The sequence below is a fragment of the Rugamonas sp. genome (assembly GCF_025354735.1).
Lineage (GTDB): Bacteria > Pseudomonadota > Gammaproteobacteria > Burkholderiales > Burkholderiaceae_D > Rugamonas.
Window position 1 is genome coordinate 1 of sequence record NZ_JANXMI010000225.1, and the last position, 56586, is coordinate 56586.

55 protein-coding genes and 1 pseudogene (1 of these 56 only partly in view) are annotated in these 56586 nt (G+C 58.7%); 25 read left to right on the forward strand and 31 right to left on the reverse strand.

The genetic code is table 11. From position 1 onward, the window contains the following. Window positions 1-172: 172 nt before the first annotated feature. The 13 genes from Q0S71_RS17985 to Q0S71_RS18045 all read right to left on the reverse strand — a co-directional run bounded on the left by Q0S71_RS17985 (window position 173) and on the right by Q0S71_RS18045 (window position 10143). A complete protein-coding gene (locus tag Q0S71_RS17985; protein WP_295998810.1) occupies window positions 173-1846 on the reverse strand; it encodes an ATP-binding protein in 1674 nt (557 codons plus the stop codon). A gap of 503 nt (window positions 1847-2349) precedes the next feature. Beyond that, the gene (locus Q0S71_RS17990) at window positions 2350-2979 is read right to left on the reverse strand and encodes an IncP plasmid survival protein KfrC family protein (protein ID WP_295998813.1); all 630 of its coding nucleotides are present in this window, start codon (window positions 2977-2979) and stop codon (window positions 2350-2352) included. 32 nt (window positions 2980-3011) lie between these two features. Continuing rightward, window positions 3012-3353 (reverse strand): KfrB domain-containing protein, encoded by a 342-nt coding sequence (locus Q0S71_RS17995; RefSeq protein ID WP_295998815.1) that lies wholly within the window; start codon window positions 3351-3353, stop codon window positions 3012-3014. Window positions 3354-3578: 225 nt separating this feature from the next. Next, complete coding sequence (locus Q0S71_RS18000) at window positions 3579-4646, reverse strand: DNA-binding protein (RefSeq protein ID WP_295998821.1); 1068 nt, start codon at window positions 4644-4646, stop codon at window positions 3579-3581. Between the two features lie 179 nt (window positions 4647-4825). Then, entirely contained in the window at window positions 4826-5719 is an 894-nt protein-coding gene (locus Q0S71_RS18005) for a ParB/RepB/Spo0J family partition protein (RefSeq protein WP_295999002.1), read from the reverse strand. 140 nt (window positions 5720-5859) lie between these two features. Then, window positions 5860-6630, reverse strand: a complete 771-nt coding sequence (locus tag Q0S71_RS18010; protein ID WP_295998824.1) for a ParA family protein — start codon at window positions 6628-6630, stop codon at window positions 5860-5862. After that, entirely contained in the window at window positions 6627-6932 is a 306-nt protein-coding gene (locus tag Q0S71_RS18015; RefSeq protein ID WP_295999005.1) for a transcriptional regulator KorA, read from the reverse strand. The genes Q0S71_RS18010 and Q0S71_RS18015 overlap by 4 nt, the downstream gene beginning before the upstream one ends. 150 nt (window positions 6933-7082) lie before the next feature. Then, window positions 7083-7388 (reverse strand): KleE stable inheritance protein, encoded by a 306-nt coding sequence (kleE, locus tag Q0S71_RS18020; RefSeq protein ID WP_295998828.1) that lies wholly within the window; start codon window positions 7386-7388, stop codon window positions 7083-7085. Window positions 7389-7504: 116 nt separating this feature from the next. Further along, window positions 7505-7732 carry a stable inheritance protein KleA gene (gene kleA, locus Q0S71_RS18025; RefSeq protein WP_295998831.1) on the reverse strand — a complete coding sequence of 76 codons (228 nt, stop codon included), beginning with the start codon at window positions 7730-7732 and terminating at the stop codon, window positions 7505-7507. 148 nt (window positions 7733-7880) lie between these two features. Next, window positions 7881-8141, reverse strand: coding sequence for a transcriptional regulator (locus Q0S71_RS18030; protein WP_295998835.1), 261 nt, complete (start codon window positions 8139-8141; stop codon window positions 7881-7883). A 33-nt stretch (window positions 8142-8174) separates the two neighbouring features. Then, the gene (locus Q0S71_RS18035) at window positions 8175-8324 is read right to left on the reverse strand and encodes a hypothetical protein (protein ID WP_295998838.1); all 150 of its coding nucleotides are present in this window, start codon (window positions 8322-8324) and stop codon (window positions 8175-8177) included. A 158-nt stretch (window positions 8325-8482) separates the two neighbouring features. Beyond that, entirely contained in the window at window positions 8483-9667 is a 1185-nt protein-coding gene (locus Q0S71_RS18040; RefSeq protein WP_295998841.1) for a klcB, read from the reverse strand. Between the two features lie 41 nt (window positions 9668-9708). Continuing rightward, the gene (locus tag Q0S71_RS18045; protein WP_295998844.1) at window positions 9709-10143 is read right to left on the reverse strand and encodes an antirestriction protein; all 435 of its coding nucleotides are present in this window, start codon (window positions 10141-10143) and stop codon (window positions 9709-9711) included. Window positions 10144-11125: 982 nt separating this feature from the next. Between Q0S71_RS18045 and Q0S71_RS18050 the strand changes: the two genes are divergently transcribed. From Q0S71_RS18050 to Q0S71_RS18145, 20 genes are all read left to right on the forward strand, one after another. Then, on the forward strand, window positions 11126-11767 hold the full coding sequence (locus Q0S71_RS18050; RefSeq protein ID WP_295998847.1) for a replication/maintenance protein RepL: 642 nt from the start codon (window positions 11126-11128) through the stop codon (window positions 11765-11767). A 396-nt stretch (window positions 11768-12163) separates the two neighbouring features. Continuing rightward, complete coding sequence (locus tag Q0S71_RS18055; RefSeq protein ID WP_295998850.1) at window positions 12164-12535, forward strand: transcriptional regulator; 372 nt, start codon at window positions 12164-12166, stop codon at window positions 12533-12535. A 254-nt stretch (window positions 12536-12789) separates the two neighbouring features. Then, entirely contained in the window at window positions 12790-13755 is a 966-nt protein-coding gene (gene trbB / locus Q0S71_RS18060) for a P-type conjugative transfer ATPase TrbB (RefSeq protein ID WP_295998853.1), read from the forward strand. A 10-nt stretch (window positions 13756-13765) separates the two neighbouring features. Beyond that, window positions 13766-14191, forward strand: a complete 426-nt coding sequence (trbC, locus tag Q0S71_RS18065; RefSeq protein WP_295998856.1) for an IncP-type conjugal transfer pilin TrbC — start codon at window positions 13766-13768, stop codon at window positions 14189-14191. Between the two features lie 2 nt (window positions 14192-14193). Next, window positions 14194-14505 (forward strand): conjugal transfer protein TrbD, encoded by a 312-nt coding sequence (locus Q0S71_RS18070; RefSeq protein ID WP_295998859.1) that lies wholly within the window; start codon window positions 14194-14196, stop codon window positions 14503-14505. Continuing rightward, complete coding sequence (locus Q0S71_RS18075; protein WP_295998861.1) at window positions 14502-17039, forward strand: VirB4 family type IV secretion/conjugal transfer ATPase; 2538 nt, start codon at window positions 14502-14504, stop codon at window positions 17037-17039. The genes Q0S71_RS18070 and Q0S71_RS18075 overlap by 4 nt, the downstream gene beginning before the upstream one ends. Further along, window positions 17036-17818, forward strand: a complete 783-nt coding sequence (locus tag Q0S71_RS18080; RefSeq protein WP_295998864.1) for a VirB8/TrbF family protein — start codon at window positions 17036-17038, stop codon at window positions 17816-17818. Before Q0S71_RS18075 ends, Q0S71_RS18080 begins: the two co-directional genes overlap by 4 nt. Before the next feature lie 13 nt (window positions 17819-17831). Beyond that, complete coding sequence (gene trbG / locus Q0S71_RS18085) at window positions 17832-18731, forward strand: P-type conjugative transfer protein TrbG (RefSeq protein WP_295998867.1); 900 nt, start codon at window positions 17832-17834, stop codon at window positions 18729-18731. A gap of 1 nt (window position 18732) precedes the next feature. Further along, complete coding sequence (locus Q0S71_RS18090) at window positions 18733-19182, forward strand: conjugal transfer protein TrbH (protein ID WP_295998871.1); 450 nt, start codon at window positions 18733-18735, stop codon at window positions 19180-19182. A gap of 3 nt (window positions 19183-19185) precedes the next feature. Next, on the forward strand, window positions 19186-20643 hold the full coding sequence (locus tag Q0S71_RS18095) for a TrbI/VirB10 family protein (protein WP_295998875.1): 1458 nt from the start codon (window positions 19186-19188) through the stop codon (window positions 20641-20643). Between the two features lie 15 nt (window positions 20644-20658). Further along, window positions 20659-21435, forward strand: a complete 777-nt coding sequence (gene trbJ, locus Q0S71_RS18100) for a P-type conjugative transfer protein TrbJ (RefSeq protein ID WP_295998878.1) — start codon at window positions 20659-20661, stop codon at window positions 21433-21435. Between the two features lie 10 nt (window positions 21436-21445). Next, window positions 21446-21646 (forward strand): entry exclusion lipoprotein TrbK, encoded by a 201-nt coding sequence (gene trbK, locus Q0S71_RS18105; protein ID WP_295998880.1) that lies wholly within the window; start codon window positions 21446-21448, stop codon window positions 21644-21646. A 9-nt stretch (window positions 21647-21655) separates the two neighbouring features. Next, window positions 21656-23332, forward strand: a complete 1677-nt coding sequence (gene trbL, locus Q0S71_RS18110) for a P-type conjugative transfer protein TrbL (RefSeq protein WP_295998883.1) — start codon at window positions 21656-21658, stop codon at window positions 23330-23332. Between the two features lie 20 nt (window positions 23333-23352). Next, window positions 23353-23721, forward strand: a complete 369-nt coding sequence (locus Q0S71_RS18115) for a TrbM/KikA/MpfK family conjugal transfer protein (RefSeq protein WP_295998886.1) — start codon at window positions 23353-23355, stop codon at window positions 23719-23721. A 28-nt stretch (window positions 23722-23749) separates the two neighbouring features. Further along, window positions 23750-24331 (forward strand): hypothetical protein, encoded by a 582-nt coding sequence (locus Q0S71_RS18120; RefSeq protein WP_295998889.1) that lies wholly within the window; start codon window positions 23750-23752, stop codon window positions 24329-24331. Continuing rightward, window positions 24328-24558 carry a stable inheritance protein KleA gene (gene kleA / locus Q0S71_RS18125; protein WP_295998892.1) on the forward strand — a complete coding sequence of 77 codons (231 nt, stop codon included), beginning with the start codon at window positions 24328-24330 and terminating at the stop codon, window positions 24556-24558. The genes Q0S71_RS18120 and kleA (Q0S71_RS18125) overlap by 4 nt, the downstream gene beginning before the upstream one ends. Further along, window positions 24546-25301 carry a TraX family protein gene (locus tag Q0S71_RS18130; protein WP_295998896.1) on the forward strand — a complete coding sequence of 252 codons (756 nt, stop codon included), beginning with the start codon at window positions 24546-24548 and terminating at the stop codon, window positions 25299-25301. The genes kleA (Q0S71_RS18125) and Q0S71_RS18130 overlap by 13 nt, the downstream gene beginning before the upstream one ends. An 11-nt stretch (window positions 25302-25312) precedes the next feature. Next, window positions 25313-25756 (forward strand): OmpA family protein, encoded by a 444-nt coding sequence (locus Q0S71_RS18135; RefSeq protein ID WP_295998899.1) that lies wholly within the window; start codon window positions 25313-25315, stop codon window positions 25754-25756. Between the two features lie 45 nt (window positions 25757-25801). Continuing rightward, the gene (locus Q0S71_RS18140; protein WP_295998903.1) at window positions 25802-26227 is read left to right on the forward strand and encodes a hypothetical protein; all 426 of its coding nucleotides are present in this window, start codon (window positions 25802-25804) and stop codon (window positions 26225-26227) included. Window positions 26228-26257: 30 nt separating this feature from the next. Next, entirely contained in the window at window positions 26258-26566 is a 309-nt protein-coding gene (locus Q0S71_RS18145; protein WP_295998905.1) for a hypothetical protein, read from the forward strand. Between the two features lie 211 nt (window positions 26567-26777). On the opposite strand, the gene Q0S71_RS18150 is transcribed toward Q0S71_RS18145, so the two are convergent. The 5 genes from Q0S71_RS18150 to Q0S71_RS18170 form a co-directional block, all read right to left on the reverse strand. Beyond that, complete coding sequence (locus Q0S71_RS18150) at window positions 26778-27443, reverse strand: SOS response-associated peptidase (RefSeq protein ID WP_295998908.1); 666 nt, start codon at window positions 27441-27443, stop codon at window positions 26778-26780. Window positions 27444-27506: 63 nt separating this feature from the next. Beyond that, the gene (locus Q0S71_RS18155) at window positions 27507-28808 is read right to left on the reverse strand and encodes a Y-family DNA polymerase (protein ID WP_295998910.1); all 1302 of its coding nucleotides are present in this window, start codon (window positions 28806-28808) and stop codon (window positions 27507-27509) included. A 2-nt stretch (window positions 28809-28810) separates the two neighbouring features. Next, on the reverse strand, window positions 28811-29281 hold the full coding sequence (locus Q0S71_RS18160; RefSeq protein WP_295998912.1) for a LexA family transcriptional regulator: 471 nt from the start codon (window positions 29279-29281) through the stop codon (window positions 28811-28813). Between the two features lie 357 nt (window positions 29282-29638). Continuing rightward, on the reverse strand, window positions 29639-30034 hold the full coding sequence (locus tag Q0S71_RS18165) for a type II toxin-antitoxin system VapC family toxin (RefSeq protein WP_295998914.1): 396 nt from the start codon (window positions 30032-30034) through the stop codon (window positions 29639-29641). Further along, window positions 30031-30282, reverse strand: coding sequence for an AbrB/MazE/SpoVT family DNA-binding domain-containing protein (locus tag Q0S71_RS18170; RefSeq protein ID WP_295998917.1), 252 nt, complete (start codon window positions 30280-30282; stop codon window positions 30031-30033). The genes Q0S71_RS18165 and Q0S71_RS18170 overlap by 4 nt, the downstream gene beginning before the upstream one ends. A 178-nt stretch (window positions 30283-30460) precedes the next feature. Here Q0S71_RS18170 and Q0S71_RS18175 point away from each other — a divergent pair, with 178 nt between their 5' ends. The 4 genes from Q0S71_RS18175 (at window position 30461) to Q0S71_RS18190 (ending at window position 36826) form a co-directional block, all read left to right on the forward strand. Further along, window positions 30461-31027 carry a recombinase family protein gene (locus tag Q0S71_RS18175; RefSeq protein WP_295998920.1) on the forward strand — a complete coding sequence of 189 codons (567 nt, stop codon included), beginning with the start codon at window positions 30461-30463 and terminating at the stop codon, window positions 31025-31027. Window positions 31028-31249: 222 nt separating this feature from the next. After that, window positions 31250-34204, forward strand: coding sequence for a PAS domain-containing protein (locus Q0S71_RS18180; RefSeq protein WP_295998923.1), 2955 nt, complete (start codon window positions 31250-31252; stop codon window positions 34202-34204). A gap of 946 nt (window positions 34205-35150) precedes the next feature. After that, window positions 35151-35366: a hypothetical protein gene (locus Q0S71_RS18185; protein ID WP_295998926.1), complete on the forward strand. Its 216-nt coding sequence runs from the start codon at window positions 35151-35153 to the stop codon at window positions 35364-35366. Window positions 35367-36076: 710 nt separating this feature from the next. Next, on the forward strand, window positions 36077-36826 hold the full coding sequence (locus Q0S71_RS18190) for a hypothetical protein (protein ID WP_295998929.1): 750 nt from the start codon (window positions 36077-36079) through the stop codon (window positions 36824-36826). Between the two features lie 610 nt (window positions 36827-37436). Here Q0S71_RS18190 and Q0S71_RS18195 read toward each other — a convergent pair. The 13 genes and pseudogenes from Q0S71_RS18195 to Q0S71_RS18255 all read right to left on the reverse strand — a co-directional run bounded on the left by Q0S71_RS18195 (window position 37437) and on the right by Q0S71_RS18255 (window position 56120). Then, window positions 37437-38384, reverse strand: a complete 948-nt coding sequence (locus Q0S71_RS18195) for a zeta toxin family protein (protein WP_295998932.1) — start codon at window positions 38382-38384, stop codon at window positions 37437-37439. 48 nt (window positions 38385-38432) lie between these two features. Further along, window positions 38433-38669 (reverse strand): hypothetical protein, encoded by a 237-nt coding sequence (locus tag Q0S71_RS18200; protein WP_295998935.1) that lies wholly within the window; start codon window positions 38667-38669, stop codon window positions 38433-38435. A 75-nt stretch (window positions 38670-38744) separates the two neighbouring features. Further along, window positions 38745-39872 carry a HAMP domain-containing sensor histidine kinase gene (locus tag Q0S71_RS18205; protein WP_295998937.1) on the reverse strand — a complete coding sequence of 376 codons (1128 nt, stop codon included), beginning with the start codon at window positions 39870-39872 and terminating at the stop codon, window positions 38745-38747. A 263-nt stretch (window positions 39873-40135) separates the two neighbouring features. After that, entirely contained in the window at window positions 40136-41815 is a 1680-nt protein-coding gene (locus tag Q0S71_RS18210; protein WP_295998939.1) for an ATP-binding protein, read from the reverse strand. Between the two features lie 5 nt (window positions 41816-41820). Then, window positions 41821-42993, reverse strand: coding sequence for an FIST N-terminal domain-containing protein (locus Q0S71_RS18215; protein ID WP_295998942.1), 1173 nt, complete (start codon window positions 42991-42993; stop codon window positions 41821-41823). A gap of 477 nt (window positions 42994-43470) precedes the next feature. After that, window positions 43471-47961 (reverse strand): zincin-like metallopeptidase domain-containing protein, encoded by a 4491-nt coding sequence (locus Q0S71_RS18220; protein ID WP_295998944.1) that lies wholly within the window; start codon window positions 47959-47961, stop codon window positions 43471-43473. Window positions 47962-48016: 55 nt separating this feature from the next. Beyond that, window positions 48017-48139: pseudogene (locus Q0S71_RS27445) on the reverse strand (conjugal transfer protein TraD); the annotation flags it as partial. A 123-nt stretch (window positions 48140-48262) separates the two neighbouring features. Then, window positions 48263-50467: a DNA topoisomerase 3 gene (locus Q0S71_RS18230; protein WP_295998950.1), complete on the reverse strand. Its 2205-nt coding sequence runs from the start codon at window positions 50465-50467 to the stop codon at window positions 48263-48265. A gap of 8 nt (window positions 50468-50475) precedes the next feature. Continuing rightward, window positions 50476-51018: a conjugative transfer signal peptidase TraF gene (gene traF, locus Q0S71_RS18235; protein ID WP_295998953.1), complete on the reverse strand. Its 543-nt coding sequence runs from the start codon at window positions 51016-51018 to the stop codon at window positions 50476-50478. Further along, entirely contained in the window at window positions 51015-52994 is a 1980-nt protein-coding gene (locus Q0S71_RS18240; protein WP_295998956.1) for a type IV secretory system conjugative DNA transfer family protein, read from the reverse strand. The genes traF and Q0S71_RS18240 overlap by 4 nt, the downstream gene beginning before the upstream one ends. Next, entirely contained in the window at window positions 52991-55489 is a 2499-nt protein-coding gene (traI, locus tag Q0S71_RS18245) for a TraI/MobA(P) family conjugative relaxase (protein WP_367185317.1), read from the reverse strand. Before traI ends, Q0S71_RS18240 begins: the two co-directional genes overlap by 4 nt. Window positions 55490-55523: 34 nt before the next feature. Then, window positions 55524-55895, reverse strand: coding sequence for a conjugal transfer transcriptional regulator TraJ (gene traJ, locus Q0S71_RS18250; RefSeq protein WP_295998961.1), 372 nt, complete (start codon window positions 55893-55895; stop codon window positions 55524-55526). Between the two features lie 12 nt (window positions 55896-55907). Continuing rightward, complete coding sequence (locus Q0S71_RS18255) at window positions 55908-56120, reverse strand: hypothetical protein (protein WP_295998963.1); 213 nt, start codon at window positions 56118-56120, stop codon at window positions 55908-55910. Between the two features lie 344 nt (window positions 56121-56464). On the opposite strand from Q0S71_RS18255, the gene Q0S71_RS18260 reads away from it, so the two are divergent. Beyond that, window positions 56465-56586, forward strand: partial view of a TraK family protein gene (locus Q0S71_RS18260; protein WP_295998965.1) — the 5' portion only. 280 nt of this gene lie beyond the right edge of the window; 122 of the gene's 402 nt are visible here — the first part of the coding sequence; the start codon lies at window positions 56465-56467; its stop codon lies beyond the right edge, outside the window.

A 56586-nucleotide genomic window follows, 5' to 3' on the forward strand; every position in this document is an offset into this window, starting at 1 on the left:
GCGACTGACCCACCCGCGATCGATGTGGACCCAGCAATGACATTGGTCCGCGAGCCTCCCGAGTGGGTCAGTGATTTCTCGGCAGATGGGTCAATTCGGCGTCGGCGCCAACACGCCTGACGACCATCTATTCGATTGAGCACGGTAGTGCGAATTGTAGGAGTGAATGTAGCTATCCGAGACTCATTGCAGGCGTGGTGTACTCAAGCGCAGTGTCGAGAGCCTCCATGAATTCGACCACATTGATGGGTTTTGTTAAGTAGCGCAAGAAGCCGGCTTCTAGCCCCTTGCGCACGTCACGCGGCAGCGCATTGGCCGACAAGGCGATTACCGGAATGTGTGCCGTTAGTGGGTCGTTGCGTAGCATGCCCAGGACCTCGTTGCCGTTGATTCCCGGTAGGTTGATATCCATTAGAATTAAATCGGGCATGTGCTTGCGCACCAGGGCAATGCCCGAGTGTCCATCGATCGCACTGAGCATGGACAAGTCGCCGCGCCGGGCGATTAATTGTTCGACCAGGATGAGATTGGCTGGATTGTCCTCGATATAGAGCACCATTCCCCGCAGCTTTTCGGCGGGCTGCCTTACCCCCACGCCAAGAGGTTGGTTGTCTAGCTGCAGCTTAGGCGCGAAGGAAGCCACAAGTTCGATCCAGAACAGCGTGCCAACGCCGACTTCACTTTCGACACCAATCGTCCCTCCCATCAGTTCTACCAACTGTTTGGTTACTACCAGTCCTATGCCGGAGCCTTCTTCGATGCCAGTTTCCTGACCCAAGCGATTAAACGGCTGAAACAATTGCGCCAACTGGCCGGTCGTCAGACCATAGCCCGTGTCGCGCACGCTCAAGCGTACCCGGTCGTTGTCTTGAATTTTGCATTCTACGACAACGCTACCACCCTCACGGTTATATTTAATAGAGTTCGATAGCAGGTTGATGACCACCTGTTTCACCCTCGTCAGGTCGGCATGTACGTAGAAAGGCGTATCGAGGGACGAAAAGGTGAGTTTGATGTCGCGCTTTTGCGCCTGTGGTGCAATCATTCCCTGACAGTCACGTAAAACGTCAGTAAGCGCCATAGCCTCGCGCGACATCGCAACCTGCCCGGATTCGATCATCGACAGATCGAGAATTTCGTTAATCAGCTGCAACAGATACCAGCCAGCCTTAAGGATCTGCTTGAGCGAGCCTTGTTGTCGCTCACTAGGCGGCGGTTTTTCCGACTCCATTAACTGTGCGAAGCCGAGTACCGCGTTTAATGGAGTGCGCAACTCGTGACTCATGCTCGACAGAAATTCCGACTTCGCACGATTGGCTTTTTCCGCCTGCGCACGCGCGTTCTCAAGCTCTACACTCAGACGTTCCCGCTCTTGTTCCGCGTGCTTACGCGCGGTGTTGTCGGTAACGATCAAAAGGTAGCCGATGAGGTCGCCGGTCGGCTCTCGCAATGCTGTCACCGAGACAATGGCGGGGAAACGGCTGCCATCCTTGCGCACATGCGTCAGTTCATAATTGTCCTCAATGCCGCGCGAAGCCTTGAAGACGAGTGCCTCGAAACCAGGCGCAATCGGCGTTCCAAGTTCCAGCGTAAGGGCGGCGGCGCGGGCCGTTATTTCGAACGAATCAGAAATGTTGGCAGGGGAAAAGTGATTGACCACATCCTCGGACCGGTAGCCAAGCATCCTCTCGGCGCCTACATTAAATAATTGAATCACACCATGTGCATCAGTGGCAATGCAGGAAAAATAGGGGCTGCTGAAGATGGCGTCTTGCAGGGCGCCCGCTTTTAGGAGCTCAGGCTGCATTAGGCGCACGGTGGCACCGACACTGTGATTGTCGTTCATACTACTGTCCTTGGTTGGTACCTGCCGCGCTTCTTCAGGTCGGATTTACGGCGCATTGGTTGATCATCCATATTGCCTGTGTTGCTAATCCACGTGGCATACACAATTTTAACAAAAATCAATTGCAAACTAAAGTTGTGCGTACCAATTGAGTACACCCATGCGAGGCGCTGACATCGAGACGTTTTTCGCGTCTCATATGGGTTGATGTAGCACATGCGAGACAGCGTAGCCCGGTTGTCTAGACCCCAACGAGACGATACCCTTGCCTTCCGGTAATTGCAGTTAGCGCGAGCACGTCGCCATGGAATGCAAGCCAGCGCCGACGATTGCAAGCTCATTTGCAGTTAGCGTGAGCCAGGGCCTGCGGTCATTTGCAGTTAATTCGAGCTGAAATCGGCGTCGAATGCGAGCACGGTCGATTTGAAATGCGAGCCGCTACAGGTAGAAGCCAAGGGAATATTCCAGATCAAGGCGCCTACGATGATCCAGGCGCCGCTGTTTTAAGACCTGGTGCCGACTGCGAGTATCAAAGTGTTCGCGGTGCCGAGTGTTTTCCCGAGGGCCGCCGACTGTTGCCGCTGCTCGATTTCCTTCTTGCGCTGCAAGGCCACTGTGCGGCGCTGCTCTTCCTGCTGCTCGTCCCAGTCGCTCGCCAGGCCGGGTTCCAGGTGACGTAGCCGGCGCGTTGCCATTTCCTCGATGCGCGGCCCATGGGCGCCCATGCCGTCCTTGATTTCACGGACGGTCTCCAGGCGCCCCTGCAGGCGCTGCATCGTGCTTTGCTGTTGCTGGACCTGCTGCTGCCACTTCGTCCGGGTGCTGGGCAGGGCGATCAGGCCGGGCTGTTGCGAGCGCGATTGCTGCAGCCTGGACGACTGCTGCTCGATCAGACTTTCAAGCCGATCCTCGATGCGCTCCACTTGGTCGTGCTTGCTCTCGACCTGGGCGGCGAGGGCTGTGGCGTACTGGCTCTCGATGGACGGGGTGTCGAGCAAGGTGGCTTGCTCGGCCTGTTCGGCGTTCGCCCGTTCGAGCAAGCCATCGGCCTGAGCCTCGGCGTCGAACGACGTGGTGATGGCTTGCTGCGATGTTCTGGTCTGCTGGTGTAGCTGCTCCCGCTGTTGGTTCATGACATGACTCCAATTTTAGCCGCTAAAGTTCGTTAGGAAATTCCGCGCCCCAGCTTCATCGAAGCGGCGGCCACGGTCGCCTTCCCATTATCGTACTTTATGGTTGAATTGCTACCTATTTCAGGGAGTTTATCGAAATCGGAGCGATCATGCTTAATGAAAGTCCTGCCCACTTGCTGGTACACATACTCCTTGTCCGCGTGGATAACCGGACCGTCGTGCGCCTTGGATTTGTCGGCCTGGAGTGACAAATGGATGTTGTAGACGCCAGGCTTCACCGCGCCGGCTTTCTCTACCTTGTCGGTATTCCAGTCGCCGCCTTTTTCGCTCTGAACTAACCGCTGCCCGTTCATGACAAGAAGGCGTTGCTTCATAAATACTCCTGTTGGTAGATAGTCAAAATCGCGTGGCTGATCGCCTTATTGTCATAGGGCGATATGACATAGAAACAACAATTATTTTAGCCCATCCACTTTCGATTTATCTGATTAATTGCATGGATGTATATGCATCGTGACATAAGTTGTGAGAATTGGTGAGATTTCCACAACACAATCACGCTGCGCCTCTAGTTCTTGTTATGGGATCATTCCTTTTTGCTATTTTGACGCGTCTGTTACTGGCGACGGTTTGAGCGTTTGCATGAGTTGTGAGTTTTGATCGGTGATGGCGTCCATCCTGCCACGCAAGGTGGCCGCTTCTTCGCGTGCCTGGTTCGCCGCTTGGTTCGCCTGGTCGCGTTCTGCCTTCGACTGGTCGAGTTGTTGCACCAGTCGCTGCAGCTCGGCCGCCGCCTGACTGCGCTCCTGCTGCAGCGCCTCCTGCGCAGCCTCGGCCTTGGCGCGGACGGTCGCCAGGTCGGTGCGCAACGCATCCATGGCGCCGGCCGCAGTGCGGGCCGCGTCCTCGGCTTTTGCGGTCGCGGCGGTCAGCTCGGCCCGGATCGCGGCCGTCGCCGCTTCGGCCTTGGCTGTCGCCTCGTCCGCGCGGGCTTGCTGAGCGGCCGTAGCGGCCTTCAGAGCTTCGATCTCGTCTTGGTGGGCCTGGCGCAAGGCGGCCAGCTCGTCGCGTACTTGGGAGGCCTCTTGGTGCGCATGATCGAGTTCGGCGCGCAGTTCGTCGGCCCGGAACTTGATTTCCACGGTGCGGGCCTCGGCTGTGACGGTCGCCGCCTCGGCGGCCGTGAGCGCGACGGTCGCCGTTTCGAGACTGGCCTGCAGGTCGTGCGCGTCGGCTTCGGACTGCTCCAGGCTTGACCTGGCGTTCGCCGCGTCGAGTTGGGCCGCGTCGAAGCTCACCACTAAGGCCTCGTAGGCGTCACCGATCTGCTTGGTCAACGTCTCGGCCTCGATCCGCTCGGCGTCCCAGCCGGCCTGCGCGGCCCGTAGGGATTCGTTCGCCAATTCCTGCGCCTCGTGCCACAGGGTCGCCACGGCGACGGCGCTGGCCTGCTGTACAGCTTCCGGCACCTGCACCACCACCGGGGCGGCCTGCGTCGTCTGCGTCCGGCGCCACTCCTTCATGCCCACGCTCGCGTCATTCATATTGACCTTGGCAAGCTTGCGCACTGCGTCCACGGTCGGGAAATTGCCGGCGCGGCCGGCCTGTTCGTAAAGCGAATTCGCTGCGGCGAAAATACGGTCGCGGGCTTCTTGTGCAATTTCCATGATGACCTCCTCGAAGTAATAATCCATTATACATAAATAATGAGAATAATAACGGTAAGAAGAATAATATTATTATTCCTACCAATCTTGACCGCCGTCAAATTTAGCTGCTAAATTTCAGTCGAAAAAAAAGCCCGCGATTGCGGGCGTTAAGGGTGATCCGGGGCGGCTGCTAAAGGTCAGCCTTCGAGCAGGGCAACCAGCTTCACGTCAGTCAAACTGGCCTCGAATTCGGCGCCGTCATCTTCATACTTCATCCATGCGTAACCCTCGGCCGGTGGTCGGCGGGTGAGGATCAGCCGGGCAGGGCGGCCGTCGTGCTCGACCTGGATGATGGCCTTTTTCAGCTTTTCGGGATCGACCTCCTTCTCCTGCTTCGACTCCTTGCCCTGGACGTCGTTGCCGGCCTCGTTATCGGTCTTCCCGCTCACCAGGTCAACCGTGTCCGGGTCGCGGTCGCCCTGCTCATTGGCGCGCTTATCATCCAGGAACTCGCGCAACAATTTGACCTCGCCCCGCGTCACTTCTTGATTCTCGTCTTCGAGCCAGGCGCCGACTTCCTTGGGGTTCTTCTTGTAAGCGGTCACAAGCTCGCTGACAACCGTCACGTCATTGGCGCGACCGGAGTTGAACACCTTGGCAATTGGCTCCGGCAGGTCCAGCAGCGCGGCGTGCTGGGTGATGAAGGAGGGCGACTTGCCGATCAGGTCCGCGATCTGCTTCTTCTTGAAGCCTTTTTTCATCTTGCGGTCGATGTAGGCGGCGATTTCGCGGGGCGTCATGTCCTCGCGCTGCACATTCTCGATAACCTGGTCGTCCTCGTTGTGGTCGTTGTCGATGATGGCCGGCGCCTGGGCCAAGCCTTTGACGCCACAGGCGCGATAGCGGCGCGCGCCATGGTTGACGATGTAACGGCCTGGAACGTCCGGGTGGTCGCGCAACGACAGGGGCGACTTGGGACCATTCGGACCGAACGATGCGGCTAGCTCGGCGATGCTCTCAGGGGCGAATCCAGGATTCTCCGCAGTCCGCGGTTGCTCAGGGTCTTCGTCAATCAGGTCCAAGTCGATCATGATGGGCTTGCCGGCCGGCGCCAGGGCTTGCTGGTCCGCTGCTGCTGGCGTCGATGGCGACAGGGCATCGCCGGCTGCGTCATCCAACAGACCGGACAGGCGGCCCTTCTTTTTTACGATGGTGGGTTGAGTTGCGTTCATTATTTGTTCTCCATTTTGTCGATTGCGTACGCGGCCAAGGCGCGGATTTCTTGGGCGGCCTTGCGGGCGGAAGTTTTCTTGATCTGCCATACCGGCATCTGGTCGGCGAGCGCGTCGGCGATGCTGCTACGCAGCCCTATCGTCAACGGGATCATCAGCTTCGGATAGGCCTCCTGCAGCTCGGCCAGGTTCTGGACGTGGCTGGGATTGCGCATATCGACCATGCTGGGAACCATGCCAAGAAATTGCAGCTTGGTATTGATTTTGCGGACGTTCGCGATCACGGTGAGCATCTTCTTGATGCCCATGATGCTGTAGTACTCGGGCTTGATCGGGGATATCACGCTGTCGGCCGCGTAGAGCGACGCCGCCAGGGTGGTGCCAAGGGACGGCGCGTTATCGATCAAGATGATGTTGAACCCTGCCTTGCCCAGCGCCTCGATGTTTGATTTGAAGCACTCGGCCGCTTCATCGAAGCTCAACTCTTCCATGTCGGCCAGGTCCTTGTCGGCCGCGATCAGGCGCAGCAACGGGCCTTCCGGCAGGTCGGCGAAATGCGCGCTCAGCTTGTCAGCGCCGGCACTGAACATGGAGCTGGCCACGTAGCCGCTTGCAAAGTGTTCGAGCGAGTGGGATGCGTTGCCTTGGGTGTCCAGATCGACGACGGCGACACGGTTGCCGCGCTCGAAGAAGTCAAACCCGAAATGAACGACGCTGGCCGTTTTACCGTCCCCGCCCTTTTGCTGCGCAACTGCCATGGTATGCGTCATGCCTTGGAACCCCTTTTTTTGGCTGCTTCCTCTGCCCACTTCTTGACCGTGTACGCCTGGTGTTCCGGCAGGATCGCCGTTACCCGTTCGTACCCCTGGGGCAGATTCGAGTGCTCGAATGCTGCCCAAACCCGCTGCACCGCCTGGGACACTGCGCCCCTGGTCAGCCCGAGCGCGCTGACGAAACCCGCCTGCGGCTTGCCGTCCACAAGTACGGCCCGCGCTATCTCGATGGTTTGCTTCCCGACTTCCAAGTCCTTGATGCACGCTTGAAACTGTGCCTCGGTTAGCCTCTTTTTCATCAATCTCACCCATAGTCATTTGCTCCGCGCCTTGTTTTCAAAATGCCGGTGTCAGCCAGCGACAAGTAAAGTTTAGCTAAACATAGCGGTGCGGTCAAGCGGTTTCGATAGCTAAATGAAAATAATTTAGCTAAACATTTATAGGCCTGGTCAAAGACCTCTCGGTTTGTAAAGCGACACGAAGTACGTCAGCGCGACGAACGCGCCGAAGTGCAGCATGAAGGTGAAGCCGGCAAACACCCCTGGCGTGTTCCAGTGGTACAACATTCGCACCAGCTGGTAGACGCAATCGAGCGCAACGACCCATTTCAGGAAGGGCCACAGCAGCACCGTCACGACCCATATCCCTTTGAGCAGGGCAGGGTCGTTCGCGGGCGTGCTGGCCTGTTTGGGAGCCTCTGCAGGCGGTTCCGGTGGGGCTTGCTTCGCACCGGGGAACTTCACAATGTTCGTCATAGCTCTTGACCCCTTCTAGCATTCCAGTTCAAATACTAGCTGCAGGTGTCCGCGCCTGGGCTTGAGTATGTCAGTGCTTAGGTCAAGCCCCCGGAGCGATCCGGGGTGCTTCCCACTCATCCAAAACACAGTTGCGCCTGCTCTATTTCCTTGATTGACCAATGCGCTTTCGCATCGCCTTCCAGTTTGCAGCCTTCCACGTAGGCCTCGGCCAACAGGTGCGCCGCGTTGCTCGATGGTTCTGCCGCCTGCCTCATAAGGGCCGCGATACGGTCACGGCGGGCTGGGAAATCGGTGGCGTTGACTTCTTTCAAGAGGTCGAGCCAAGGCATAATTTTCTTCATCGGAGTCTCCGGTAAGTGACCTGGGCAATATGCCCGGCCTCACTTACATATTAGGACAAAATGCCCTAGTTTGCAACCGGAATTTAGCTAAACATTTATACAAATTTAGCTGCTAAAATTTCCCCTTGGAGTAAAATCGCCCTTGCTGTTAGTTATCCCGCCGCTTCCAGATCATCCCCAATCCCGCGAAATCGCAGAGCAACGCCCATGCCGCATAGGGGATCGAGGAATCCCCGCCGACCCAGCGCCGCACAGTCCGATCCCCCTTGGCGCCGAGGCCCAGCGCCCTTGCTGCCTGGCCGCCCGTGAAGTTCGCCAGGCGTAGCACTTCGCGTACTTCTTCGCCCGTCGCTTGTTCCCACGACGCGGCCGGCTGCAAACAGTCGTTCCTAATCAATGCCTCAGTCATTCCCTATCCTTTTCGGTATTTTGTGATGGTTATTCAAAGCGCCAGGTCGGCCGGTTTGGCGGCCCAGCGCAGGCGGTCGTTCTCGCGCCAGTCGGGATCAATGATAGCTGTTTCCTCATCAATAACTCTACAAATGGGGTCGGCCACCCTGGACGAGTCGTAGAGCAGGGCGACGGCATCCACGATCCCTCGCCCGTACTTCTGCACAAGCAAAGCGGCGAGGCGGGGCCTCTCGCCCCCCCCCTCGCCACGTCCTGCTGCCTTGCCTGCGCATACTCGCGCACTTTCTCGGTCAACAACGCAACCGCTGTTTGTTCATCCATTCTTTTCTCCGATCATAATCAAATGGGCTCCAGGGAATCCATGCCGTACACGGTCTGGACGCACCTGGGATCATAGTCAACGACCATACGCCCGTTTCGATTCCGCCGATAGGTAACCGGCCTATCGTCATGCGCAAAAACACTGCGCCCGCCTGGAATAACTTTCGCTATAACGACAATCTTCCCAATCGACTTCTCAAAACAGGCATGGTGAACCTTGACGATTCTGTAGCGCTGGCCCAACTCGGGGCCATCGTCGTTGCCGTCCTGGTCGCCATCCTCGTCAGCCGCTGCAGGGGCCGGCGCGGCCGGCGCCGCTGCCGGCGACTTCTTCGCCTCGCGCATGGCCGCCGCAATCCTGGGACGGGCCGCCTCGGCCCACTTACGGACAATGAAGGCTTGACGAGCCGTCAGCACCACGTCCACCACGACGAAGCCGTCCGGCACCACCTGAACCGCGTCACCTGGCTCCCTGATGGCCGGCTGCCGCCGGGCTGGGGAAACCAGCGCCAATATCCAGTCCGGTAACTGGTCCTCGGCCCGCCGATCCTGATACTCGGCCTCCAGGTAGCGCCGATGCTTGCTAAGGAAGTCGGCGAAGATCAAGGCGGCCGCCGCGTCCACCGCCTGCCCGCGCACCACGCCGCAGGAATGGGATCGATAGCCCGTTTCGGAGATAAACGGGGCGTCCAAGTCCACGGCGTTGAACTCGAAATGCGAATTCAGGACAGACCCGAGGCCGCCGCCGTACTTCACCCAACAGCGGATATCCTTTACGTTGATAAGAAATTCGCCCTGCTGGCCCCACAGCGGCACCACGCCAGGGACGGCGGCGCAGTATCGTTTAACGATCATTCCGGCCGAGTCGTCGCCGGCACAGGAGCCGAAAAACGTCCCGCCGTTCAACTTCCAGATCGCGGCCTCATAGCGCTCACTGATGACCAGGGCCGCGAAGTCAGCGCGGTCAAGCACCGCGTTGTTGTACAGTTCCACGCACTCCCTGGCTACAGCCAGCAAGCCGTCGCGGTCGGCGGGCATCGAGGCAGCGACGGCCGCCGCTGCAGCGTCACGCTCAGCGCCTCGCTCCGCCACACGGTCTGCGTCGGTCTTCGTCTTGCTAGCCGGCTTCCTCGACGTTTTTGGCTTAGCGCCGGCATCGGTCGGCTTCTGATTGTCCAACTTGATTTTCTCGTTGTGTGTCATCGTCGTAATTGGCCCCGGCCTCCCGGCCAGGGCCAACCTCATCAGTCGATGGCCTGGAAGATGGCGCCGCCCTCAGCGTGCGAATCGGCAAACTCAAGCAATTGGTGGTAGTGGTCGATCAAGGGGCCACACTCGTCAGCGTCAGTGACTTCGGCGGCGATCTGGCCCAACGCGAACAGTGTAGCGATGACGCCAGCCGCGTCGGCCGACACCGTGCCACTGTAGTGGTTGCCGTGAACCTCGATGCGCAGCGGTCCAGGCATGACCGGGGCCATGTAGAAGCCGCCATTGCTTAATTCAAAGAAATCCCACTGCCCGCCGTTGTAGTCGGCCGACAGGCGGTCGAGCCACGCATACACCAGTGGTTCGCCGAGCATGAACAACCTCCCGCCGAAGTAGGTTGGTAGGAAATTTACACGCTGATTGTCCAGCACGCGGGACGCGGTTACGGGAAGGTTTTGTTGCGAGTTGACCATCGGAGTTCTCCGGTTATTGACCTGGGCGATTGCCCGGCCTTCAACAACAGTATAGGGCAAATTGCCCTAATTGACAAGAGAAATCATTAATGTTTAGCTAAATTCTCAACTTGGCCGGTATCCTCGACAGAGCCAACTAGATGCCTTGACAGCGCGGGCGTCCCCGCTTGTCTCCGGTCGAATTTTGCTTCGCAAAATCAAGCCCCTGCTTGCGCAGGGGTCGATCCGGCTGCGTTAAGGTTGGTGCCGGATAAATCCGACCCCTGAACCCCTCCCGAGGCCGCCAGCCCCTCCTACAATGCCTTGAACGCGATATTCACGGGCCGCCGACCAAACACTGGCCCTTCCTTGGCGTTCAACCAACTGGCTTTTACATACCAATGGCTTTCGTTCAGGCTTTGCCTGCCCGCGACGGTTATATTGAAAATGTATAATGCCTAATATTGTATTTTTTGAGCAGACTTACGCAAGGGCATAGCGGGCCGCTCCAGGCCCGCACTTTTACCGAGGGGTTTCCCTGAGCGCGTAGCGCGATCTGTTGTTAATGGGTTTCATGGGGTTTCCTTAGACTGCCCGTAAGGGCAGGCTTGCGAGTGCCTTACCCCCGCGCATTCGGACCTGCGGCGCCGGATCGGCCCACCAGGGCTGCCGAGGGCGTGAAATTGGCCATAGTTAATACTTAAGAAGCAAACAGTTGTAAGTCCTTGATTTGTAAACGACCGAACTATCACGAATGCAAGTAATTCTCTCCACTATTGATAGAATCTCTCTCAAAAATGATTGTGTAATTGATAGACTTGCGTTATAGTCTCTCAAGATGAGAGTAAAAATTGATACGATCTCTATCACTGCCTGATAGACTCTCTCTCAGAAATGCGTGCGTATTTGAGAGTGAAAAATTATCCTCTCTCAACTTTAGTTTCAAAATTGAGGTGATTTCTATCACCGCCTGATCGAATTACACTCAAAATTAAGTCTCATTATGATAGACAAAACTGAAGATGTTAGCAACGGCGCAGAGGTCGAAGGCGAGCCAGAGGGAAAGCCAAAGCGCGGCGGCCGTGGCGTCCGGTACGACCACAATCCGTTCATTGCGAACGCTGTCACTAACACGAAGCAGGGCTTCAAGCGCATCGCCAACAAGGACGGCAACAGGATGATGGTCGTCAACCAAGGCACTGGCGAGATCGTGGCGCCGGCCGGGTTCTGGCAGACGCAGGAAGTCGATAAGACCCAGTTCGTCAAGTTGTATGTCAACGGGGTGAAGGCATTCAAGGACTTGAGTGGCGGTGGCACCAAGGTCTTCGAGGTGCTGTATCTGCGCGTCCAGGAAAGCATCGGCAAAGATTCCCTGTGGTTGACGTTCCCAAGCATTGACCAGGTGGAGACGCCGATGGGCCAGGCCACGTTCTACCGTGGTATGAAGGAACTCTTGGAAAAGGGGTTCATCGCTGAAAGCTTGACGCCGGGCTTGTACTACCTCAACCCGGACTACATGTGGAACGGGGACAGGTTGGCGTTCGTGAAGGAATACCGGCTCAAGTCAACCTCGAAGTCGCCGCGCCTCAAGGACACAAACACGCCAGATATGTTTGACGACGCTCCCCCGGCACTTCCTGGGTAATACCGGGCGGCGCGGCCCGGCTCGCCGTCATTCTCAGTCTTTGACCTTCGGAAAGGCGCTGACAGCCCGAAGGGGCGAGCCTCCGTTGGTTGGAGGCTCGCTGCGAAGCACACCATAGCCGGTTTTCGCGCGAGCGCGAAAATTCCCCGTCGGTCGCAATCGGCTAGAAATAATCCCATTTTTAATATTTAACAATCGGCCATTTCCGATTTAGCCTACAAGCAAGGCTATCGCCAATCGCGGAATCACGGGTAATATTGTCAAGAAATTGAAAGCTCATAAAGGTTACTGCGCGGATATGTTGGCGCATTGCATGTAATCAAGCTAAACAACTTCCTTGACCGGAACTTTAGCGGCTAAAATTCTGGCTGCTTATAAAAACCAAAATGGCCACCCGTGTACAACCAAATATTTTTCACCAATGTCCTGCGCTTGCTCGATGAACGCAATATGACAAAGAGCGAGCTTGCGGAAAAAGCCGGCATATCGGTTTCGTTCCTCTCCGACCTGACCAACGGCAAAGCCAACCCCTCGCTCAAGGTCATGGAACTCATCGCCGAGGCGCTGCAGACGGCACTGCCGGAACTGCTGGAAATGACCGACCTCGACCGACAAACACTCGATGCTCTGACGGGTGGTCATGCCATCCACAGCCTGCCAGAAGGTTTTGTTCGATTCACGGCGATCCTGACGGAGTTCCAAGCATTTTCCGTTAAGCAATGGGACGATCAGAACCGGAAGAAACTGGCGAAACGAAGAGTTCGATAGGAAATTTCGAGTGACGTTCGGAAACCTTTAGCAGCTAAATATTTTCATGTAGTAGCAGGCACGCAACGTGTCTGCGCCCTCCGTCGAGGCGGGCTGTGGTATGCAAATCCCCCTATGAAGTCCATTGAAGTTATAAATTGATACATAACAACGCGCATTCGATTAATGCGATAAATATTTAATAATATTGTTTGAATCATGCTTTCGGTATATCCTTCGTCGTGTAGAATTGTGGCATTGACGGGAGGAATACCATGAACGATTCGGACGATGGTTTAGACATTTCAAGCGAGCGGGCCAAGCGCAAACTTGAACGCGACATGGGGCCGCTTCTGCTGGCGGCCCTGCACGACCCCAAAACGGTCGAAATCATGCTCAATGCCGATGGCCGGCTCTGGCAGGAACGACTTGGCGAGAAAATGAAGTGCATCGGCACCCTGCCCACGGCCAAGGGGACAGCGATCATCAAGACCGTTGCAAGCTGCCTCAACAAGACCATCACGGCGACTGACCCCAAGGTAGAGGGGGAGCTTCCCCTCGATGGCTCGCGCTTCGCCGGGCAGCTTCCCCCGATTGTCACGGCACCGACCTTCGCGATTCGTAAGAAGGCTATTGCCATCTATACCCTGGAGCAGTACGTCGAGGCGGGCATCATGTCGCAGCGCCACTACGAGGCGGTCAAGGCGGCCGTCAAGAACCATCGCAATATCCTGGTCATCGGCGGCACCGGCTCGGGCAAGACCACGCTGGTCAACGCAATCATCAACGAGATGGTGCTGTGCGATCCACTGGAACGTATCTGCATCATCGAGGATACGGGCGAAATCCAGTGCGCCGCCGAGAACTTCGTGCAGTATCACACCACCATTGACGTGCCGATGACGGCACTGCTCAAACTAATACTGCGCATGCGTCCTGACCGCATCCTGGTCGGCGAAGTGCGCGGCGCCGAAGCTTTGGACCTGCTCGATGCCTGGAACACCGGGCATGAGGGAGGCGCGGCAACGCTGCACTCCAACACGGCCAGCTCGGGCCTTGATCGCCTGGCATCGCTTATCAGTCGTAACGAAGCGGCGCCGACGAAGATTGAACCGCTCATAGGCGATGCGGTTCATGTTGTTGTTCATATCGCCCGCACCCCTGACGGCCGTCGCGTGGTCCAGGAAGTCCTTGAGATTTCCGGCTACGTGGACGGCAAATACCTCACCAAAACCATTTAGGAGCTTTCACATGCACGCTACTCTGTACCCACAACCAGGCCCCCTCAATCGCTCCACGATGTTCTACATCGCGTTCGCGCTTGTCATCGCCTACATTTTCCTGCTGCCGCAGGCCATGGCGTCCACCGGCACGGGCGGCTCGCTGCCGTACGAGGACTGGTTGACCAGTCTGCGTAACTCGGTGACGGGACCGGTGGCGTTCACGCTGTCGATCATCGGCATCGTGATCGCGGGCGGCGTCCTGATCTTCGGCGGCGACCTGAACGGCTTCTTCCGCACCCTGATGTTCCTGGTCCTGGTCATGGCCTTCCTGGTCGGCGCGCAGAACATGATGAGCACCTTCTTTGGTCGCGGCGCTGAAATCGCAGCCTTGGGCGATGCGGCGGCCACCCAAGTGCAGTTCATCGCAATGGCTGCAACGGGCCGGGTTGCCTAATCATGGCTCTCCGCGCGATCCCCATTCGTCGGGCCGGCAATCGACACAACCTGTTCATGGGAGGGGATCGTGAACTGGTGATGTTTACCGGGCTGATGGCATTCGCGCTGATATTCAGCGCACAAGAGCTGAGGGCGACGGTGGTGGGGCTTCTCCTGTGGTTCGGAGCATTGTATGTGTTCCGAAAAATGGCGAAGTCCGACCCGCGCATGCGCCACGTCTACATACGGCATCGCAAGTACAAGCCGTATTACCCGGCGCGCAGCACACCCTTCCGCATCAATCCCACCAGTCAAGGGAAGCAATACAAATGATTACCACCATAACCATTGTCATCGCGGCCCTCGGGGCCGTGCTGTTGCTTCTGCTGTTCCAGCGCATCCAGGCCGCGAACAGCCAATTGGAGCTGAAAAAGCACCGCTCGAAGGAGGCAGGCTTTGCCGACTTGCTGAACTACGCCGCCATGGTCGATGACGGCATCATCGTCGGAAAGAACGGCTCGTTCATGGCCTCCTGGCTGTACCAGGGCGAGGACAATGCCAGTAGCACCGACGAACAGCGCGAAATGGTTTCATTTCGCATCAACAAGGCGCTGTCGGGCATGGGCAATGGCTGGATGATCCACGTCGATGCCGCACGCCGGGATGCGCCGAACTATTCGCCGGCATCTGCTTCGAGCTTTCCCGATCCGCTCTCAACGGCGGTTGACGAAGAGCGGCGCCGGCTGTTCGAGGGCCTCGGCACCATGTACGAAGGCTTCTTCGTGTTGACCGTGACGTTCTTTCCGCCACTGCTGGCCGAGAAGAAATTCATCGAAATGATGTTCGATGACGAGGCCGAGGTGCAGAACCACCGCTCGCGCACCCAAGGGCTGATCGACACGTTCAAGCGCGATTGCACGAACATCGAGTCGCGCCTGTCGGAAGCCGTCAAGACGACGCGCCTGCGCGGCCAGAAGATCGTCCAGGAGGACGGTTCGACAGTCACGCACGACGATTTCCTGCGCTGGCTGCAGTTCTGCGTCACTGGCCTGAACCACCCCGTCCAGTTGCCCAACAACCCGATGTACCTGGACTCGCTGATCGGGGCGCAGGAAATGTGGTCGGGGGTCGTGCCGAGGATCGGCCGCAAGTTCGTCCAGGTCGTATCCATCGACGGCTTCCCCCTCGAATCGACACCCGGCATCCTGACCGCCCTCGGCGAGCAGCCGTGCGAATACCGTTGGTCGTCCCGTTTCATCTTCATGGACCACCATGAAGCGGTCGCGCACCTGGACAAGTTCCGCAAGAAGTGGAAGCAGAAGATTCGCGGCTTCTTCGACCAGGTGTTCAACACTAACTCGGGCGTGGTCGATGAAGACGCCGTGTCGATGGTGGCCGACGCCGCCTCTGCCATCGCCGAGGCCAATAGCGGCCTGGTCGCGCAGGGCTACTACACCAGCGTCGTCGTCCTCATGGACGAGAACCGCGACAGGCTGGCCACCTCGGCCGGCATGCTCGAAAAGGCGATCAACAGGATCGGCTTTAGCGCCCGGATCGAGACCATCAACACGCTCGACGCCTACCTGGGCAGTCTGCCGGGCCACGGCGTGGAGAACGTGCGCCGGCCACTCATCAATACGATGAACCTGGCCGACCTGCTGCCCACCAGCTCGATCTGGACGGGCCTCAACTACGCGCCTTGCCCGATGTACCCGCCGAACTCGCCGCCGCTGATGAGCTGCGTGACACACGGCGCGACGCCGTTCCGGCTCAACCTGCATTGGCTCGACCTCGGCCACACGCTCATGCTGGGCCCGACCCGCATGGGGAAATCGACCAAGTTGGCCCTGATCGCGCTGCAGGCCCTGCGCTACGCGGGCATGTCGATCTACTGGTTCGACAAGGGCATGTCGGCGTACCCGACCACCAAGGGAGTCGGCGGCGATCACTACGAGGTCGCGGCCGACGACAGCAAGCTGGCATTTTGCCCGCTGCAATTCCTCGACACCAAGAGCGACCGCGCCTGGGCCATGAGCTGGATCGACGTTTGTTGCGCGCTCAACGGCCTGGTCACGACGCCGGAACAGCGCAACGCGATTGGCGAGGCGATCTTCGACATGAAGAAGAGCGGCGGCAAGACCATGACCGACTTCGTGCTGACGATCCAGGACAAGTCAATCCGTGCGGCGCTGGAGCAGTACACCGTCGCTGGCCTGATGGGCCACATCCTCGACGCCGAGGAAGACGGCCTCAGCCTGTCGAAGTTCACCACGTTCGAGATCGAGAAGCTGATGAAGCTGGGCGAGAAGTACACGCTGCCGGTGCTGCTGTACCTGTTCAGGCGGATCGAGGTCAGCCTGACAGGCCAGCCGGCGATGATCCTGATTGACGAGGCCTGGCTGATGCTGGCGCACCCGGCGTTCCGCGACAAGATCGAGGAAATGCTGCGGTCCTTCGCGAAGCTCAATTGCGTCGTCGTCCTGTCCACGCAGAGCCTGGCCGAGGCCTCCAAGAGCGGGATCATGGACATCATCATCGAATCGACCGCCACCAGGATTTACCTGCCCAACAAGGATGCCAAGGCCGAGGCGGCGACGGCCCTGTACAAGCAGACCGGCCTCAACACCAAGCAGATCGACATCATCGCGACGGCGACGCCGAAGCGTCAGTATTACGTCGTCTCCGAGGCCGGGCGCAGGCTCTACGAGGCCGCCGTGGGGCCGCTGGCATTGGCGTTCGCCGGCTCGACCGACAAGAAGTCCATCACCAAGATCAAGGAGCTGGAAGCTTTGCATGGCGATAGGTGGATACACGAATGGCTCGCCATCAAGGGCCTCAACCTCAACGACTACGGAGTTACAGCATGAACATCGTAAACATGATTAAAGGGCTGGTCCTCAAGAAGCCGAGCGACGGCGATGAGCGCGGGAGCGACGAACCAGTTGAAGGCGGACGACGCCAGGGGGAAAATCCGAACCCCTACCTCAATGCGCGCCGTACCTGGAACCACATCGGCGCCGCCAATATGGCGAGTCGCCAGATGGCCCAAATCCTGGGCGTGCTCGCGCTCCTGGTGGCGCTCGCTGCGGTTGGCGGCAATGTGTACATCGGCAGCCAGTCCAAGTTTGTGCCGTACGTGATCCAGGTGGACAAGCTGGGGCAAGCTGCGGCAGTGGCGCCAGCGCAGCGCGCCGGCCCGGACGATACGGCCGCACGCTTGGCGGTCGTCCATTCCTCGGTGGCTTCCTGGATTTCAGACATTCGCATGGTCACGCCCGACATCGCGCTGCAGCGCAAAGGCGTGTTCCATGTCTACTCGATGCTGTCGGCGAACGATGCGGCGACCGCGAAGGCGAACGAACACCTCAACGGCAGCGAGTCGAGCAACCCGTTCAAGCGTGCCGAGACCGAGACCGTGAGCGTCGAAATCGACACGGTGCTGTACCAGGCCGGCGAGACGTGGCAGGTCGATTGGATCGAGACTACCCGCGACCGGCAGGGCGGCATGAAGGGCAAGCCGCAGCGCTGGCGAGCGCTGGTGACGGTCTACACCGTCGCGCCAACCGCCGACACCACGGAGCAGCAGATTCGTGACAACCCGCTGGGAGTCCACGTCCGCGACTTCTCCTGGTCCAAACAACTTTAAAAGGGGCAACTCCATGAAAAAGCAGTTCGTAGTTATGATCTTGGGCGCGCTGCCCCTGCTCGCACTGGCCGCCGACAAGCCAGCCGCAGACTCGGCCGACGCCTTCTTCGCGAAGAAGAATCCCACGTTGACGCCGCAGGAAAAGAACGCCATCGCCATCGCCCAAAAGTGGCAGGCGAACGGCGCCGACGCGGCCGGCATGAAGCCGGTGGCGGGACCTGGCGGTGTGGTGCGCTTCGTGTACGGCGTCCAGCAGATCAACATCGTGTGCGCCGTCCTGCAGGTGTGCGACGTGGAGCTGCAGCCAGGCGAACAGGTAAACAACCTGAACCAGGGCGATCCGCGCTTCACGGTCGAGCCGGCCGTCAGCGGCGTCGGTGCCGGCGAAGTCCAGCACCTCATCATCAAGCCGCTCGACGTGGCCCTGGACACGACCCTGATCGTCACCACCAACCGGCGCACGTACCACATGAAGCTGCGCTCGCACCGGACGCAGTACATGCCGCGAGTCGGCTTCACCTATCCAGAGGATGCGGCGGCCAAGTGGGACGCGATTCGCACCCGCGAGGTCCGTGAAAAGACCGAACAGACCATCCCGCAGACGAAGGAGGTTTTGAGCGACTTGAACTTCAAGTACGCCATCGACGGCGCGGTGGCCTGGAAGCCGGTCCGCGTCTACAACGACGGCGTGCGGACCGTGATCCAGATGCCGGCCGCCATGGCGCAGACCGAGGCGCCGGCCCTGCTGGTAGTGCGCAAGGAGGGCGGCCTGTTCACCGACGACGAGACCGTACAGGTCAACTACCGCGTGCAGGGCGACCGCTACATCGTGGACACCGTGTTCGACAAGGCCATCCTGATTGCAGGCGTCGGGCACGGCCAGGATCGCGTGACCATCACGAAGGAGAAATGACATGCAAAAGACCGCTCTACTCGTCTTTCTCGTCGCCGGCCTAGCCGGCTGCGCCTCCACCCCGGCGCCTGGCACCTACGGCAGCTTCGTGCAGGCGCCGGTGGCCACCGACGACAAGGCCATGGCCGACGACGTGGTGAAGAAGCTGGCGGTACTGTATCCGCCAGCGAAGACCCGGTTCAACCTGCAGCACGCCACGCCCGACGCCTTCGGCATCGCCATGGTGACGACGTTGCGGGCCAAGGGCTACGCGGTCGCAGAGGTCAAGCCGGGCGCTCAGGTTCCAGCCTTGGCGGCCGGCGAGCAGTCCCTTGCCTACATCCTCGACCAGCCGCTCGACGCCGGCCTGTACCGCGTCACGATCTTGGTCAACAGCCAAACCCTGTCACGGGTCTACCAGTCGGCGGGCGGCGCGGTGACGCCGGCCGGCGCTTGGGTACGGAAGGAGTAACCGATGAGCACCAATACCGAAGACGTGATGTCCCCGGACGCATCGCCAGGCGAGCAGTCGAGCAAGCGCAGCGGCGTTCGCCGCGTCAACAACATGCCGCTCTACCTCATAGGCGGCGGCCTGGGCGTGTTCCTCCTGATTATGGTCCTGGTCGCGTCGGACCGGGCGGCGAAACAGAATGCGCCAGAGCAGGCTGCGGCGCAGAAGAAGGCCGGCGACACCAATAATTTCGCCAAGGAGATTGCCGGTAACCAGAAGGACGGCATCGTGCAGGCCAAGGCGGCGCCACCAGCCGTTCCAGACCTGAACGCGCCGAATAGCTCGGTGGCCGTCGCCCGCCCAGCGAACCTCGATCTGCCTCCCGCCCCGCCAGGTGGGGCGCCGATGCAGCCGCCGTCGTCGCAGCAGCAGATGGCCCAGCAGCAGCGCAGCCCCGTCGATGAGCAAGCCGAGCGCATCCGCCAGATGAAGGAACAATTGCTGATGGAAGCGATCCGAGCGAAATCTGGCGTGTCGTACGCGCCGCCGCGCAGCGCGGCGTCGAGCCAGGGCCTGGCAGGCCCCGGCGCGCTCGGCGCGGCCCCGGCGACCCGCGAAGAGACCCTGCAGCGGATCGCGGCCGTACGCCAGCAGCTCGACGCGGCCACGCGGGACGACCCCACGGCGGCGTACAAGGCGCGCCTGCAGCAGTTGCAGGCGGCCGGCGTCGTCCCGGCCAGTGCCGGCGCCGGCGCGGGGCAGGGCGGCGGCCTCGCTGGCGGGGCGCCCAAGCTGGTCCAGACGGCGGCTGGTCGCAACGACGTGGCCCAGTTCGCCGGCACTGGACAGGGCGACCGTTGGCGCCTGGAGTCGCAGCCGGAGGCGCCGCGCTCGCCGTACGAGCTGCGCGCCGGCTTCGTAGTGCCGGCGACGCTTATCTCAGGGATCAATTCGGAGCTGCCGGGCCAGATCATGGCGCAGGTCAGCCAGGACGTATACGACACGCCGCTGGGCAAGTACAAGCTGATCCCGCAAGGCTCGCGCCTGGTGGGCAGCTACGCCAGCGATGTCGCCTACGGGCAGTCGCGGATTCTGATCGGCTGGCAACGGATCATCTTCCCGGACGGCAAAGCCATGGATATCGGCTCGATGCCGGGCGCCGACAGCGCCGGCTACGCCGGCTTCAAGGACCAGGTGAACAACCATTACTTCCGGCTGTTCGGCTCGGCCTTCCTGATGTCGGCCGTCACAGCAGGGGTCGCGCTGAGCCAGCCGGACCAGGGGCCAAACAACGCCCGCCCGACAGCCAGCAGCGCCATGAGCGAGGCCCTGGGGCAGCAGCTCGGCAATGTGACGGCCCAGCTCATATCGAAGAACCTCAACATAGCGCCAACCCTGGAAATCAGGCCGGGATATCGTTTTAACGTCATCGTCACAAAGGACATGACTTTCTCGAAGCCTTACCAGGCTTTTGATTATTAACTTCAAGGAGAAAATATGAAACCGCTCACCCGAAAAGTTTTAGCCGCTAAAGTCGCTTTGCTGATGGCCGTGTCCTCGATCCCTGGTGGCATCACGCCGGCCTATGCCGGCATCCCCGTGATCGACGGCGCCAACCTGGGCCAGAACATCATGAACGTGATCGAAAGCGTCGCCCACACCGCCAAGCAAATCCAGCAGTACCAGACCCAACTGCAGCAGTACGAGAACATGCTGAAAAACACCACGCAGCCATCGATGCAGATTTGGGACGCGGCGACCACGACGATGAACCAGTTGCGTGGCTCCATCGACACGTTGAACTATTACAAGACAAGCCTGGGCAGCATCGACGCCTACCTCGGCAAGTTCAAGGACACGGCCGGCTACCGGGCGAATCCGTGCTTCTCGCCGACTGGCTGCACGCCGGCCGAGTGGAGCGCCTTGAAGGACCAGGAACGCATCGGGTCGGAGTCGCAAAAGAAAGCGACCGATGCCCTGTTCAAGGGGCTTGAAAAGCAGCAGGACGCAATGGAAAGCGATGCCACGCAATTGCAGCGCTTGCAGTCAGCGGCCAACGGCGCCCAGGGCCAGATGGAGGCGATAGGGTACGCCAACCAGTTGGCGAGCCACCAGTCGAACCAGCTCCTTCAAATCAGGGGATTGTTGATCGCGCAGCAGAACGCCGTGGCGACACGCAATCAGGCGCTGGCGGATCGCGAGGCGAAGGAGGCGGCGGCCTCCGACCAGATTCGCGCCGGCACGTTCCATCCGTCCACCGGCCGGACTTGGTAAGGGGAGCCCGATGATGAAGATCAAAGCGCAAATACTGATCGCCGTTGCGGCGGCGACGCTCCTGGGCGGCTGCTATCAAAAGGTCGAGGTAGCGACAACACCTTGCGACGAGTTGGGCAAGACCACCGATCCAAAACTCCAGGCTGAATTGGAGAAGAAGTGCGGTCGCGGCGGCCCGGCCTACAAGCCAAGCTCCGGCAAAACCTGGTAAGGAACGACTATGAAAATGCCAGTCATTAAGATGTCTCGGATTGCGTGGCTGCTGCTCTTGTGGCTGGCGGTTTTCTCAGTTCGCGCATACGCGGCCGGACCAGGCGCGACTAGCGACGACGTGATGGACAATGTGCTGAACCGGTACGCCACGGTAGCGAGCACCTGGGGGGGTCTCATGACCACCAGGGCGACCTGGTTGTTCTGGCTCCTGGTAGTCATCAGCATGGTCTGGACGTTCGGTTTGATGGCCTTGCGCAAGGCCGACATCGGCGAGTTCTTCGCTGAGTTCATCAGGTTCACCATGTTCACGGGTTTCTTCTGGTGGCTGCTGATGAACGGTCCTCGCTTCGCGACGGACATCATGACCTCGCTCAGAATGATCGGCGCGCAGGCGTCGGGACTACCGAACACGCTGGCCCCCTCCGGGATAGTCGATATAGGTTTCGACATCTTCAACAAGGTTGTGGATCAATCCACGGTCTGGAAACCCATGGACAGCCTGTTCGGCCTTCTGCTAAGCATGGCCATCCTCATCGTTTTCGCGCTCATCGGCGTGAACATGCTGCTGTTGCTGATCAGCGGCTGGATTTTCGCGTACGCGGGCGTTTTCATCCTGGGCTTCGGCGGATCGCGGTGGACCTCGGACATGGCTATCGGCTATTTCAAATCCATTTTGAACATCGGCCTGCAACTGATGACCATGGTTCTCCTGGTCGGCATCGGCAAGTCCTTCGTGGACTCGTACTACGTGTCGATGAGCGCCGGTATGACGCTCAAGGAATTGGCCGTCATGGCCGTGGTGGCTGCGATCCTCCTGGCGTTGGTGGCGAAAGTGCCGCCGCAGGTCGGTGCGCTGGCGGGCGGCTCGACCGGCAGCCTCGGCTCGAACTTCGGGGTAGGGGCGGCGGTCGGCGCCGCCGCGATGGGCGCTGCCGCCGTCGCCACGGCCGGCGCAGCGCTGGCTGCTGGCGCCGCTGGCGGTGCTGGCGGCCTGTCGGCGCTCAAGGCGGCATTCGCCAGCGCGAGCGCTTCCGAGGCCGCTGGCAGTGGTTCCAGCGCCTTGATGAGTGCTGCAGGGGGCGCGGGTGCGGAAGCGAGCGGCGGCGCAAGCGCGCTCGCCTCGGCCATGGGCGATTCCTCAAGTGGCGGCGGTACCGGATCGGGCGGCGGTTCGGGTTCCGGCGCCGGCAGCTCGGGCAGCTCGGGCAGCACCGACACCGGGGCGGGATCGGCGGCAGCGAACGACGGCGCGGCCGGACCAGGCGGCTCCGAGGCGTCGGCTTCCGGCGCCGGGTCGGACGGCGGCGCCGGGGGCGACAAGGGGGCCGGCGCCGGCAGCGCGAGCGGCGACGCCGGGTCGCCAGGCGAGGTCAAACCCAGTCGGCCGATGTCCGCTGCCGGCGCGCTGGCGGCCAAGGCCGGACGGATCGCGGCCGGCACGGCCGTCAACCTCGCGCAGGGTTCGTACGACGTTGCCAAGGACCGCGCGCTTGGCATCAAGGACAGCATGAAGGAGCGCATCGCCGACACGACAGGCGGCCGGATCGCGGCGGCCATCCAGGCAAGACAGGCCGCTACCAGCAGCGGCGGCGAGTCGGCCACGTTCGAGGAGAACAGTCTTTCGGGCGCCAAGTCGGCCGAAGCTGCAGAGGAAATCGCGGCCTTCCGCGACCGTAAATCGTAACCATCTTGAAGGGGAACATCATGAAATTGAAGGCGATAATTGCCGCATCCGTGGTCGCTGCGACCGCATCGGCGCCGCTGGCCACCAGCGCGCAGGAGGTCCTGACCGGCGACACCAAACTGGCCTGCGAGGCCATCATGTGCCTGGCCTCGCCCACCAGGCCGGCCGAATGCATGGCCGCGATCACGAAGTACTTCAGCATTTCGCTACGCCGATTCAGCAGCACGCTCCGCGCCCGCAAGAACTTTCTGTCGCTCTGCCCTCGGGTCGATCCGGACACGATCAACCAGGTTGTGAACAACAACCCGCCCGAGCCAGATCCGCCAGAAGTGCCGTTGCCGGTCCCGTGCGACCCGCGCAATCAGGCCATCAAGTGCCAAGAACGCTAACGGACCGAACCCCAAACACGGACCCATCATGCCCATCGACCTCCCCCCGTTCATGCAGGAACGCATCGTCTGCTCCGTCGCGGCAGCGGCCAAGTACGACATACCCGCAAACATCCTGCTGGCCGTGGCCGAGAAGGAGAACGGCAGGGCGGGGCAGTGGGTCCTGAACAGCAGCAACGGGAGCCACGACGTGGGGCCGCTGCAGTTCAACACGAACTATCTGCGCGAACTGGCGCCGTACGGGATCGCCCCGAGCCATGTGGCGGCGGCCGGGTGCTATCCGTTCGACCTGGCCGCCTGGCGGCTGCGCAAGCACATCAGGTACGACATGGGCGACCTTTGGACGCGGGCCGCGAACTACCATTCGCGGACCCCGCAGTTCAATCAGGTCTACAGGGCCGACTTGATCGTCCGCGCCGCCAAGTGGGCCGATTGGCTCGGCAAGCACTACCAGACGCACGACCAGGCCATGGCCGACGCGGCGCTGCCGGCGCCGGCCGCCGCGCCGGCCACGGCACCGGCCATTACGCCGGCCGCGCCCCCGGTCAAGTACGTCCCGCGCCGGCTGATCGTAAGCGCGAGCGCGTCGCCGGCCGGGGAAACGCGGTGAACGCGGTCATGCCGTGGATCGGCGCGCTGGCCGGCGTGGCCGCGACCGACTTCCTCGCTCGGCGCGACCGCATCGAGGCCATGACGCGCCTGGCGCGGACGCCTGGCGCCGCCTCGGCAGCGCTGCTGGCCGAGGCGTACGTGGCCGCGTGCATGCTCGAAGGCGACGCCAAGGCCCATTGGTCGATTGACGAAGTGGAACAGGCCCGGAAGGCATGCGGATCATGAACTTACCGCGCACCACAGCACAGGCGGCGAACGGCACCGCGTCGCTTCCTCGGCTCGTCGCGGCCGATGGCGCGCTCGAAGCCGTCAAATGGCTCGCCCTGGTCCTGATGACTGGCGATCACGTCAACAAGTATCTGTTCAACGGAACCAAGGAATGGCTGTTCGACAGCGGCCGCATCGCCATGCCGCTGTTCGTCTTCGTCCTGGCGTACAACCTCGCCCGGCCGGGCGCGATGGATCGCGGGGTCTACCAGCGGACGACCTGGCGCCTCCTGGTCGTCGGCGGCGTCACCATGCCGGCCTTCGTCGCCCTGGGCGGCTTGGTGGCCGGCTGGTGGCCGCTGAACATCATGTTCACCATGGCGGCCATCGCCGGCATGCTGCACCTGGTCGACCGCGACAGCGTGGCCGGCCGGGCGGGCGCTGCCGGCGTGTTCCTCGCAGCCGGCGCCATGGTCGAGTTTTGGTGGCCGGCCCTCGCGCTCGGCCTGGCAGTTTGGCTTTACAGCAGGCGCCCGTCATGGACGGCGATAGCGCTCGCGGTCGCGGCCTTTGGTGGCCTCTGGTACGTCAACGGCAACCCGTGGGCGCTGGCGGCCGTGCCGATCGCTCTCGGGGCTTCTGGCGCCGCTCTGCGCGTTTCACGGCTGCGATGGGTGTTTTATGCCTATTACCCGGCGCACCTGGTGGCGCTTTTGTTGATCCGAATCCCGATGAGCAAGGCGGGATACCTTTTCTTCTGATTGGAGACTTCATGTACAAAACCTACCACCTGGCCGTTGCTTTTCTCCTGGTCGCGGCCAGTCACGTCGTGTCGGCGCAGGCCGAGTACCAAGGCACGCCCGTGTCCACCACCGTCTTCATTTTGTTCGCCAACGGCAGCACGGCATTTCGCCCGACGACGGCCAGCGTCGAAACCTTGTTGAACGCCAGGGACGCGGCCATGGTGACGATTCGCGGCCGGACCAGCACGAATACCCCGACCGCGCAGGACGAGGCCTTGGCGCTGGCTAGGGCGACGGCGGCGCGGGCTTACCTGATCCGCCAAGGCGTCTCACCGCTGAAAATAATGGTCAACTACGCTTCCGCGTCCGACTTCATCGCCGACAACGCCACGGCCGCCGGCCGGCTGGAAAACCAGCGCGTCGAGATCGACCTGGTTCACGTTCCATCGAACTTGAAGGAGTCCCAACAATGAAAACATCACTTCGCATCAAGTGTTTTAGCCGCTAAAGGAGGCAACGTGGATTATTTTCGCGGAGCGGTTGTGCTGGTGGCGTGCATGATCGCCGCCTATAAAATCGTGAAATGGCTGTGGCCGATCATCGAGCAGCGCAAGACCCTGACGCCTATCCAGATGATCGAGCGCGCTATGATGGCGCCCGGCGAGGAAATGGAACGTCAGGCTACGGTATTCGGATCGAGGCGCAAGACGCTGGTGGTCGGCCTGGTCAATCTTGGCCTGATATGCGCCTGGGGCTTCTTGGCCCGTTGGCCCTTGTTCTTGTGGTTCGGTGTGGCATATCAGTGCATAGGCCACCTGGTCATCAGGGCCATGCGTGTCCCGATCACGCCGGAGCCGTCAAGCTTGAAATTCCATAACCGGGTGTGGCTGCGCATGTTCTATGCGTGGTTTTGGCCGGTATACCTGGCCTACCGCCGCAAGTAGGCCGTTGACCGATCAATAGGGAGCAGGGCGATGAACATCGAGGAAGCGAAACAAGTAATGGAGGGCGTGCCGAGTTGGCAGAGAGGCGCGCTCGATACAGCCCTGGAGCGCTACAAGCGCTTTTCTGGCATCTATACGATGGGCGAGCTGGCGGACGAGCTGGCGGCGGATCGGGCGACGTACCCGAATTTGCTAAAATTCAGCGACGGCATGCCGGTCCTCAACGACGAACGTTGCGTTGAATTCATGGTGGCCGTTTCCGGACTTCCTGCTGCTTGGTGCGCGGCATGGAACGAGATTGACTTCATGGACGAGCATGCCGATCAGCTCGCCTCCTAACGCGAAAGGTAGCCATCATGCCGACGTTGAACGAAGTCACGCAAGCGCTCTGCAATTGCATGGCGGCCGAGCCGCCAGTCAATTACGTGCTCTCGAAGGATGCGAGCCAGCTCGGCACGGTATACGCCGAAATGGCGTACTTCAAGCAGGCGGAGCGCCCGCTTGACGCGCTTAGTCCCAAGCAGGCGAACGCCTTTGGGCGCTGGATTTCTCAATCTCCGGCTGCAGGGGCAGAATCCTTGGGAGGTTTGGGGGCCGGCTCGGCAGCCATCAGCTCGGCCGGATAGAGGCCCAAAAATGCGCGGGCCAATTCCGGGTTCCGGCAATGTAGCCATTCGTCATATTCGTCCGGAGGAACGATCACCAGCGAGCGCTTTTCCTGGCCCGGTTTGTGAAAGTGCTCCATGAGGTCGTGGCCGGCCGCGTTGATCGTGAGCTGAGTGAAGGAGTAGGCCACCCCGCCATCGGCTTCGGGCCACTCCCGCCATAGGCCGGCCACCGCGAACGGCCGCGTATCACGCATGCCGATACCCCAACGGACATGCTTGCCCGTTTCCCAGTTGGGTTCATAGAATCGATCCATCGGAACAAGGCATAGCTGGCCCTCGCGCCATGGCTTAGCGTAGCTCCGCTTCGTACCAACATCCTCCGACCTGGCGTTCATCGTGCTGAACTTCTTGACATGTGGCGGGATTTTTTTTTGCGGCACCATACCATATGATCCCACCAGTGTCTCGCGCTCGCCATTCGCGCCAAGGCGGATGATCGGTGCGCGGTAGTCCTGCCAGGTCTCGGCCGGCCACTCGGCGTCGGCCGGCGCGACGGTGTTGAAGAAGTCGAGGCCATGCTGGCTAACAGGCGTGTAATTGATGCACATGGGCTGCTTTCGGTGACGAAACAGGATGATTTTACAAGACAGGTGTTGCCGGCGCCGCTCCGATCAGTTCGCAAGCGCCCTGGGCAATTCGTCCCATCTGGTCGTGTAACAGGGGGTCTTGTTCTCGGCGCGCATCGCCCAGCGCGGTGCCAGACCGGCCGAGCCAAGATGCACGGCGTCGCGGCCGAAGCGCTGGTTCAGCGCATCGAGCGCTGCCATCACGCGCACCGATTTCTCGCGCTCACGTGGGGCGTCGAACAGCGTTCCCTGGCGGATCGCGCCGGGCGCCAGGTTCATCAGCATGACGCCGGCTTTCTTGTATTGGAAACCCTCGCGGTAGATGGCGGCTAGGCCCAGCAGCGCGGCGCCGGCAAGAATTCGGTTGTCGTTGGTCGGCTCAATCAGCGGCACCGTGAGTCCGTTGCTGTATTGCGGGTCCTGCTGGCGGAAAGGGTTCGTTTGCACGAACACGTGGACCGCGCCGCACACGGAGCGTTGCGCCCGCAGCTTTTCGCCGGCACGGGCGATGTACGTCGATACCGCCTCTTCCAGCTCGGCCAGGCTGACGGCCATGGCGCCGAAGGACTTGGACGAGACTATCTCCTGACGAGGGGGCGCGACTTCTTCGAGGGCTAGGCACGACAAGCCACGCAGCTCCTGGCACGTCCGCTCCATGACCACGCCGAAGCGGGCACGTATATCGCGCGGCGACGCGTTCTTGAGGTCCTGGACGGTGTGGATGTCCATGTCGTGCAGCTTGGCGGCGATGCGCCGGCCGACGCCCCACACCTCGCCCACGTCGATCCTCTCGAACAGCCAGCGTTCGCGGGCGGCCGACATATTGGTGAAGTCGCACACACTGTCGAAGAGGGGGACCTTTTTTGCGACATGGTTGGCCAGCTTCGCCAAAGTCTTGGAACTGCCCACGCCAACGCATACGGGCAGGCTGGTCCATTGAAGTATCTGCGCCCGGATCGCCTGGCCCATGGCCGTGGGCGACGGCCAGAGACCGCCCAGGCCGTTTAAGCTGAGGAACGATTCGTCGATGCTGTAGACCTCGACATTAGGGCTATAGCTGCGCAGGATCATCATGATCCTGTTGCTCATGTCGCCGTACAGCGCGTAATTCGAGCTGAGGCCGACGATGCCGTATTGCCGCACAAGGTCCTTCATCTGGAACCACGGTGTGCCCATCTTGACGCCGAGGGCCTTGACCTCGTTGGACCTGGCGACGCAACAGCCATCGTTATTCGACAGCACGACCACCGGCCGGTCGCGCAGCCTGGGGTTGAACGCTCTTTCGCACGACACGTACATATTGTTGACATCGACCAGCGCGAACACCTGGGAGCTTGCGTCGGCCATGGCTACACGCGGTACTTGCGGACGACGGCCGTCACCACGCCCCACAGTTGCAACTCCTGGCCCTCGACCAGCCGGATCGGCGCGAAGGAGGGATTCTCCGGGTGCAGCTCGATGACACCGTGTAGGTGGTGCAAGCGCTTCAAGGTGTACTCCCCGTCCACGACGGCGAGTACGTAGTGTCCGTGGCACGGATTGACAGAGCGGTCCACAAGCACGATATCGCCGTCCAGGATGCCGGCGCCGGAAACGCTCTCGCCAACGACGCGAAAGAAGAACGACGCCTCCTTGTGCTGCACCAGGTAGGCGTTGAGGTCGAGTCCCTTTTCGATGTAATCCGCTGCCGGCGACGGAAAGCCGGCAGCCAGCTTGTGCTGCAGAAGCGGCCGGAAACTTCGCGGCGGCTGCAGTGCTGCCGGCTGCGCCTCGCGGTCGGCGACATTGTTGATCTGGTCTGGTAATTCGATGAAATTCATTTGGAGCCTCGCACCTGTATTTATATACAGTATAGCGCGGGGCGCGCAGTTGGAATAAATCAACAGTAGCCCCGATGGAGGCCGACCGCGTGGCCCGGTCGGATCGCGCAACGCGGTCGGCCGGCTCGTCATGGGTATCCCCTTGGAGTACCATCCGATTCTGGTACTGTATAGACTGCAAATAGGCCTATCCGGGTGTCATTTTCAGCAGGCGACTGCACCAGCACACGGGGCTGGCCGCTCCGTGTGCATAGAACTTTTGAACGGGATGTATCAGGAGTCCTATACACGATGTGCCGCGAGAGGCAGGAATAGCTCAGAAGTCCATTGCACCGTGCTCGTTCATGCTCATGTCCGTCACAAAAGGAGCGTTGATTGCCCTTGAGCCGTGAGAAGTGCCACCGCCTTCTTGTCGAAGGAAACGAAGGTTTCCCCGCCAAGCCAATTGCCCTCGTAGGCAATAACGCCATCGGCAAAATCGCCCCCCGCATCGAGCACCAGCAAACCGGCCTCCACGGCGGGCCGGTTCACTTCCACGTTGGCTGCGGCCAGTAGCGCCCGGATCGCGCTGGCCGCGTCGGCTTGCTGGAAGCCATATACGCGGAGCAGCACCCAAACGAATTCGCATAGACACGGCAGCGCGACCGCGATCAACTCGGCATCGGTCAAGACTGCGGCGGCGACGGTCGCTTGTAATGGATCATCACGCACAACAGCACGCACAAGGACGTTGGTATCGACTGCGACCTTCATTTCTTGCCTGCCCATCCCTGTGCAGCCGCCTCGTTGATTTCTTCGATGGTGGCAACCTTCTGCATTTTGCCCGCGAGCAGGCCGACAAAGCTGGCTATCGTCCCAGCGGGCCGCGCCGCCTTGAGTACGCCCCGACCATCTGGCAGCAAGTCCAGCTCGATCTTTTCACCTGGCTTGATGCCAAGGTGTTGCAATACGTCTTTCCGAAACGTCACTTGCCCCCGTGCGGTAACGGTCAAGGTAGTCATAGTGTGCTCGCAATCTCGTAGGTTGATGCTTCGCATGGTAATGCAAAAACGCCTTACTGTCAATGTCCGTCAAACGATCATTAGGCGGCCATGCCGGGTGTTGTCCGACAATGCACTTGATTAACGGGTTGTCGGACATTAAGATAGGCGGACGGAATAACGGACAAAAGGACGTACAATGGCACTTATTGGCTATGCGCGGGTTTCGACTGCGGAACAGGACACCGCCTTGCAAACGGATGCGCTGCGTATGGCGGGCTGCGAACGGATTTTTGAGGACTCTATTTCCGGAACTAAGATCAACCGCCCCGGCTTGGCCGCCGTGCTGGCCTTTCTGCGCGATGGAGATGTACTGGCCGTTTGGCGACTGGATCGGCTTGGCCGCTCTCTACCGCATCTGATTGAGGTCATCGGCGGGCTCGAAGCGCGTGGCGTCGGGTTCCGGTCGCTGACGGAAAGCATTGACACGACCACATCGGGCGGGCGGCTCTTCTTTCATGTGTTCGGCGCATTAGGGCAGTTCGAACGCGATTTGATCCAAGACCGAACCAAAGCCGGGTTGGCCGCCGCCGCTGCTCGTGGCCGCAAAGGGGGCCGCAAGCCGGTTGTCACCGCTGACAAGTTGCAGCGAGCGCGGGAACACATCGCCAACGGGCTGAACATCCGCGAGGCTGCCGCACGGCTCAAGATCGGCAAGACAGCCCTTTACGCCGCCTTGCAGGGGGCGAGTGCAGCCGACTCCTGACAATCTGCGCAGTTTATAGAAATGCCTAATCGCCAGGCGATCCGTCGATACGGGAAAAATCGCAAATGTCGCATTTATGCGCCAACTAGCTTGCACAATTCCGATTTCCGACAGTGGAAATCGTGGTGAGGCGGGTGGCAACTGAGATGGGACCAATTAACCCAAGAGTTGCAAGCTACCTTATACTATGCACAACTCCAATTTTCATCAGCCAGCCCACTTATGAAAGCAAATTCTAATCCTCCCAATAACAACAAGGAAGCTAGCCAGCTGACTTTTAATGCGTTAGACAGTACTCAATTATCAAACGTCGAGGGCAATGAACAGAATCTGAACCAATCCCGCGACGTAAACGGTAATTTTGAAACTGATAAAAAGTCTTTTGAATCATTAATTGCGAATACTATTAGTCAAATAGGACCCACAATCTTAGCAGATTCTGCGAAACTCCAACGAGCTTATGAAACCGTTCTAACCAACACATCTGACTTGGTTTATGTTTTTGGTCTTGACCATCGCGTCATTTACGCCAATGATACTTTGCTTAGTATGTGGGGACTTAATCTTGAAAGCTCGATTGGGAAAACCTTGTTAGAAATTGGTTACACACCTGCGCATGCCACGATGCATAGTAAGGAATTTGATTTAATAGTGACAACTCAAAAGCCAATTAGAGGAGAGGTATCATTTAATGGCGCAAACGGCTACCGGAGATATGATTATATTTTTGTTCCAGTTATTGGTGAAAACGGTGAAGTAGAAGCAATCGCAGGCACCGCGCGTGACGTAAGTGAACGGATGAAAATAGTAGAGCAGTTACGCGAAGGTCAAGAACAATTGGACTTTGCCCTTTCTGCAGCCAAGCTTGGACATTGGGCACTTGATCTTATAGATAACACGTCAATTCGCACCGCACGTCATGATGAAATTTTCGGTTATGATCCGCAACTTACTGAGTGGACATACGAAATGTTTATTGAACATGTTGTTCCGACGGATCGATTAAAAGTTGACGCCGATTTTCACTTAGCATTGAATTTCGGATTGCCTTGGAGCGTCGAATGCAAAATTCTTCGCGCTGACGGCGCGCTCCGATATATATGGAGTAAAGGTGTTGTCAAAAATAATTTCGACGGAAAACCTATTCGTATGGTCGGCATTATCGGTGACGTTACGGAGAGGCGACATGCAGAAGAATTACAGGCTTTCCAAATGAGGCTATCAGAAACATTACGCCCATTATCAAGGGCTATCGATGTACAGGCTGAAGCAAGTAGAGTGCTTGGTGAGCAATTAGGTGCTAATCGAGTTGTCTATTTTGAAATTATGGGTGATGAATACATTATTGAACGTGACTTTACTGCAGGTGTACAGCCGCTTGCAGGTAAATATCCAGTAGATTCATTTGGGCCAATGCTTCTTGAATCATTGCTTAAGGGAATTACAGTCGTAGAATCGGATGCGACTAATGAAATTAATCGCTCTCAATACGAAAAAGATGCTTTTAAAACTATTCAAGTGCGGGCCCACGTTGACGTGCCACTCGTGAAAAATGGACAATTTGTGGCAGGTATGACTGTCCATATTTCTGAGCGACGAGATTGGTTTGCTCACGAAATTGTTTTGATCCAAGAAACAGCTGAGCGGACTTGGGCGGCACTAGAAAAAGTGCGTGCCGAAGCTGCTTTGAAGATAAGTGAAGAACGGTTGTCAATGGTTCGCAATAGCAGTGGTGTTGGGTTCTGGTATTGCGACTTGCCTTTTAATATACTTGAATGGGATGAAGTGGTAAAAAAACACTTTCATCTGTCACCCCACGCGGTTGTTACAATTCAGAATTTTTACGAACTTCTTCATCCTGATGATCGTGAAATTACTCGCCAAGCCATTGAACGAAGTATCGTTGAGCGGGCGTCCTATGATGTAATTTATCGTACGATCAATCCAAGTTTTGGGGCTGTAAAATGGATAAGGGCTATTGGTCATGCATTTTACACGGTAGATGGAGTTCCGATTCGTTTTGATGGTGTTACTATTGATGTAAGCGAACAGAAGAAGGCCGAAGAAATATTACGAGATGCAAGCCGTGAGAAAGATAATTTTATAGCAATACTTGCTCATGAGCTTAGAAATCCGTTAGCGCCATTAAAAAGTGGCGTGCAGTTAATAAAGAGTGTTGATTCAAATCAAGTAATTGCCCAAGCATGTTCAATTATGGAACGACAGCTCATTCAGATGACCCGGCTAGTTGATGATTTGCTTGATATTAGCAGAGTGAATACGAATAAGCTTCAATTGCATAACGAAAGAATTCAGTTGAATGAAGTCATTTCGTCAGCGATAGAAATAAGCCGCCACATAATTGCGGAAAAAGGCCAAACGCTATCTATTGAACTATCAGACGATTCAATTTACTTAGATGGTGATAGCGTTCGGCTATCCCAAGTTTTAGCGAATTTACTAAACAATTCGGCAAAATATACACATGACGGCGGCCATATAAGTTTATCTGTATGTCATGATAGTGCATCAGTTACAATAAGTATTGTTGATAACGGAATTGGAATTCCTGAGAACATGCTCAATGATATTTTCACAATGTTCACTCAGGTTGACAGAACATTGGAAAAAACAACTGGAGGCTTAGGGCTGGGATTGTCGCTAGCAAAAAGTTTAGTTAATTTGCATGGCGGAACTATTAATGCATTCAGTGAAGGTGAAGGGCTTGGCAGTAAATTCATAATTAATTTACCAGTTTCTACTACTAATTTAGTGGATATGCATAGTGTTGATTCTATATTTACTACGCCAATTCTCGAATTTCGGATACTTGTCATTGATGATAACGAAGATGCTGCGGAATTATTAGCTCTACTTCTTCAGTTTAAGGGTAATGAAGTTCGCACAGCTTACGATGGGGAATCTGGAATTGTAATAGGATCAAAGTTTAAGCCTGATGTTGTTATATGCGACATTGGCATGCCTAAAATGAATGGTTTTGATACTGCTCGCTTTATACGAAATGTAGAATGGGGCGAAAATGCTATACTTGTAGCTCTAACAGGGTGGGGCCAAGAGAAAGATATGCAAAAAAGTGTGGATGCAGGATTTAATTATCATTTGGTTAAACCTGTTGATATTGACGCATTGATGTTATTGCTCCAAAAAGCGAAATGAAACTTATTAATAATTTTCTTTTATGCTTAATAGATAGTACTATTTTGGTTTGATATTTTCGATTTTATCTGCTGATAAATTAGCTGCTGTTTGTTGACGGCCTTGCAGTAGTCGTGCAAATCGTGCAGCAGAAGAAATTTGTACATCAGGATACGCAATCGTTGATCGTGCCTACTAAGGGCGGCTGCCCAATTAACTTATCTCCAGCTGATGAGAGTTCCAAGGAATAAGCATCGTCAGCTTTGGGTCGAAGCGCCCTGTCATCCGGGTTGGCGCAGCACAGCTCGACTTGACCATTGAAGACCGCTTCGTACAGCCTAAACGCGCATTGGTTTGTTGACGGTTCCATAGTTGTAGCGGCTCTCGTTTGAAACTGCCCGTGCTCGCATTCGATGCCAGTTTCGGCTCGAATTAACTGCAAATGGCGGAGGGCTCGTGCTCACGCTAACTGCAAATGAGCTTGCAATGGGTATCGTCTCGTTGGGGTCTAGACGACCGGGCTACCCTGTCTCGAATGTGCTACATCAACCCATGCGAGACGCGAAAAACGTCTCAATGTCAGCGCTGCGCATGGGTGTACCTCTAAGGTACAATCTGAGCCCACAGCAGGCAGCTTTCGGCCAGCAGCAGCCGTTAGCTTTAGCAACCTGCATTTCAAATTAGCTCGACCTGCATTTGACGCAGATTTCGACTGACAATAACTGCGACTGACGGGGCGCGCGAACCAGCATTAGCTGCAAGTCAGCCTGCATTTAACGGGGCCGACCTGCATTCCATCGCGTCGAACCAGGAATACTTGCATGTAGTCCTGTCCGCGTATTTCGGCGAACGTAAGCGCCGCGTTCATTCTGTTAGCTAAGCCTATCGGCGATTTTTATTGTGCGTCCCCTTGTGTCTTCGGTTTTTCATGACCATGTTATGTTTTCAATACTTTCGAAGGAAAAAAATGATCTACGACATGGAAGCGTTGCCGCTTATGGAAGAATGGAAAGCGGCCAGGTTGGTGGAAAACACAGCGGTGGAAAACCTTCTTTCCGCTATGAAAGGCGGCGTCCGGGAGAATGCGATTCTCTTGGAGCTGACGAAGCGAATGGAAGATACGCACAACGCTGCCATGGACATTTACGACCGGCTCCAGGCGTTCCGACTGGATCAGGTCTGACCAAGTGCGCCGCGATCACACCTAGTCAACTCTGACACAAGTGCAGAAAACTAGGGTTTTCAGGAAAGCCCCAAGGCACGTGCTAGTCATCACGACCGCGCCCGGTATCGTGCGTCCAAGAACCCGGTGCATAAATCTTCGTCCACCAATTGCGGAACAGAACGGCTTTATGGGCGGCCGGTCAGTTGCAGTTATTGCTGGTCGACACCGATGGAATGCAGGTCGGTCCCGTCAAATGCAGGCTGACTTGCAGCTAATGCTGGTTCGAGCGCCCCATCAGTTGCAGTTAATCTTGGTCGAAAAACGCGTCAAATGCTGGTCGGCCCGTTTTCAAACGCAGGTCGCTACAGTTAGCGAAAACGGTATGAAAAATAAAATACCAAGAATTCGAGGGAGAACTTTATTGACTGTGCGTGTGGCTGCGGGGAGACGCCCGTTAAAGGTCACTTTCTTCCAGTGCACGACCAACGACTTAGAGCTGACCTTGAACGACGAGTTGGAGAGCTGTTACATCTTAGAAAGTTGGTTGAGGCTGCTGAGTATTTCGTCGCCGGAGACCTCGGAGGTTCTTAGTTCAATGGTATGGTCAGGGAACTACTGCATAACAAAGAAGCAGGCCATTGACGGTGGCGGTCAATGGCCTGGGGCGTACAGTTAGGCCGAGAAGAAAGTGAATGCGCTTAATCAGAGCCAATCGTTAGGGGCTTGTTATGATTTATTATATTGTTGTTTTATTTGCACTAATTTCAAATGATGCTTTTGCAGCAAAAACACTTGAAATTATGGCGGAAGATGCCGCTGCACCTTGGTCCAATGCCGATGGCTCGGGATACGCGAACGAAATAGTGTTGGCATCGTTTTCAGCCGTGCATACTGAAGTGAAGTTGCTCGTCGTTCCGTACGCCCGTTGCAAAAAATATGTGATGGCAGGATCGGTGGCGGGTTGCTTAAGTATGGCAGATGCACCGGAACTCCACGACAAAGTTTGGTTCGCCGATTTGCCGTTATATCAAGCATATCCTCGTATTTACTTCAATCCGAAGCATCCCATAATAGCCAAATCGGTAGATGCTCTTCCAACGAACATACGGATAGGTATCGTGAATGGCTACGAATACCCGCTTGCGCTCACTGAAAAGGTTCCGCGTGGAACTTCGTTTGTTGAGGCGCGGTCAGAACTGACGAATATAAAGAAGTTGGCCATGGGCCGCATAGACGTTGCAGTAATCATGATGGACGATATGAAAACAGAAAACATGTTGGTTAAAGCTGCGGGTGTTCAGAATATCGCTTTCGCTTTTCAAATGCCGCCGGAAGGGTCTTTTATTGGATTTAGTAAAAAACATCCAGAAGGAGATAGTGCACGTTTACTCTTCAATCGTGGATATCGCATTATTATGAGCAATGGCGTAAAGTTGGCCATAGACCGTAAATGGCATTTGCAATCAGTCAAACGGTAATATTTTTTCGTCATTAAATTTCTAAAAATAGAACTATGGTTTATGATAGGGAAAACTTTGACCTTTACTGACTAAAAGGTTAGTAAAGAAATTTTAAAAATAAAATTATTTACAATTAGACAACATTCCACTAGGATCCGACAAGCGGTATTATTATTGGAGAGTTAATAAATGAGTTTAGACCAAAAATTTCTTACTGCAAAGCTTGCTGCACCCGACTTAAAAGTCGATAGTTTGCTTGCTATATTGAAGGAGCTGTTAGAATCCGGCATGAATGAGCTGAACTGAATACTTCCCGATGGTGATGTTATCAACTCCAATGTGCTTATTACGCAACCGGATGTGCCAGTGCATTTGCTTTTTAGCCGAATTGGTCCTGACGCACAACCAAGAAAGCTTTTAGGAAAGTGCCCCGCCTGCGGCTATGGCGACGCATATGTTCGAGTTGTTTGTCCAGTGCGTTTCTCTCCCCTGGCAAGCGCATCTAAGCGGCCTGTCATCCAGGTAGAACCCTCCAAAAGTCGCGCGTAGGCTTAGCGTGCTATTTTTTCCGTTTTCCCTCCTCTCCCCTAAACCGGTTTTACGTTCCATTGCACCTGGATTTCCACATTCACGGCAGGGGGTGGCGTTCAACTTTTGGGGCATTCGCCTGAGAATAGCGGATCGTCAGGTCTTCCTTGTGCGCGTACTTAGGCGGCTCGTTGTCGATTCCCTTCTGTCCGGGATCGAGCATGAGGCGGTCGTGAATAATCGCCTGGTTGGTCGCCTCATCGAGCTGGGCCAGGTAGTAGGTTGTCTTGAACAGGACTGCGCCCTTATAGGTGCCGTGCAGTTCGTCTGTATCGCCCAAGGCATGGCCTTTGTTGTCGATCATCGCTATCAACTGATCCAGTTCGCGCTCCCGCTGCTGTAGGGGATAGACTAGGCTTTTCAGGACCCACTCCTTGGCATCCGGGGAGATCATGAATTGCTGGTCACGCTCGATGACGGCCTGCAGCGCCGGCTTCTGGAAGTCTGCCGAGTTGTCGTAGATATAGACCGCATCGGCAATCTCGGCGGCCCTGGGCAGGAGGGCCAGGGTGCGGTGATAGCGCTCACGCACCTTATCGGGCGGGACGTAATGGCCGGTGGTCGTACCGGTCTCGTAGCGCATGGTGACACGGGCGACATTTTTTTCCGGATCGTCGGTGGTGATGAATGTGAGGAACAGCTTGTATTCCTGCTCCTTGAGCATCAGCATTTCATTGATTCGTGAAGGATGCGACATGACGGTCTCGAAAGCGAACGGCAGGTGGTTCTCGATGGCCTCGGCCCTCATCGACACGGCCGCCCTGGCCGCAGCGAGGTCGCGGGCGTCCTGGTCGGCGAACTCGCCTTTCAGGTCCTTCGCAACCTGGTCGGGATTGATGAAGAGGGTGGGAACGGGGTAGACACCCTGGACGGTTGCCAAGCCTGTTTCCTTGATGTCGTCAATCAGGGAAGTCTTACCGGAACCGTTCGGGCCGGCAAATACCACTACATGAAGGTCGAGTTTGGCTTGTTTTTTTTCGTCGGACATATAAAAAAACGCGGGCTTAGCCGCGTTTACAAGTAGTGGAAGAGAGAATTATTTGGCAGTGGCAAGGCGCTTGCCAGCGAAGCTGGCGAGATCGAATGTCGTGGCCTTGGACGCATCGCGTTTCGGTCCGTGTTCCTGGGCCAGAATTTTGACTCTGGCAAGAGACTTCTCCATGTTCCCGGTTAGCGCGTCGTCCCACTCCTTGACGGTGGCTCCGAGAAAAGGTGCATCTCCCCTCAAGACCGTGGGGGAGCTAAATCGTTTGGAGCCGCGTTTCAGTTTCATAGTGATTTCCTTCACAACTGAGTTGTTACACTCATTATAGACCGCTTCCAGTTGACGGACAGGGTCATCGAACCCTTAGCGTGGTGTGAACTGTATGTGGACAGGATGCTGTGGAGGGCGGCGCGGCAACGTGACTACGAACGCGGTGCCTGTTAGTTCGTTTGACGTGACCTTTACCGAGCCTCCATGAGCACGAACGATTTCTCGCACTATGAACAAACCGATGCCAAGGTTGTTCCCATGCACTGTATCGGTATGACCCGCAATCCGCACAAGCGGCTCGAAAATCGTATTCAGTTTTTCTGGCGGGATCGCTTTACCGAAATTCTCAATGCGCAGTATTACGGAAAACTCGTCCGAGGAAATTCGTAGAATCACTGGATGATCTTTGCTCCCGTACTGCACCGCATTGCTCAATAGATTCGAAAGCACCTGGGCAAGACGATTGTCGTCCCATTGCCCATCGCAGTCGCCGCTCGCAACTAGTTCAAAAGTAATCTCCGGGTGCGCCATTTGCTGCTCGGATAAGGCGCTCTGTACCAGGTCAGCTAAGTTAACGTACTTATGTATTACAGGCAAACCAGTACCCAAGTTTGCTTTTGTATAGTCGAGAAGATCATTGACGAGACTGTTCATCCGTTGACCTGCATTGTGAATTCGTGTTGCCGCGGAAGAGTAGCGCGGATCCACTTCAGTTCCCTCCATGATGAAGCGTGCGGCCATAAGGGTAGTAGCCAAAGGATTTCGCAAGTCGTGTCCCAAGATTGCTAAAAAAAGGTGTTGGGACTTGGAGACTATTTCCGCATAGCGACCGACCGATTCAGCAACCGCCTGATCAATGGCCTCGTTAAAACGCATCACATCCATCGCATCCGTCGTTAGCTGGACCCCGTCGTCCTCCAACCAAAGCCGCAAGACACTAGCTCGCAGGGCGCGATACTCGGAGACCAGTTGTTCAATATTGAAACCAGAAAAAAGGCGAGCTTGCGCATGCGTCTCGGCGGAGCTTTCCTCCGGAAGGACCCTTCCAGTGCCGTATGACTTCAGTTGCTGTGCTACGTCAGTCTGGGAGTTGTCCAGATCTAAGACAATCGCCTCCAACATGAGTTTTGCGTGATTGCGCAGCGCTACCTTATCCATTGTCAAAGCTGGCGGCACCACGGTAGCGGCGAACATTTCCCACTGGGCAAGAATCTCTTCCATGTGGTTTGTTATGAAGTGGCTAAGTCGCATAGAAGTCGCTGGTGCGCATGATTGAAAGGTCCAGGTGAAATTGTCTCCTCATTCTATACGACATCCGATTCCGTCAATTTAATCACTGCGGAAAAAGAATGATTTACTCAGGGGTGGGAAGCATTGTTCCTCGTACCGTTGATAACGTTCGGATTGGGAACTGGCTCGGCCGCGCAAGCTCACGTACAGCGTGCTATTCAAGCGACTAGTTCGACCAGAAGCGGATTGTCACCTCAAATCTTAGTCGTTGCGGAAAGCGAACGGATCAGCTGCATGAGCTCCATTGGATTTGCTGGCTTGGTCAAGTGATATTGGAAGCCGGCCTTGAGAGACGAGGCGCGGTCTTCCGGGCGCCCGTAGCCGGTGAGGGCTATGTATGTGCAGTTGCCGCTCGTATGTCGAGCGCGCAGCTGGCGCGCCAGGTCGCGGCCGTCCATGTCAGGCAGGCCAAGGTCGATCAGCATGACTCGGGGCGGGTGAGCAACCGCCATCGTCAATGCAGAGGCTGCGTTGAAGGCAACCCGCACGTGGTGGCCATGTCCTTCGAGGAACAAGGCAAGCGTATTGGCCGCGTCTTCATTGTCGTCTACCACGATGACGTCCAGCGCCTTCATGCCCGCCGCTTCGTTGCTGGGGCGGTCCGAGGCTTCGAGTGTGCCAGGCCGCGCTAGCGGCAAGACAACTTCGAACTCACTGCCCAAGCCGGGGCCCATGCTACGCGCTTGGACAGCGCCGCCGTGGCGCTCAACTAAACTGCGTACCAGAGCAAGGCCAAGCCCAAGGCCGCCCTGCGAGCGGTCTGACGACCGCTCGCCCTGAATGAACAGTTCGAACACGTGCGGCAGTAGCGCAGCGTCGATGCCAATGCCGTTGTCGCTCACAGCCAACACCATCATATCGTCCTGCAGGGCGAGCTTGATCTTTAATTCCCCACTTAGCGGAGTATACTTGGCCGCGTTGTTCAGTAGATTGGTCACTACTTGCACTAGCCTCGTGCCGTCGCCGAATACCAGGACCTCGACGCTGGGTAGATCAAAGGTCAGGCAGTGTTGGCGAGCGTTCATCAGTGGACGCGTTTGTTCCAGCGCCTGGTCAACAATAGCCCGCATATCGTGCACCTCCCGCGACAGCACTACCATCCCCCCCGTGACACGTGAGACATCGAGCAAGTCATCGAGCAGACGTGTCATATGAGAAACCTGTCGGTCGATGATTGCGCAGGTCTGGCTCAGGCGCGCCGGATCGACCGGGCCAAATTTCAGGATCTGCGCAGCCATATTGATGGGGGCAAGTGGGTTTCGGAGTTCATGGGCGAGCATAGCTAAAAATTCGTCCTTGCGGCGGTCAGCTTCACGCAGTTTGCTCTCGGCGGCGCGGCGTGATTCGAGCTCGCGCTCAGCCTGCCGAAAGGCCTCTTGAAGTTCGCGCCGGTTAACGTCGAGTGCCGCGTTCAGCGCGCTGGCTCTGCGGCTGTTCTCACGCGCAGCAGCGGCATGACCGTCCGCCGCAAAGGCGGTACGTTCCACCGTTAGCATGGCGCCAAGCAGCGGCAGTAGCGCGCCGACCTGACCACATAGGTCTGGATGCGGACGCTCTCCCAAAAAGACAATCGCCGCGAGCGCAGCAGCGTCCGTCATGCCGAAGACGCTAATTTCGGCGCCATTCGGAGAGTGCATGATGGCGCTCGCGAACCGCTCATGCTCGCATACCTTCAAAAAACTTTGCCAGCGGCCACCTTCATGCAGCGTTTGCGGCAGCCCGGCAGCCGGCAGGAACAGACCGATTTCCTTGTCCTTTCCAAACAAGAGAACCTGTTCGGCGCCGCTGAAGGCTGCGAGCGCAGCAGCGCCGCTGGCACGGTTTTTCGGTGCCTGCAGTTGTGTAAATATCTCGACCAACTCGAACGTTATCATTTACTTCATGCAGGGATGGCACAAACGATCGCAGTGCAATTGTGGAATCCTGAGAACTGCCCTTCAGCGCGTGCGATTTGTCCGTACGTATTACAGCCAGCAAAATTGTCAGAGCCAAGCGTATCGGCAACCGCCTTAAGCTCGTCGCCGAACGCCCGGCCCAGCCGAAGTCGAGTGGCGGCGCAGTCGAACAAGAGGGAGCCAGCGAGGGGCATACCCTGTAAGCCGTCGAGGGCAGCACGCGAAGCCTGGCTAGCGGCTTCGCATGCCGAATTGACGTTTGCTACCATCAGACGCACGGTCGAGCCGACCGGCACTGCGGCAGCGCATGAAACCGAACCATCGTTGCCTAGTGAGAGAGGAACGCGCAGCTTGAATCCATCGCCAGTGTCGATGCCGATGACGTTGTGAAGAAAGAAAGGGAGAGGGTCGTCACGCTTGAAAACCTGCCCGGTGCGCTCGGCATGGGCGGCAAATACGTCACCGGCCGGGATCGCGTTCAGGCTGATTATCTTGTTGCCATCGGCCTCAGTCACGCGGAGAGGTTCACCCGACGGCTCCCAGCCGTGACGGACACCCAGTCCGATAGGTCTCTTCGACAACATCTCCAGCACCACAACCGCATCGTCGTGGACACTGCTTCCCATGAATACGTGCGTCTGCTGAAAGCGGGCATCGTCAGCCGCGCCGCCGCCAAAGAGTTGGTAGGTCCCGCCAGTACGCACCGTTATTTCATGGATCATGTCGTCGGTGTAACCGGCCAAGGCATCGGTGAGTACCAGCGCGCAGCGATAGGGAAAGTCGTGGTGCTGCGCGCCAGTAAATACTGGCATGATCTGATCGAGCGCTGGAATAGGGCCAGCGGCAATGCCCTTGCCGAGCGCAGCGTTGAAAAGCATGTCCTCGGCCCGGATCGCCATGAGCGATACAGAAGCATTGCCATCTTTGCAGCCGGAAAATTCACCTGCTGAAGAGCAGCCAACCATAATGTCGGGCTTGCAGCCAGCCTCAATTGCCTGGAGGAGCGCTACGTAATCGAACTCCGGAGAGGCGAACACAATGAGTACGTTAGGACTCTGACCGCCGAGTTTTTCAACGACTTGTGCGGCGAGAAAACTTCCCGCCTCGCCTTCGTCGCGCAGCATGGTATGGCTGACAGCCACCTGATTAATCGCCATTATTGTTCCTATTTACGTTGCTTGTTGACGTCGATCGATAAATGATAACCCCGTACAATAATTCAAGGTGCATGATTGGGCAACTAGATGTCGTGTGGCATTCTTTTCAACGCCCGCATTGGAGCGAAAGCTGCCTGTCAATGCAAGCATTTCATTTGCAGTTAGCGTGAGCATGCTGCCGTCGAATGCGAGCTGACGTCGATTGCAAGCACGTTTGCAGGTAGCGTGAGCACGACCCTACGGTCATTTGCAGTTAATTTGAGCCGTAAAACTCGTCGAATGCGAGCATGGCCGTTTTCAAACGCGAGCCGCTACATTTACCTGTATTGGGACAATAGTGATGATGAACTTTGGCGGGTCAGCCGTCCCTCCTGCTCAGGATTGACCTGTATACAGTTAATCGTCAACGAAATTTAGCGGCTAAATATTGTTCATGTGGATGAGCCGAGCGGGCCGAAGCGACCGCCCGGCGATTGATTACGCGACTTTCGCGGCCCGGCGACGCTTCGACGCCTCGACCTGCTGCGCCATTTTCTCCTTCTCTGCCTCGACGGTGGCACTACGATCATGCTCCTGCTGCTCGGACTGAGCCTGCGCCGCCTGGTGCTTCTCGATGACGGATTCGACCAGGGACCGTACTTGGCGGTCGATTCCTTCGGTGCCGAGCGCGCTCTTGTTCGCTAGGTCGTTGAAATCCGTGAACTGCTTCATCTGCGCCAGCGCCGCCGTCTGCTCGTCGCTCAGGGCCTTGCCGGTGCGCTGGTGTTCGCGGTACTTGTCAGGGGTCACTGGTTCCAGATTGGCCGGATAGCTGTTCTCGCCCGGCGCAAAGATCGGCATCAGCAGCTTCCCGCCGACCAGCTTTGCGGCTTCCTCGGCCTTGGTCCGGCCGGGGTTGGCGCCCTGGGTCACTTCCAGGTGCCGGTCGTCGTCGCCAGCGATCACGACCGGCTTGTCCGGGAACTTCTGGTGCAGCGCCTGTGCCACGGCCGCCAGGTTGCCCGAGTCGAACGCCGACACCGTGGCGAAACCGAGCGACTGTTTCAGGCTAGCGGCGGTCGCGTAGCCCTCGCCGATGACGATGGCCGGCGCCTTCGCCAGCTCGGCCATGCCGCCGACGACATGGAAGCAACCTTCCTTCTTGCTGTCCTTGGCGAAGCGCTTTGTGCCGTCTTCCTTGATGTACTGCGTCGTCCAGTGCTTGCCATCCACGTCGGTCGCCGGCACGTAGGTCTTTTTGCCGTCCTTGTCGGTCAGCGCGCCGGCATGCGGCTCGATGCCCTTGGCCTGCATGTACGGCGTGGCCGTCGCCACCGGGACCAGCTTGCCCAGCTCCTTGCCGACGCGCTTGGCGGCCTGCTCCTGCTGCTTGGACAGCTCGGCTTCGCGCCGCTGCAGCTTCTCGGCCGCCTCCGCCGCCAGTAGGGCCTTTTGCTCGGGATCGAGCGTGTAGCCTTTGGCCTTCCAGGTGAGGTCGACGCCGGTCCGGTTGTTCTTCATGTAGCCGGCCGGATGCCCGTCTATGTGGCCGACATAGAAGCCGGACCCGGATTTCTCGCTGAACTTCTCGCCCTCGACGCTGATGCGGTGCTTCTCTCCGTCCATGATCGGATGGTCGCTGCCGGCAGAGACCACGCAACCGATCGACTTCAGCGCGTCGGCGAATTCCTCCCTTGGCGTCATCGCCGGACCCTGCTGTGCCGGCACGTTTTCCGGCTTCCACTTGTCCAGCTTCGCCAGGTCGGCCTTCGGCCCGGCGTACCACGACTTGGCCGCCTTGTCCCATTCGGCGCCGGCCGCCTTCGCCGCGGTGCGTTCGCTGTAAGGCACGGCGAGGTATGCACGCCCCTCCAAGGCCTTCGCGGCGGCCGGCTTGTCAGCAGCCGTCGCGGGCGCCTGCGCTTCGCCTGGGGTCGCTTGGCCCGGCTGCTGCGCCCATTTGGCGAATGGGGCCGGATCGACATTCTGCGGCACGTACCAGTACTGTTCCTTGCGGTCCCATTTCGCGCCCAGCGCCTTCGCTTCCTCTTTCTCCTTGTACGGCACGGTGATCAGGTTTTTCGGGGCATCCTGGCGCGCATCGGCCGGCGCCGCCTGCTGGCTGCGCTGACGCTCCTCGAATTCGATCCTGCGCTGCAGGTCAGCGTCGTTGGTCGTCGCCGCGAACTCGGCGTTCTTGCGGGCGTCTTTAGCCGCTGAAATATCCTCGTCGGTGCTGTCGGGGCTGCGGCGAACACGTTCCTCATTGACGCGGGCCAGCTTGGCCGCCTTTTCATGCTCGTAGATGGTGGACCGGGCGTCGATCACGGCCAGGCGCTCGGCCAGCTCGTCGGCCTGCAGCTCGGTCGGCCGGTCGGCCAGGTGCTCGTGCGTGCCGTCGCCGAGCTGGGCATAGACGCCCCACGACTCGGGTGCCGTGCCTTTCGACAATGCCGAGGTCACGACCAACTTGCCGTTAATTTCCTCGGTCACGTTGCCCTGGACCTGCACGCGGCCGTTCCAATCATGCGGCAGGGTGAATCCAAGCACGTCCTGGGCTTCGCGGTCAAAAGCTTCGTTGCCACCGGCACGCTCCCGTCCGAACGCCTGGCCGGTGACAAGATTAAGCCTGGCCTCCGCAACGCGGGCATCGGCCTGGCACGACTCCACCAGCTCGTGTGCCGCGTCGATCTTCTCCTGCAATGGAGCCACATCCTGAGGCAGCTCATGCCGCTGCCAGAATGGGTTTTGCGTATCCAGCGGCTCCATCGTGGCCAGCATCTCCTGCATGCGATTGATCTGCGCCAGACTGGCGTTGTCCAAGGCGCGCGTGAGGGTGTCCTGCTCGATCCGGGCGAGCGTCCACGCCTCGGCGCGCTCCTCGACCGTCTTTTCCGCAACTGCCTGCTGTGGCACCGTCATGTCAGCCTCCATCGTCTGCTCTTGGAGCGGCATCATAAGCTGTTCGGCCTTAATGGCGAACTCCTGGGCAAGTCCCTTGCGCTCAAGATAGGCATTGTCCACACCGGTTTTTCCTGGTTCCATACCAAACACAAGCGAAAGCCGGTCCTCTGCTTTTTCGTAGAACTGCGCCGGATCGCTGCCGGTGACATTGCCGATGGTCGTCAGCCCACGACTGCGCAACGCCTCTTCCAACGTCGCTCCTTGGTAGGCCTCGAAGTGGCTGAACGACACGCTAGAATCGTCCAGAACCGCGCCAATGTCCACCGCCAAGGCCTGCCCCCTGGCCGTCTCGGCCTCGGCGCCTTTCAGGGTGCTGGCCGCTAGCACCGTGAAGGACCGTTCGCCAGACTCTTGGCCCACATACCAGAACGCGCCTTCGTTCTTCACCACGCCTTGCCAGTCGGCTGGCATCTGGTCGGCTGTATTCCAGTCGCGCAGCATACCGTTGGTATCCAAAAACGCGGCCGGGTGCTCGTTGGCCGCCACCACTGGCGAGGTCGCAAGTTCTTGGACCTGCGCCTGTTCCAGGCCCAAAACGTAGGTCTGGATCTTCTCGGCGTCGGCGGCGGCCCGGAAAATTTCGAGCGGATCGTCTTCCAGGGCCTTAATCCAGGAGCCTACGTACGCGGCGTGCTGCTCGGGATCGTGGCCGATCCCAAGCTCGTCGCCGAGGATCATGCTGGCGATTTCGGCGCGCAGTTCCTCCTTGGCATAGCCCTCGCTGCCGAAGGGATGCACCAGGTCGCGGTCCAGCCGCGTGCCGTGGCCGGTCCAGTGGCCCAGCTCGTGCAGCGCCGTCGCGTAGTAATTGTCCGCTGTCGGGAACTGGTCCTTCTCGGGAAGGTGGATGCTGTCGCTCGATGGACGGTAGAAAGCGCGGTCGTGCTCGCCATGACGGATCGTCGCACCCGAAGCCTGCAGAATTTGCTCGGCGCGCTCCACGGCGTTCCAGGCATGCTCCTGGCGTGGCTGCTGCGGCGCCAGGCCGTCGATCTGCTCGGCATTGAACACGGTGGCGAAGAACACCCTCGGCCGCTCAAGCTTGACGGTCTCCTTGACCGGCTCGCCCCTGCTGTCGAGGATCGGCTTGCCGGCCGCGTCCGTCTTGTTCTGATCCTCGCTGAATTTCCAGTACTGGATCGGCGTGCCTTTCTCGCCCTTGCGCACCTGGGCATCGACGGCCGCCGCCTGCTTGTACGTCATCCAGCGCTGGTCCTCGCGGCCCTCGCTCATGAGCTGCAGAGCGTTGATGCCCTTGTAGCGCTTGCCGGTCGTCGGATTGACCGGCATGTTGGCGCCGGCCTCGCCAGGCTCCCACGGCTTCTGCCACGGCGCGGTGCCTTGCTTTAGCTGCTCGATCAGCTTTTCCGCGACGGTTTCGTGAAACGGCTTCTTTTCGTTTTCCATGTTGTCACCTCTTCGCATTTCGTAATCGGCCCACGGATGCTCCTGCGGCTCGCGTGTCTGGTCACGCATCCCTTGCGCCACCATGGACGTGATGTTGCTCAGGTCCCGTTCGGTCATTGGCCTGGTGCGTTCCACGCAGACCTCTCTGTACGACTTTTCTGCTTCAATCGGATCGACTGGCCTGTCCGGTCGGATCGCCTCGCATGTGAAGGCGAAAACTTCTTCGGCCCGGATGCGCTCTGGGCGGTCCTCGTACAGTCGATCAATCTTTCGCCAGAGACCACGCAAGACAGGCTGGTCGCGGGCCTCGACAATGGCCGTTAGGACTCCGGCTTTTTCGTCGGCGGTAAAGGTGTTGATTCCGAAGTGTCCGAGGACTTCGTGTCTAAGAGTTCCTTTAAACTCGTCCGTGTCACGAAAGTTGGAAGCGGCGAAGTCCGCTTGTCGCTGTTCGGGACAAAACGCACCGAGGATGGTGCCGGCTTTTTCTTTGGTGTTTTCGGGTCCATACAATTCCTCCTGGGTATTACGAATCTTGAAAGCGACGTGCGCCGCGACGGGGTAGATCGAGCAGAATTCAAGGACCATTTCCTTGCACTGCTCGATTGACAAGGCCATCCGATTACTCCTTGGCCGGCGCGGCCGGCGCCTGGAAGTGCAGCGTGTCATGCGAGCTGGCGAGGGCATCGGCTTCGCTCAGCGCGTCCTCCTGGAACGCGCCGGCCGCCTCGGCCTCGGCCGGATCGAATTCGGCCTGGTAGCCTGGCGTCAGGGCGTCCTGCAGCTTCTCGATGACGGGGCCGCTGCTGGCGTCGCCGGGCGCGGCCGTCTCCAGCAGCGCGGCGCTCTTGCCGGCCTCAGGGTTGAAGGGGATGATGGCGGCGGTTTGGTCGGTCATGGTGTGCTCCTTGAAAGTTGATTACGCGGCGGCTGCAGACTTGGGTTTGCTGTAGTCGGGTTTGCCCTTGACATCGTTGTACGACTGCTTGCAGGTCGGGTAGTCGCTGCAGCTCCACCAGAAGGTGCCCTTCTTCTTCGGACTCGGGCGGCGTGACAAGCCCTTGCCGCACGCCATACACTTGTGCAGCTCCGAGACCTTCGGGACTTCCTTGGGTACTGGCTTACCCGCCTTGTCCTCGCACGAGTATTTGCAGCCATCGGTGTAGCCGCTGCAGCCCCAAAAGAATTCGTTCTTGTCCTTCTTCTTGATGCGCGCCAATGGCTTCGCGCATGTCGGGCAGGGATGGATATCGACCTTGATATCCAAGCCGTGCTCCTTGACGCCACCGACCTCGCCGGCGATGTACTCCATCAGCTCGGTGACGAACGACACCGTGTCGCGTTCGCCCGCCTTGATAACCTTTTGCTGCTCGTGCCAGAGCGCGGTCATGTCGGGGAATTTCGCCTGATCCGGCAGGGCGTCGTAGAACTCTTCGGCGGTCTTGGTCGGCACGATGTTCTTGCCCTGCTCGATCAGATAGGACCGGTCGAACAGCGTCTTGATGATGCTGTCCCTAGTGGCCGGCGTGCCGATCCCTCCGTGCTCCCCTTCCTTGCCCTTGTCCTTGTCGAGCAGCAGCTTGCGCAGGCGCTCGTCGCGGATGTACTTCGCCACGCGGGTCAGGTCCGTCAGCAGCGTTGCCATCGTGTACAGCGGCTGCGGCTTGGTCTCCTGCTTCGCCGCCTCGGCGTCGGTGCAGGTGCCGGAATGGCCTTCGCGCAAGGTCCGAATATCGACCTCGACGGCGTTCTCGTCCCCTTCCAGGTCTTCATTGCCAGCGTCGTTCTTGTACAGCGCAGCCCAGCCAAGGCGGGTCGTCACGTCGGCGCGCACCGCGAAGCGGTGGCCTGCGACCTCGATCAGAATATCGGTGCGGTCAAACTGCTGCTTGGGCCAGAATTGGGCGATGTAGGCGCGGGCGATCAGCAGATAGATTTTCTGCTCGCCCTCGGACAGGTTCGCCAGGTCTGCGACGGTCTCGGTCGGGATGATCCCGTGGTGGGCCGAGACCTTGGCCGAGTTGAAGGCGCGGCTTTTGATGGTCGGGTCGCCGCGCTGCGCGGCGCCGGCCAGGATCGGCGCCGTCTTGGCGACGGCGGCCAGCACGCCGGGCGCCTCGGCGTGCAGTTCGTCGCTCAGGTATTCGCAGTCGCTGCGGTTGTACGTGATGAGTTTGTGCTTCTCGCGCAGCGATTGGGTGATGTCCTTGGTCTCGTCGGGTTTGTAGCCGTACTTGCGCGAGGCGTCCGTCTGCAGCTTGAGCAGGTTGTATGGCAGCGGCGGGTGTTTTTCCTCGCGGGTAGTGCCGGCGCTGACGATCCGCGCCGGCTGGCCCTTGACGGCATCGGCGATGCCCTGGGCGTGCGACTCGCTGGTGAGGCGGCGCTTCTCGTCCACCGGGTCGCCCTCGGCCACCTGGTAGCGCGCCGGGAACGCCACGCCGGCAACGTCGAACTGGCCCGTGACGTTGTAGTAGTAGGCCTTCTCGTGCACCTTGAAGGCGCGGGTGCGGCGCACCACTAGGCCGACGATGGGGGTCTGCACGCGGCCCACGCTCATGACGCCTTGGTAGCCTTTCGCGCGCGCGGCCAGCGTGTACGCCCTGGTCAGGTTGTAGCCGTAGAGCTGGTCGCCCACGCTGCGCGCCTCGGCGGCGGCCGACAGACCTGCGAATTCCTTGTTGTCACGCATCGTAGCCAGCGCCTTCTTGACTGCGACGGTGGTGTTGTTGTTGATGAGGACGCGCTGCACCGGGAGCCGGCAGTTGGCGTATTCCAGGATTTCATCGACCAGAAGCTGGCCTTCCTCGTCCGGATCGCCGGCATTGACGACGCTGTTGGCCTGCTTGAGCAGGCCGGTGATGACCTTGAGCTGCTTCTGGCTGCTGGCATCGCCGCTGGGCTTCTTGCGCCAGGGGATATGCGACATCGGCAGGTCGTCCATGGACCACACCTTGTAGCGCTCGTCGTAGTCCTCCGGGTCGAGCAGTTGCAGCATGTGGCCGAAGCACCAGGCCACTTTGTCGTCGCCGCATTCATAGTAGCCATCCTTCCGGCTACCGCCGCCGAGGCCTTCAACGATGGCTTTCGCCAGGTCCGGCTTTTCCGCAATGAACAGTCTCATGACGCCTCCTACCAGGTGATGACCGGCACAATGACGGTCTGGATTTGGGAACGAAGAATCGGGCCGAAGTAGCGGCCGTCGAACGACTTGCCGTTCACGTCCGACATGACCAGGACCTCGTTGTCGCTGATAACGAATTTGGTGTGCTGGTAGCGCGGCAGCGGCCGGCCGTACTTGTCCATCACCATCGGCCCGCTGAGCGGCAACATCGCGCCGTTGACCGTCACGCCTTCGTTCGTGATGGCAACGGAGTCTTCTTTAGCGGCTAAAATTTTCTTCATCATGTAGCCGAGTTTGCCGGGGCAGAAACCGGTGGTCAGGTAGCCCCTCCGCTTGGCTTCTGCAATCGCCTCCACTGGCGGCGGGCATAACAGCACGTACGCGCCCTTCTCCACCGGCTTGCTGCTGGTCCAATACAAGCCGACCGGGATGCTCCTGGTGGTGTTGACCCGGCCGCCAGCGACGTAGAACATCAGGCCGAGCGTGGTCGCGGCCAGGCCCGTGATCGCGGTCACGATGGTGATCTTGCGCAGGATGGGTTTGATTTTCATAGCGTGATCGCCTTCTCTTCGGTCGCGGCGCTGGTGGCGCGCACCTTGTCGCTGTGTTTGGGTTCTTCGACGGCGGCGCGCGCCGCGAAGGTCTTGTCCTGGAAGTACAGCGGCTGGCGGCCGTAGATGGCCGGGAAGCCCGCCACGTAGACCACCATGTCGCCGGCCTCCACGATCAGCTCGCCGTCCTTCTTCGGCCCTGGCATGCGCAGACATTCGTCGGTCGTCAGCAGCGGGCGCTGCACTTCCTGGATGGTGCGCGACACCTGGCCCAGCAAGCCGCTGGTGCGTCGGCCGCTGGTGGTGATCTGTTCTTTCGCCACCGTCGTCGTCCCGGTCAGTTTGGACAGGTGATCGGCGGTCTCGACCCTGTTTGGCGGGTAGGCGTTCTGGACGTGACAGTTCGACGTAATGGTTTCGTCGGGGCCATAGCCGGTCTCCCTGCTCTTGAGCTGGTTGATGTCCTGGCAGATCAGGTAGAACTTGATACCGTAGCCGGCCACGAACGCCAGCGACTCCTGCAGGATTTCCAGCTTGCCGAGGCTTGGGAACTCGTCAATCATCCCAAGCAGCCGATGCTTGTATCCCTTCTTGGAACGAATGTAGGTCTCGGCGGCTTGGGTGATGCCGGCCTTGGCGAGCAGCCGGCGCCACCAGGGCATGCCCGCCTGGATGCGCTCGAATTCCATCTTGTCGGCCAGCAGGCGCACGATCTGGTTCATCATGATCCGCACCAGGGGGCGCAGGCGGGCTTTGTCGTTCGGCTGCGTCACGATGTAGAGGCTGACCGGGCTGTCGTGGTTCATCAGGTCCTTGATGCGGAAGCTGGACGAGCTAACGTTGCGCGCCACGATGGGATCGCGGTACAGGGCCAGGTAGGATTTGGCGGTGGACAGGACGGACCCGGCCTCTTCTTCCGGTCGGTCCATCATGTCGCGGGCGGCGGCGCCGACCGCTGGATGGTTCTTGCCGTTGACGTGACTGTACGTCGCCATTTCCATCCACAGCTCGGCCGTGCTGCGGTTGGGATCGGCGAGCATGTGGTCAACATACGGCAGCGATGCCGGCGTGCCTTCGTTCTTCTTCTTGTACAGCGCGTGTAGGATGACACCAACCAGAAGTGCCTGGCTGGTCTTCTGCCAGTGCGTTTCCAGGCCCTTGCCGTCCGGATCGACAATCAGCGTCGCCAGGCTTTGCACGTCGCCGACTTCGTTGCCGCTGCCGACCCGGATTTCATCCATAGCGTTGTGGAACACCTCGCAGTTCGGATCGGCCGGCTCGAAGCGCAGCACCTTGTTCTTCGCGTACTTCTGCCGCCAACCGGCAGTCATCGCCCACAACTCGCCTTTCAGGTCGGTGATGACGCAACTGTCGGGCCAGGAAAGCAAGGTGGGGACCACCAGGCCGACACCCTTGCCCGAACGGGTTGGCGCGTACGTCAAAACGTGCTCGGGGCCGTTGTGGCGCAAGTATTGGAGCTTGCCCTTGGCATCGACCCAAGCCCCGACGTAGACGCCGTTGCTGGCGGCCGGCTGGGCGCCGCGCATAATCTCATGCCATTTGCGCGGGCGTGGCAGCAGGCCCGCGTCTTGGATATCCTTCTTGTTCGCCCAGCGGGCCGAGCCGTGCAGGTATTCGTTGACCTTCGAGGTGTTCGCCATGACCATCTTGACCACGACCAGACTGATGAGGCCGACGCCGGCCACCGACACGCCGACGCTGCCGGCGCGCATGAACGCGTCCGGGTATTGCCCGTACCACTTGCTCGCCCAATGGATGATCCCCCACGGCGCGTAGAAGTGGTTGACGTGCGCGCCGAGGGCGTCCTGGTAGCGCATGTCGTTCGCGAAGAACTGCGTTGCTGCCTGCAGACCTCCCCCCAGCGACAAGACCGCTAGGGCCGGGATGACTTTCCCTGGCCCTGGCTTCTTGGCGCGCACCTGCGGTCCTACCGCATTGTTGAAACGGTCGTTCATCTGCTTCTTCCTTTCGTTTTGATGGCACCTTTCGCGGTCACACTGATTGGCTCCCCAACCGTTACCCGTTTGAGGCGGCGGGCGGTTGCGTCGTCCACTGGCAAGACCATGACCTCTTCGCCCTGCTTGAGCAGAGCCAGAGCCTGCCCGTCGATTTGACGCATACCGCCGAATAGCACAGTTTCATCATTAGTAAAATTGTATCGTATATGCTTCGGTATATCGAATATTTTAGTGCGTTTTTGCTCTCGCTCAGCGATATATTTGTCGGCGGCGGCATCGCCCGCCGATTTCTTGTCGAGTCCGAAGATGTCGCGACGAATCCCCGCGTCCGTCAGCGTCGCCTTCGACGCCACGGGCTGCTGCGCCACGGTCGGCGCCAGGCTCGGCGCTGGCGTCGGTGCCGCCGCGCCGCCGTGGTCGCCGATGCTGATGGCGCCGAGTTGAGACAGCGGGCGCAGCCTGTCCTTACTGGCGGGCGGGGGTGAGCTGCCGAGTTTCCCGATGTTGGGTTTGCCGATGTTCGTCTTGGCGGTAGGTGCCGGCCGGATCGCGCCGGCTGGCCTTACTCTTCCTGGCCCACGTAAATCCCGTCGCACCCGGTTATTTGGTTTGGCTCCTTGCTGCTCCACACCACCAGGTACATGACGCGGCAATAGCATTTCACCTCTTTCGGCGACGTGAACCACACCGAGTTCGGACACACCTCGCACAGCGTTCCGGGCTTGGGGCGACGGGCGCTGTCCAGCTTTTCCAGTGTCGGGCTTAATGCTGTCGGCATGTCCGTGTCGTCCTGGACCTGCTGCGGCGCCGGCTCGCGCTGCGCTTGCGGCGCGGCTTGCGGCTGCGCGAGCAGCGGCTTGTCCAGGGCTTCCATCGCGTCCGCGATCAGCTCGTCCTCGGACCTGGCGTTTGTTGTGTCTGCTGTTGCTTCCATAGGTGCTCTCCTTCGTGGTGTGGTGTTGGGTCAACTGCTGCCGGCGCGCTTCCTGGGTGGCGTCAGCAAAGCTGATCGGGAGGTTGGCGGCGGCTGCCGCCCGTACGATTTTTTCCTTGAATTCGGCCGTGCCGTTAACCGTGATGACCGGACCGTACCGCTCGGCGGCCATGCGCAGCGCCGCCTGCATGGCCGCGTCGTCCGCGCCCCGTGAGACGTTGAGCTTGTCGCCATCGTCGCGCACGGCGCTGGCGCCGACCTTGTAGATGATCGTGCCGCGCTTGGTGATGCTGTCGTGCTTGGAAGGGGTCGCGCCGGCCTTTTGAGCGCCCTTCCCTGCCACCGTATTCCCGCGCAGCCCCGTAGAGTCCTCACGAGATCGCAAGGCCTCCAGAGCCTCCTGATCGCCCGCTGTGGCTTCCTTGCGCAGCCAGTCGGCCCATGCCATGCGCTGGTACTTGTCATAGATCGCCTGCCGCTCCAGCATGTACTGCTTGTTGATGGCGGCGATGTCGTCGCGCAATGCCTTGCTGGTCGCGGCGTACATCAGCTTCTTGCCGATTCCAGGCGCCCCGCTGATCTTGATCGCGGCCCGCTTCAACCGGTCCGCGCGCTTGGCATCTTCGACCAGCCTGTTCTTGCGGGCGATGGCCTTGGCCCACTCGGCCGCCCTTTCGGTCGTCGCTGTTTGCTGGGCTTGCTTGTACTTAGCGTGCAGTTCGACCGTGTTGATCTTCGAGCGCATCGGCTTCTTCTCGTAGCGCTTCTTCGGCGCCGCCGCATCCGATGCCTGGGACTTCGTGAAGCTGCCCAAGCGCCCTTCCAGGTTTTTCTTGGAAAACTCCCGGTGGACCGAGCTGGCCTTGACGCTGATGCCGTTCTCGGCGCTGATGACCAGCCCGTTCGCGTGCTCGCGGATTTCAAGCCCGTGGTCGCGCATCACCTCATGCAGCGACGACCAGGACTGCGCGCCGCGTATTTGCTCCTGGCATTCGCGCTTGATCCAGCCCAGCAGGCTCTCCACGTCCGAATGCCGCTCCATGTCCGAGGCCCGGTTCTCGCTCCCGTTTTTGTTTGCTTGGTGGTTGACCTTCTGCATGCCGTATTCGACCTCAAGCTTGTCGCAAAGCTGGCCCAAGACGTGATAGGCGTTGAACGGCTCGTGGATGGTGTAGCGGGTCGGGTGAATCTTGTTGATCGCGATGTGGATGTGCAGGTTGTCGGTGTCGTGGTGGACGGCGCTGACGCGCTGGTGTTCGCTGAACCCGATGACAGCGCAGATGCGCTCTTCGATGGCCTTCAAGGTCGCCGCGTCAGGCTCCTCGCCGACGGGGAAGGCGACGATCAGGTGATAGGTCTTGTCCGACGACGACCGGGTGTTCTGGATTTGCGTGTTCAATACTTCGAGCATGGCGATTTCCGCCTGCTCGGACTGGCAATTGGTGGTGGTGATCGTGCCAACCCGCTCGTTCTTGTCCTGGGGATCGGTCATGTACTCGACCAGTTCCGCGAAGTTGCTTTTCTGCGCGGATTCCATGGGAACGTGCCGGACGATCATTTGATCCGCCCGGAAACTTTAGCGGCTAAAGTTTTCACCGCTGCGCCCTGGGTATCAGCACCTCGCGCATGATGCCGTGCATCTGGTCCTGGGTTGTCTCGATCTTGGAGAGCAGGGCGCGTATCGTCGCCTCGCCGAACTCGGCCGTCCTCGCGTCGTTGGTGAGCCAGAGCTTCAACAGCCCGCCGAGCCGGCCGAGGTCGCCGTTGATGCGGGCCAGCTCTTCCACGCGGCGGTTGTCCAGGATGCTGCGCGCCTCGTATCCCTGGCCGATGTTGCGCAGGAAGACAGCCACCGGAAGGTTGGCCGCCCTCGCGTTGCGTGCAATTTGCTCTTCCTCGTCCGGTAGCACGGGCACCCGCAGGTGCTTGTACTTCCGGGTCACTTTTGTTGCCTTGTCGGTCATGCCTTGGCTCCGTCAGTCTTCTTCGATGACGAGGTGATCGGGCGACTCCCCAGCCCATTCCTCGCACACCGCGTTCAACCTCATTTCCAGGTCGGTGACTGTCGCCTCGTCGCTGGCCGAGGCGATTTTTTTGAGCGTGTCGTAGTGCAAGACGAACCACGTCACGCTGCCGTCAGTGAGGGCTTCGCTGTTGGTTGTGAAGGGGCGGTTGCTCTTGTCGTTCATGGTGCTGTCCTTGACTGTGGGGTTGCTTTTGGCGGCGGTAGCCGCCTGCCTCGCAGAGCAAGAGTCCCGTTGAGCGCCGCAGGCGCGAATAAGGGAGAGTGAAGAGAGATATCCCGCTTGCGGGATAGCTATCTTCACCTATCTTGCCCGACTCTCCGAGTCCATTACGCCAAGAAATGATACCACTCACTTTTCGATTTATCCGCTTTTAACTCAATCAAACAAGACTTTTTTGCAACGGATATGACGAAATAAACCGTATACGCTCTATAATCGTTCGTAGACCGGTAAAAATCGGCTAAAAATTGACACTAAATGGAATTCCCAGCAGATGAAAAATTGATATGGCGAAGTCTTATCCCGAGCAGCTTGCCGAGTGGGTGAAGCGGCGTGAATCGACTAAACGCGACAAGAACCTGGTCGCGTTTTTGGCGGTGCGTGATGACGTGAAGCTGGCCGTGGATGC

Bases quoted from the DNA above. Each gene is read 5' to 3' on its own strand.
- Q0S71_RS17985 (WP_295998810.1), bottom strand. From the start codon at position 1,846: ATGAACGACAATCACAGTGTCGGTGCCACCGTGCGCCTAATGCAGCCT.
- Q0S71_RS17990 (WP_295998813.1), bottom strand. From the start codon at position 2,979: ATGAACCAACAGCGGGAGCAGCTACACCAGCAGACCAGAACATCGCAG.
- Q0S71_RS17995 (WP_295998815.1), bottom strand. From the start codon at position 3,353: ATGAAGCAACGCCTTCTTGTCATGAACGGGCAGCGGTTAGTTCAGAGC.
- Q0S71_RS18000 (WP_295998821.1), bottom strand. From the start codon at position 4,646: ATGGAAATTGCACAAGAAGCCCGCGACCGTATTTTCGCCGCAGCGAAT.
- Q0S71_RS18005 (WP_295999002.1), bottom strand. From the start codon at position 5,719: ATGATCGACTTGGACCTGATTGACGAAGACCCTGAGCAACCGCGGACT.
- Q0S71_RS18010 (WP_295998824.1), bottom strand. From the start codon at position 6,630: ATGACGCATACCATGGCAGTTGCGCAGCAAAAGGGCGGGGACGGTAAA.
- Q0S71_RS18015 (WP_295999005.1), bottom strand. From the start codon at position 6,932: ATGAAAAAGAGGCTAACCGAGGCACAGTTTCAAGCGTGCATCAAGGAC.
- kleE (WP_295998828.1), bottom strand. From the start codon at position 7,388: ATGACGAACATTGTGAAGTTCCCCGGTGCGAAGCAAGCCCCACCGGAA.
- kleA (WP_295998831.1), bottom strand. From the start codon at position 7,732: ATGAAGAAAATTATGCCTTGGCTCGACCTCTTGAAAGAAGTCAACGCC.
- Q0S71_RS18030 (WP_295998835.1), bottom strand. From the start codon at position 8,141: ATGACTGAGGCATTGATTAGGAACGACTGTTTGCAGCCGGCCGCGTCG.
- Q0S71_RS18040 (WP_295998841.1), bottom strand. From the start codon at position 9,667: ATGACACACAACGAGAAAATCAAGTTGGACAATCAGAAGCCGACCGAT.
- Q0S71_RS18045 (WP_295998844.1), bottom strand. From the start codon at position 10,143: ATGGTCAACTCGCAACAAAACCTTCCCGTAACCGCGTCCCGCGTGCTG.
- Q0S71_RS18050 (WP_295998847.1), top strand. From the start codon at position 11,126: ATGATAGACAAAACTGAAGATGTTAGCAACGGCGCAGAGGTCGAAGGC.
- trbB (WP_295998853.1), top strand. From the start codon at position 12,790: ATGAACGATTCGGACGATGGTTTAGACATTTCAAGCGAGCGGGCCAAG.
- trbC (WP_295998856.1), top strand. From the start codon at position 13,766: ATGCACGCTACTCTGTACCCACAACCAGGCCCCCTCAATCGCTCCACG.
- Q0S71_RS18070 (WP_295998859.1), top strand. From the start codon at position 14,194: ATGGCTCTCCGCGCGATCCCCATTCGTCGGGCCGGCAATCGACACAAC.
- Q0S71_RS18075 (WP_295998861.1), top strand. From the start codon at position 14,502: ATGATTACCACCATAACCATTGTCATCGCGGCCCTCGGGGCCGTGCTG.
- Q0S71_RS18080 (WP_295998864.1), top strand. From the start codon at position 17,036: ATGAACATCGTAAACATGATTAAAGGGCTGGTCCTCAAGAAGCCGAGC.
- trbG (WP_295998867.1), top strand. From the start codon at position 17,832: ATGAAAAAGCAGTTCGTAGTTATGATCTTGGGCGCGCTGCCCCTGCTC.
- Q0S71_RS18090 (WP_295998871.1), top strand. From the start codon at position 18,733: ATGCAAAAGACCGCTCTACTCGTCTTTCTCGTCGCCGGCCTAGCCGGC.
- Q0S71_RS18095 (WP_295998875.1), top strand. From the start codon at position 19,186: ATGAGCACCAATACCGAAGACGTGATGTCCCCGGACGCATCGCCAGGC.
- trbJ (WP_295998878.1), top strand. From the start codon at position 20,659: ATGAAACCGCTCACCCGAAAAGTTTTAGCCGCTAAAGTCGCTTTGCTG.
- trbK (WP_295998880.1), top strand. From the start codon at position 21,446: ATGATGAAGATCAAAGCGCAAATACTGATCGCCGTTGCGGCGGCGACG.
- trbL (WP_295998883.1), top strand. From the start codon at position 21,656: ATGAAAATGCCAGTCATTAAGATGTCTCGGATTGCGTGGCTGCTGCTC.
- Q0S71_RS18115 (WP_295998886.1), top strand. From the start codon at position 23,353: ATGAAATTGAAGGCGATAATTGCCGCATCCGTGGTCGCTGCGACCGCA.
- Q0S71_RS18120 (WP_295998889.1), top strand. From the start codon at position 23,750: ATGCCCATCGACCTCCCCCCGTTCATGCAGGAACGCATCGTCTGCTCC.
- Q0S71_RS18130 (WP_295998896.1), top strand. From the start codon at position 24,546: ATGCGGATCATGAACTTACCGCGCACCACAGCACAGGCGGCGAACGGC.
- Q0S71_RS18135 (WP_295998899.1), top strand. From the start codon at position 25,313: ATGTACAAAACCTACCACCTGGCCGTTGCTTTTCTCCTGGTCGCGGCC.
- Q0S71_RS18145 (WP_295998905.1), top strand. From the start codon at position 26,258: ATGAACATCGAGGAAGCGAAACAAGTAATGGAGGGCGTGCCGAGTTGG.
- Q0S71_RS18150 (WP_295998908.1), bottom strand. From the start codon at position 27,443: ATGTGCATCAATTACACGCCTGTTAGCCAGCATGGCCTCGACTTCTTC.
- Q0S71_RS18155 (WP_295998910.1), bottom strand. From the start codon at position 28,808: ATGGCCGACGCAAGCTCCCAGGTGTTCGCGCTGGTCGATGTCAACAAT.
- Q0S71_RS18160 (WP_295998912.1), bottom strand. From the start codon at position 29,281: ATGAATTTCATCGAATTACCAGACCAGATCAACAATGTCGCCGACCGC.
- Q0S71_RS18165 (WP_295998914.1), bottom strand. From the start codon at position 30,034: ATGAAGGTCGCAGTCGATACCAACGTCCTTGTGCGTGCTGTTGTGCGT.
- Q0S71_RS18170 (WP_295998917.1), bottom strand. From the start codon at position 30,282: ATGACTACCTTGACCGTTACCGCACGGGGGCAAGTGACGTTTCGGAAA.
- Q0S71_RS18175 (WP_295998920.1), top strand. From the start codon at position 30,461: ATGGCACTTATTGGCTATGCGCGGGTTTCGACTGCGGAACAGGACACC.
- Q0S71_RS18180 (WP_295998923.1), top strand. From the start codon at position 31,250: ATGAAAGCAAATTCTAATCCTCCCAATAACAACAAGGAAGCTAGCCAG.
- Q0S71_RS18185 (WP_295998926.1), top strand. From the start codon at position 35,151: ATGATCTACGACATGGAAGCGTTGCCGCTTATGGAAGAATGGAAAGCG.
- Q0S71_RS18190 (WP_295998929.1), top strand. From the start codon at position 36,077: ATGATTTATTATATTGTTGTTTTATTTGCACTAATTTCAAATGATGCT.
- Q0S71_RS18195 (WP_295998932.1), bottom strand. From the start codon at position 38,384: ATGTCCGACGAAAAAAAACAAGCCAAACTCGACCTTCATGTAGTGGTA.
- Q0S71_RS18200 (WP_295998935.1), bottom strand. From the start codon at position 38,669: ATGAAACTGAAACGCGGCTCCAAACGATTTAGCTCCCCCACGGTCTTG.
- Q0S71_RS18205 (WP_295998937.1), bottom strand. From the start codon at position 39,872: ATGGAAGAGATTCTTGCCCAGTGGGAAATGTTCGCCGCTACCGTGGTG.
- Q0S71_RS18210 (WP_295998939.1), bottom strand. From the start codon at position 41,815: ATGATAACGTTCGAGTTGGTCGAGATATTTACACAACTGCAGGCACCG.
- Q0S71_RS18215 (WP_295998942.1), bottom strand. From the start codon at position 42,993: ATGGCGATTAATCAGGTGGCTGTCAGCCATACCATGCTGCGCGACGAA.
- Q0S71_RS18220 (WP_295998944.1), bottom strand. From the start codon at position 47,961: ATGGCCTTGTCAATCGAGCAGTGCAAGGAAATGGTCCTTGAATTCTGC.
- Q0S71_RS18230 (WP_295998950.1), bottom strand. From the start codon at position 50,467: ATGAGACTGTTCATTGCGGAAAAGCCGGACCTGGCGAAAGCCATCGTT.
- traF (WP_295998953.1), bottom strand. From the start codon at position 51,018: ATGAAAATCAAACCCATCCTGCGCAAGATCACCATCGTGACCGCGATC.
- Q0S71_RS18240 (WP_295998956.1), bottom strand. From the start codon at position 52,994: ATGAACGACCGTTTCAACAATGCGGTAGGACCGCAGGTGCGCGCCAAG.
- traI (WP_367185317.1), bottom strand. From the start codon at position 55,489: ATGATCGTCCGGCACGTTCCCATGGAATCCGCGCAGAAAAGCAACTTC.
- traJ (WP_295998961.1), bottom strand. From the start codon at position 55,895: ATGACCGACAAGGCAACAAAAGTGACCCGGAAGTACAAGCACCTGCGG.
- Q0S71_RS18255 (WP_295998963.1), bottom strand. From the start codon at position 56,120: ATGAACGACAAGAGCAACCGCCCCTTCACAACCAACAGCGAAGCCCTC.